Here is a 57,536-nt window from a genome sequence, read left to right as displayed (position 1 = left end):
AACCGTCGTTGTTTCCGCGTTTGCTTCGATTGTTACACTTCTTGTTTCCGTATTTCCGGCCGTTGCTCAAGTTGAGCCTCGTGCTCCGTGGTGTGGTAGCCATGTCAACTTGACATCGTCATCAATTACATACGGGTCGTATGTGAACACAGGACATTGTCGCATTACGGGTCACCTGAAGCATTGAACCCTTTCCATTCTTCATGCGACCCGACGTCAGCATCGGCGGCGACGTCGAGCGTCGCGACATTGCCAATTTGGGTCTGCGTCCCTTTCTTCTCGTGGAGGACGTGTTAGCATCGAGTATGCACCCTCTGCGGGAAGAAAATTCGTTACTGCTGACCAACTCGACGGCTCGGGATTTTCGTGTCGTGTTGAATCCATGGGTGTCGGATATCGTGTTACCGTGGCGTGACACGATGCTTGTTTCGCAACTTGCGTTTGCAACTGAACCTTTCGAGTTCGATTTCACGGAAGATGTCGTATTCATGTTCTTCGGGAGTTCTGCAGATCTGAAAATTCGGCACCAAGAGCGCAGTTGGAGCTTCGTACAGGATGAATCAACAGGATGGCGTGGGCCGACTCCGATTGAGCACACTCCGTTAACACTGTCACTCGGTCAGACTCGATGCTTCTTTCGGGTTCCAGGTAAAGCTGAATCCGGAAAGGAAATTATAGTCTTTGACCAGCTGGGCAGCTGGGATGTTCGTCACAGGTGCCCAAATCCTTTACTGGACGAGATCGAGGCAGTGGTCGACCCTGGATACTCGCCGGTGCTGAGGATCAATGACGCCAGCATCGAGGTTTTCCCGCAAGCGGCAGGGGCTGAGGAATCGATGTCATAGCAAGGCGACTAATAGCAGCGTGACCCCTGGGGGTCGCATGGCGAGGTATAAGATCGCGGCGAAAAGACTGACATCTGGCCGTGCGTTGGTCGCACGCCACCTCAGCGGGCGACCTTGCGGGGGAAGATCACGGCGGCCAGCCACACGGCCACGGCGATGAACCCGCCGCACCACAGGAGGCCGATCCACCACGTGTCGCCCGGGCTTGCGCCGTCGAGCAGAGCACGGGAGGCGTCGATGATCGGCGTCATCGGCTGATGGCCCGCGAAGCCCTGCAACCACCCGGGCATCGTCTCCACCGGTGCGAAACCCGACGAGACGTACGGCAGGAACAGCAGTACGAAGCCGTAGCCACTGGCGGCCTCCGCCGACCCCGCGACCATGCCCAGCACGGCGAACACGACCGTGATCACCAGGATCCACAGCGCGATGAGCCCGACCGCACCGGCCAGTTCGACGGCACTCGCCTCGGTGCGGAATCCCAGCCCGAAGGCGATGGCCAGCACCACGCCCGTGGCCAGCAGGTTGCGCACCATCGAGGACGCGGTGTGCCCCAGCAGCACGGTCACCGCGGGGAACGGCATCGTGCGCAGCCGGTTCATGAACCCGGTCGTCATGTCGTCGGAGACGACGACGGCGGTGTACGAGGCCCCGAAGCCGGCCGCCGTGAGCGCCACGGCCGGCAGTACGTACGCCAGGTAATCGCCGCGGTCGCCGCCCTGTCCCGCGGCGATGGACTCGCCGAAGATGAACACGAATATCAGCATGAGCATCACGGGCAGCAGGATCGCCATCAACAGCGACTCGGCGTCCCGGAACGAGTGCTTCAGGCTGCGGCCGGTGAACACGCGCAGCCCGGTCAGCGCTCCGGCGCCGTTGCCGCGGGACGCGGGTGCCTCGGCCTCTTGCGGTGGTGTCGTCGTGGTCACGCCGCCACCTCGTCCCGGTCCAGCTCCGTCCGGTCAGAGGTGTCTGCCGGTTCGCCGGTGAGTTCGAGAAAGACCTCGTCGAGCGTGGGACGGCGGACGGTCACGTCGACGTCGGGACGGGCCGCCGCGACGGCGTCCAGATGACGGGCGACGTCGAGCGCCGACCCGCGCGTCGGGATCTCCTCGAGGATGTGACCGGCGTCGTCGTGGAGCTGAATGGTCGACCCGCCGATCCGGCCCTTCAACTGTGCCGCGGTGCCGTCGGCGACGATGCGGCCGTCGTGAAGCACCACGATGCGCTCGGCGAGCGCGTCCGCCTCCTCGAGATATTGCGTGGTGAGGAAGATCGACGCCCCGGACCGGGCCAGCGCCGTGATCTCGTCCCAGAGTGCCTGCCTGCTCCGGGTGTCGAGGCCGGTCGTGGGTTCGTCCAGGAAGATCAGCTGCGGGCGGCCGATCAGACCGGCGGCGATGTCCAGTTTGCGGCGCATGCCGCCGGAGTAGGTCGCGACCCGCTTGTGGGCCGCCTCGGTGAGCCCGAAGCGTTCCAGCAGCCCGTCGGCGCGCCGCTCGGCGTCGCGGCGTGAGAGTCCGAAGAGCCGCCCCATCATGAGCATGTTCTCCGTGCCGCTGAGCTTCTCGTCGACCGCGGCGTACTGCCCGGTCAGCGAGACGAGGCTCTGCAGTGCCTTCCGGTCCCGCCGCGGGTCCAGCCCGAGCACCCGCACCTCGCCCGAGTCGTACGGGACGAGGGTCGACAGGACGTTGACCAGCGTCGTCTTGCCCGAGCCGTTGGGGCCGAGCAGAGCGTGGATGCCGGGCGGCAGCGTCAGGTCCAGGTCGGTCAGCACGCGGTGCCTGCCGTAGCTCTTCGACAGTCCCGTGATGTCGAGAAGTGGCGCATCGGAGTGCGCCGGATCTGTGTACGTCATAAACCGAGTATTACATACACTGTTTATGACGTACACTCGTGCGGTGGATGGCATCGGTGATGAGACGATGTGCGGCATGGTCGAACCCACCGAGACCGGACTTCCGCGCGCCGTCACTGTCGCCTGGGGAATGCAGGAGGTGTCCCAGCGCGGGCCGAACCGCGGACTGAGTCACGAACGGATCGTGGCCGCCGCCATCGAGATCGCCGACGCCGAAGGGCTCGCCGCGGTCACCATGCAGGCGGTGGCGACGTCGCTCGGGTTCACGACGATGTCGCTCTACCGGTACGTCTCCGGCAAGGACGAACTGCTGCGCCTGATGCAGGACGCCGCAATCGCCGTGCCGGAGCAGGTGACGCTGCCCGGCGACTGGCGCGACGCACTCCGGTCGTGGGCCGGTCTCGTGCGCGCGGCCTTCCGCGGCCACCCGTGGGCGCTGGAGATTCCCCGCGGTCAGGTCTCGGTGCTGATGCCGAGCAGTGTGCGCGCGGCCGACCTGGGCCTGGCCGCACTGCGGGAGCTGCCGCTCGACGACGAGGAGAAGGTGGGCGTCATCCTGGTGGTGTCCCAGCACGTGACGTCCACTGTGGAGCTGGAACTGAACCTCGCCGACGAGGGCACTGTTGCGGTGTCGCGGGAGGGGCTGGACCTGCTCGGCGAGGTGATCACGCCGGAGCGGTTCCCGCACCTGGCGCCCGTGCTGCAGGCGGGCCACTTCCTGGACACCCGGCCCGCGGGTGACGGCGTCGAGACCGAGCACGGGCTCGACGCCGAGTACGACTACGGCCTGGACCTGATCATCGCGGGCCTCGAACAGCGGGTGCGGGACGTGTCGGCCCGCGTGGCCGACGACGACGCCTGAACCCGCACCCGCACCCGCTGCGCGGCGACGAGCGCGGGGTTGAGGTCGCCGCATCGGACGCAGCCGCCGCATCGGACGCAGCCGCCGCATCGGACGCAGCCGCCGCATCGGATGTGGCCGCCGGATCGGACGTGGCCGCTGCGTGTGGACCGGACAACCACGGGTACGGGTTACGCTCGAGGGCGCCCCGGCCGTTCCCCGACGGCCTCACCCCGACTCGAGGTTGTCCGTGGACCCCGACGACGACCGCACCACACCCGCCGGTGCGGACCACTCCGCCTCCGCACGCGCAGGCGGTCGGCGGCCGCGCTGGCTACCCGTGGCGATCGCCATGGTCGCGGCCTTGCTGATGGTCGCCGCCGTGGTGGTCGTCAGCGACCTCGCCGTGGGGGACGGGGATTCGGCGTCGGGTATCGCGCCTGCGGCCGATCCGAGCTCGCCGGATTCGGCCGCGACCGCCCTGCGCGACAGCGGTGCGAGCCTGGCCGCTGTCGACTGCGAGCCTGCCGAACTGCGCCCCGGTCCTGAGGGCGCCCGCGACTACTACCGGGATGTGCTCGACTGTCTCGACCGTGCCTGGCAGCCGGTGCTCGACCGGGTCGGTGTCGCGTTGCAGCCGGTCTCCGTTGACGTCACCGACACTCGGACGACCGAATGCGGCGAGCTGCCGCCCGCCGACCGTGCGCTGGGCCTGTACTGCGATGCCGACCACACGATCCACCTGCCGTACTCGCGGCTGGTCACCGCGGTCGGCGACGCGCACGAGCCCGCGTTCCTGGCCACGCTCGCGCACGAGTACGGCCACCACATCCAGGCACTCACCGGCGTGTTCACCGAGGTCGACAACGCGATGTCCGGCGCGGACGCCGCGGCGGAGAGCGATGTGGGCCGGCGGTTCGAGCTGCAGGCGACCTGTTTCGCCGGACTGTTCCTCGACGCGGCGCGGGACACCGACCTGGGGAATCCGAGCCGGGGACCCGAGGTGGCCGTGGAGGACTTCGCCAACTGGAGCGGCGTCGAGAGCCACGGCGGTGCCCGCCTCCAGCAGCAGTGGGCATCCACCGGATTCACCGGAGGGTCCGTGGCCGCGTGCGACACCTGGAGCGCACCCGCAGCCGAGATCGGTGGCGCGCGTGCCCGGAGCCGGGGGAGTGACGCGTCCGCGTCACCGTGAGCGCGCCTGCCGGGTGGTCAGGCCGAGCGATCTCCGGCACCGGTGGGGTCGCCGGCCTCGTCCGCGGCACCGTCATCCGCAGCACTGTCGTCCGCAGCACTGTCATCCACGGAGCCGTCGCCGCCGATGGCGGCGGGGTCGAGCACGTGAACCACGACGCACGTGATGTTGTCCGGGCCGCCGCCCTCGTTGGCGCGCTCGATGAGCGTCGCGACGGCGTCGGACGGTTCGTCGGTCGAGCCGAGGACCGCACCGATCTCCTGGAGCGAGACGACGTCGGTGAGCCCGTCGGAGCACAGCAGGTACCGGTCGGCGGGCTGGGCCTCGTGCAGCTCGAGATCGGGTTCGGCGACCTGGCCGGCGAGCAGGGCCTTGACCAGCACCGACCGGCCGGGATGGACGGCCGCGGTCTCCTCGTCGAGCTTGCCTTCGTCGACGAGCGACTGGACGAGTGTGTGGTCGCGGCTCAGCTGCGTCAGCTCGGCGCCGCGCAGTCGGTAGGCACGCGAGTCGCCGATGTGCCCGAGCGCGAACTCGCGGCCGAGCCACAACATGACGGTGAGGGTGGTGCCCATGCCCGAGAGCTCGGGGTTGGCGCCGACGCGCTCGTCGAGGACGGTCGATGCCTGGGTGAACACGGTGGCCAGTTCCTCGAGCGGAGCGAGGTCTCCGTCGCTGTCGGCGATCCGGGTGTCGAGCTCGCCGACGGCGTCGACCGCGATCGCGCTGGCGACCTCGCCCGCGGCATGTCCCCCCATGCCGTCGGCCACGGCGACCAGGTGCGTGGTCGCCGTGGCCGAGTCCTCGTTCCCGCTCCGCCGCTGGCCGACGTCGGAACCTGTTGCGCACCTCAGCTCGAGCGCCTCGTCACGTGTCATGTCTGCAGTGAACCATCACCGCCGCGCGCGTGTGACGGTGGCACGGGAAGAACAGGGCATTTCGCGCACATCCCCCTGACCTCGCCGGGTGAGTGACCGCGTTCGGCTGCCGGTCCGGTGCATACGGTGATCGACTCGGTATCGACTCGGTGGCGTGGATCGCAGCGGGCGCATCCGGGATGTCGGACGCAGGAGCGTCGGGGCGGCCCATTAGGGTGGGCACTTCACCGAGTTCGCGCCGACCGCGCACGTGCGCGGTCGAATGGGGAGGTTTCGCCGGTGTCCACGGATTCCTTCGTCCACCTGCACGTGCACACCGAGTACTCCATGCTCGATGGCGCGGCGAAGATGGCTCCGCTGTTCCAGGAGGCATCTCGTCTGGACATGCCTGCCGTGGGGATGACCGACCACGGCAACATGTACGGCGCCGACGAGTTCTACCAACAGGCACAGCAGGCGGGCATCAAGCCGATCATCGGCATCGAGGCCTACGTCGCGCCGGAGAGCCGCTTCCACAAGAAGCCTGTCTTCTGGGGCCAGAGCAACCAGCGCGGCGCCGACGAATCGGGTGAGGGCGGCGACGTCTCGGGCGGCGGTTCCTACACCCACATGACGATGCTCGCCCGGAACGCGACCGGGCTGCGGAACCTGTTCAAGCTGTCGTCGCTGGCGAGCATGCAGGGCTACTACCGCAAGCCCCGGATGGACCGCGAGCTGATCGCCGAGAACGCCGAGGGCATCATCGCCACCACCGGCTGCCCGTCCGGCGAGGTGCAGACGCGGTTGCGGCTCGGCCAGCCCGAGAAGGCGCTCCAGGCAGCGGCCGACTACCGCGACATCTTCGGCCAGGAGAACTTCTTCCTCGAGCTGATGGACCACGGCCTGGCGATCGAACGCTCGGTGCGCGAGGGCCTGCTGAAGATCGGCAAGGAACTGGGCCTGCGGCCTCTTGCCACCAACGACTCGCACTACGTCACCAAGGACCAGGCCGACGCCCATTCGGCGCTGCTGTGCGTCCAGTCCGGCAAGACGCTGTCCGACCCCAACCGGTTCCAGTTCAACGGTGACGGCTACTTCCTCAAGTCGGCCGAGGAGATGCGTGAGTACTGGGACTCCGAGGTGCCGGGTGCCGCCGACTCGACGCTGCTGATCGCCGAGTGCGTGGAGTCCTACGAGGACGTCTACGCGCACAAGGACCGGATGCCGCGGTTCCAGGTGCCGGAACGCCACGACGAGTCCAGCTGGCTGCACCACGAGGTGATGCGCGGTCTGGAGTGGCGCTTCCCCGAGGGAATCCCGGACGGCTACGTCGACCGCGCGGAGATGGAACTCGGCGTCATCGCGCAGAAGGGCTTTCCCGCCTACTTCCTCGTCGTCGCCGACCTCTGCAACTACGCGCGCAGCGTCGGCATCCGGGTCGGCCCCGGCCGTGGCAGCGCGGCGGGCGCCCTGGTCGCCTACGCACTGGGCATCACCAACCTGGATCCGCTGCCGCAGGATCTGCTGTTCGAGCGATTCCTCAACCCCGAGCGCGAGTCGATGCCCGACATCGACATCGACTTCGACGACCGCAGGCGCGGCGAGATGGTGCGCTACGCGACCGAGAAGTACGGCGCGGACAAGGTCGCCCAGGTCATCACGTTCGGCACGATCAAGACCAAGGCCGCTATCAAGGACGCCGCGCGCGTCCATTACGGACAGCCGGGGTTCTCGATCGCCGACCGGATCTCGAAGGCGCTGCCGCCGCCGGTCGCGGCCAAGGACATCCCGCTGGCCGGCATCGTCGACCCGGAGCACGAGCGCTACGACGAGGCCACCGAGGTGCGCTCGCTGATCGAGAGCGACCAGGAGGTCTCGACGATCTTCGAGACCGCCCGGGGTCTCGAAGGTCTGATCCGCAACGCGGGTGTCCATGCGTGCGCGGTCATCATGTCCAGCGAGCCGCTCATGGAAACGATCCCGCTGTGGCAGCGCGACGACGGCGCGGTCATCACGGGCTGGGACTACCCGTCCTGTGAGGCCATCGGCCTGTTGAAGATGGACTTCCTGGGGTTGCGCAACCTCACGGTCATCGGCGACGCCATCGACAACATCAAGGTCAACCGCGGCGAGGAGATCGACCTCGACCGGCTGGGCATGGACGACCCCGAGTCGTACCAGCTGCTGGGCCGCGGCGACACGCTGGGCGTGTTCCAGCTCGACGGCGGCGCCATGCGTGACCTGCTGCGCCGGATGCAGCCCACCGGCTTCGACGACATCGTCGCCGTGCTCGCGCTGTACCGGCCGGGTCCGATGGGTGTGAACGCCCACAACGACTACGCCGACCGCAAGAACGCGCGGCAGGACATCACCCCGATCCATCCCGAGCTCGAAGAGCCCCTGCAGGAGATCCTGGCCCCGACGTACGGCCTGATCGTCTATCAGGAGCAGATCATGCAGATCGCGCGGCAGGTCGCCGGTTACTCCATGGGTCGAGCGGATGTGCTGCGCCGGGCGATGGGTAAGAAGAAGAAGGAGGTCCTCGAGAAGGAGTTCGAGGGCTTCCACGCCGGCATGCAGGAGAACGGATTCTCCGATGCGGCGATCCAGGCCCTGTGGGACACGATCCTCCCGTTCGCCGGGTACGCGTTCAACAAGTCGCATGCGGCCGGGTACGGGCTCGTCTCGTACTGGACGGCCTACCTCAAGTCGAACTATCCGGCCGAGTACATGGCGGCACTGTTGACCTCGGTCGGGGACAACAAGGACAAGTCCGCGGTGTACCTGTCCGAATGCCGCAGGCTCGGCATCAACGTGCTGCCGCCGGACGTCAACGAGTCGGGGCCGCGCTTCTCGGCCGTCGGCGACGACATCCGATTCGGCATGGGCGCGGTGCGCAACGTCGGCGGCAACGTCGTCGAGTCGATCATCTCCACGCGCGAGGAGAAGGGCAAATACTCCTCGTTCACCGATTTCCTCGACAAGTCGGAACTGGTGGCGTGCAACAAGCGCGTGATCGAGTCGCTGGTCAAGGCGGGCGGATTCGACTCGCTCGGCAACACGCGGCTGTCGATGGTGCAGGTGCACGAGGACGCCGTGGAAGCGGTCGTGCCGCTCAAGCGCCAGGAGGCGATGGGACAGTTCGACCTGTTCGGTGCGGGAGCGTCGGAAGACGACGCCGACGCCGCCTCGGCGTCGCCGCTGGCGCACCTGAAATTCGACGAGGAGGAATACCCGAAGAAGCAGAAGCTCGCCTACGAGCGGGAGATGCTCGGCCTGTACGTGTCCGGTCACCCGCTGGACGGTGCCGAGCGGATTCTGCGCAAGCACGCGAAGAAGCCCATCGCCGCGATCCTCGCCGACCCGCCGAAGGAGGGCGAGATCGAGGTCTCCGGGCTGCTGACCTCGGTCGAGCGGCGAGTGAACAAGAAGGGCGAGCCGTGGGCGATCTGCGTCGTCGAGGACATGGACGCCTCGCTCGAGGTGCTGTTCTTCCCGAAGTCGTACGCGATCTTCGCGGCCGACCTGGTGGAGGACAACGCGGTCGTGGTCAAGGGCCGGGTCAACTGGCGCGAGGACAAGATGGCGGTGTTCGGCGGCGGGCTCGTGCCGCTGGACCTGTCCGACATCGCCGCGGGTGACGAGGAACCGCCGCTGACGCTCGTCGCATCGGCCGAGAAGCTGGACCAGAGTGTGGTCGTCGAGCTCAAGCAGACGCTCAAGGCGCATCCCGGGGAGACGCCGGTGCGGCTGAAGCTGGTCGGCAGGAGCGAGACGCTGTTCGCGCTGTACGACTATCCGGTGAAGGTCAGTTCGATGCTGATGGGCGAGCTCAAGGGAATCCCGGGCATCATGGCCGGCTGAGGCGCCCTCGCGGGTGCGTTTGCTGCCCCGAAGGGCACCTTCGGGGCTCCCAACGCCCCGGACGTTCCCTTGATCACGCGCGGCGCCTCCCCGGCGGGCAGGCGTGTTCGGCCTCGCTCGCCGGGAGTCCTACGGTGACCTCGTGAGTGAAACCGCCGTCTCCACCCCGGATCCGCGTCGCTGGCGGGCCCTTGCCGTCACGCTGACCGCCGGGTTCATGTCGCTGCTCGACGTCAGCATCGTCAACGTCGCGCTGCCGTCCATCCAGGATGGTCTGAACGCGAGCGTCGCCGGCACCCAGTGGGTCGTATCCGGCTACGCCCTGACGTTCGGCCTGGTGCTCGTCACGGGTGGGCGCCTGGGTGACGCTTTCGGCAGGCGGCGCATGTTCCTCGTCGCACTGTCGGCGTTCGTCGTCACCAGCGGCATCGCGGGCGCCAGCTCGAGCGAGGGCATGCTCATCGCGGCCCGCCTCGCGCAGGGCATCGCCGCGGGCATGCTCACCCCGCAGAACACGGGGTTGATCCAGGAGCTGTTCCACGGCGCGGAGCGGGGCCGGGCATTCGGCATGTTCGGCGCGACCGTCGGCCTGTCCACCGCCGTCGGACCGGTGCTGGGTGGGCTGATCATCGCGGGCTTCGGCGACGAGGGCTGGCGCTGGGTGTTCTACGTCAACCTGCCGATCGGGCTGGCGGCACTGGTGCTGGCGGCGCGGTGGGTACCGACGCGCCCGCCCGCCCGGCGCGGCGTGGTGTCGCAACTGGACCTTCCCGGCATGGTGCTGCTCGGACTGGCGGTCCTCGGGGTGCTGCTGCCACTCGTGCAGTCCGAACACGGCGGGCTGACCACGCTGTGGTGGATGTTCCCGCTGGCTGCCGGGTTCGCCTGGCTGTTCGTCGTGTGGGAACGCGCGGTGGTGCGGCGCGGCCGGATGCCGCTGTTGCACCCGCGGCTGTACACGAGCACGCCCGGCTACGCCCTCGGCGCGGCGATCGGTGCGACGTACTTCTGCGGGTTCGCCGGCATGTGGTTGGTGTTCGCGCTGTTCTTCCAGCAGGGCCTCGGTTACTCGCCGCTGGAATCGGGCCTGCTGGTGACACCGTTCGCGCTCGGCTCGGCGGTGTCCTCGGCGCTCGCCGGACGGGCGGTCGCCCGATGGGGCCGGACGGTGACGCTCGCGGGCCTCGCCCTCGTGGTGGTGGGCATCGGGTCGATCGCCGTGCTGGTGCCGCTCGTACCGGACGCCGCGGTCGGCTACGCCATGGCTCTGCCGCTGCTGCTCGGCGGAATCGGCGGCGGCATGGTGATCTCCCCGAATACGACACTGACGCTGGACCGGGTGCCGACGAGCATGGCCGGCGTGGCCGGGGCGGCGTTGCAGACCGGCCAGCGGCTGGGCGCGGCGCTCGGGGTGGCCGTGCTCGGCGCCGCGTTCCACGCCGGCGTGACCGACGGGGAGGGATACCGCACCGGTCTGGTCGCGGCGATGCTGTGCACGGTCGCGTTCACGCTCGTGGCGATGACCCTCGCGGTGCTCGACGCGCGGCGGCATCCGCGGCGCAGGCTCACCGGACAGCAGCCTCCGGCCACGCGGGAGGGGCCGCTCACGTGAGCCGGGGCAGCACCTCGGCCAGTGGCTCGCGCAACACGACGTCGGCCCGCTCGTCGTACGGCGTGGGGGAGGCGTTGCAGACGATCACCGACGCGCCGGTGCCCGCGGCGACGTCGACCAGCCCGGCCGCCGGATGCACGGTCAGTGACGTCCCGGCGGTCACCAGCACGTCGCACGAGATCGCGGCGACGCGGGCGCGGTCGAGCACGTCGGCGTCGAGCGCCTGACCGAACGAGATGGTGGCGGATTTGAGGATCCCGCCGCATGCGGTGCACGGGGGATCGTCGGCGCCTGCGCGCACGCGGTCGAGCGCCTCTGCCATGTCCCGCCGGTCGCCGCACTCGAGGCATTCGGTGTGGAACATCGTGCCGTGCAGTTCGATGACCGTCTCCGGGGCCGAGCCTGCCCGCTGGTGCAGTTCGTCGATGTTCTGCGTGATGATCGCGGTGAGTGTGCCGCCGTGCTGCAGCGCGACGAACGCGTCGTGTGCCGGGTTCGGCGTCGCCTGCCACGCCGGGTGCTCCAGCCGGGCCTGCCAGGCACGCCTACGGACGTCGGCGCTGTCGCGATAGTCCTGCAGATTCGACAGCTTCTCCGCCTCGGGATCCCGGGTCCACAGGCCGTTCGGGCCGCGGAAGTCGGGGATGCCGGAATCGGTGGAGATCCCGGCGCCGGTGAGCGCAGTGATGCGGCTCGCCCCGGTGATCAGGTCGCGAGCGCGCCGGAGGTCGGCGTCCATGCGTTCCATGATGCGCCCGCCTGCTCCCGACTCGGCTGCCGGGGCAGAGCCGCGGGGCGCGCCGACTCAGTTCGGCGAGGCCGACGGGCGATCGTCGGAATCCGGGCTCGGCGCCGATGCGCCACCGCCCGGTGCGCCGCCACCGGGTGCGCCGGCCGCGCCTGCCGTGGCGGGACCTGCTGTAGCGCCGTCCTCGACGCCGGACGTCGCCGTGATCTCCGCGGCCGCCGTCGTCCCGGGCGGTGCCGCCGCGTCGGAGTTCGCCGTTGTCGCAGGGGTCATCGCCGCCATCGACTTCTTGCGCTTGTACCGCAGCAGCGCGAACACGGCGATCGCCGCAAGGACGCCCACCACGATCATGCCGCCGGTGCTCATGGCGTCCTCGATCTGCTTGGCCGCTTCGCCCGCCGCCGCACCGAGCGCGATGTGCAGGGCCGACCAGCACGTCGCACCCGTGACCGCAGCCGGCAGGAACTTGTGGAACGGCAGCCCCGAGGTGCCGGACGCGGCGGGCGTGAGGGTACGCACGACGGGGAAGAACCGGGCGAAGAACACCGCCCACGCGCCGCGGCGCTGGAGGATGCCCGTGGCCTTGTCCCACGCGTCGACACCGTACTTCTGGATCAGCTTCGTTTGGCGCAGCTTCGGCCCGAAGCGCCTGCCGATCGTGTAGCCGATCGAGTCGCCGATGCCCGCGCAGACCGTCACGACGAGCCAGAGGATGAGGAAGCGCGGCGTCGTGGTGGCGGTGGTGGCCGCGATGAGCAGCCCGGATTCGCCCGGCGCGAGGAAGCCGAGACCGATCGTGCATTCGAGCAGCACGAGCAGGCCGGTGGCCCCCACCAGCGCCGGTTGCGGCAGGCTCTGCAGCCAGTTCAGTAAGTCGGTGACCACCGTCAACCCCTGTTCGTCATCCCCAGCAGGCGCGGCACGTGAAACATGTCGCCGCGTGTGCGGCCGACACTATCGGTCGACGCGCACACGCGGCGTCAGGGATCACCCGGATGTCGTTCTCAGGACGAGGATTGGCGTGCGAGGACGCTGCTGGCCTCCTGGGCTGCGGGTGCTTCCGCGGCCAGGTGCTGCAGGTTCTCCGGAAGTTCTTCCCCGCGGTGCGCCTTGGTCTTGGCGAAGAGCTTGCCCGCGCGGTACGACGAGCGAACGAGCGGGCCCGCCATGACCCCGGGGAACCCGATCTCCTCGGCGGCCTTGGTGTGCTCGACGAACTCCTCCGGCTTGACCCAGCGGTCGACCGGGTGGTGGCGCGGCGAGGGGCGCAGGTACTGCGTGATCGTCAGGATCTCGCAGCCGGCGTCGAACAGGTCCTGCATCGCGGGTGCGACCTCGTCCGGCGTCTCGCCCATGCCGAGGATCAGGTTCGACTTGGTGACCAGGCCCGCATTGCGGGCCTCGGTGAGGACCTTCAGCGAACGCTCGTAGCGGAAACCGGGCCGGATGCGCTTGAAGATGCGCGGCACGGTCTCGGTGTTGTGGGCCAGCACCTCGGGCTCCGAGCTGAACACCTCGGCCAGCTGATCCGGTTCCGCGTTGAAGTCCGGGATCAGTACCTCGACACCCGTGCCCGGGTTGAGCTGGTGGATCTGGCGGACCGTTTCGGCGTACAGCCACGCGCCGCCGTCCTCGAGATCGTCCCGGGCGACGCCGGTGACTGTCGAGTAGCGCAGGCCCATCGCCTGCACACTCTCGGCGACGCGGCGCGGCTCGTCGGTGTCGAGTTCGGCGGGTTTGCCGGTGTCGATCTGGCAGAAGTCGCACCGGCGCGTGCACTGGTCACCACCGATGAGGAAGGTGGCTTCGCGGTCTTCCCAGCATTCGTAGATGTTGGGACAGCCCGCCTCTTCGCACACGGTGTTCAGGCCTTCGCGGCGGACGAGGCCCTTGAGTTCGGTGAACTCGGGGCCCATCCGGGCTCGGGTCTTGATCCACGACGGCTTTCTCTCGATCGGGGTCTGGCTGTTGCGTACCTCGAGACGCAGCAGCTTCCGACCCTCCGGCAGTGCAGTCACGGCTCCCACCCTACGCGCCCGCGCGGAGCCGACAAGGTCATGCCGGGTCGGGCGTGACACCCGTCAACTCGGCCGTGAGATCCCACAATGCGGAACCGGTCGTCGGATCGGCCGCCGCGGGGAGGGGCCGGACCGTGCCGGGACGGCCGCGTAGCTGGCCGGGGCCGAGCGGACCGAGGTACTCGCCGCCGGAGACGTCGGGTGCCGTCGCGGCGTAGAGCTGCGGTGCCGCTCCCTGCTCGGTGTTCTGCGCCACGAGCAGCCCGCCGATCCGGCCGCCGACGTTCATGACCGTGCGCAGCACGACGTTGCGCTGTGCCTGCGCCATCGCCGAGGCGAGGCCGGTATCGCTGTAGCCCGGGTGTGCGGCGACGCTCACGACGTCGTCGCCCGCGGCCCGCAGCCTGCGGTCGAGTTCGAGTGCGAACACCTGGTTGGCCAGCTTGGACTGGCCGTAGCCGGCCACCGGGTTGTAGCGGCGCCGTTCGAAGTGGGGGTCGGTCGTGTCGATGCGTCCGCTGCGGGCGGCGAGACTGGAGACCGTGACGACCCGTGCGCCCGGGCGGGTGCGCAGTGCGGGCAGGAGCAGCCACGTCAGCGCGGCGTGGCCGAGATGGTTGGTCCCGAACTGGAGCTCGAACCCGTCGCGGGTCTTCTCGTGAGGCGGGGCCATGACACCTGCGTTGTTGACGAGGACGTCGAGGGAGTCCCCGGTGCGCTCGCGGACGTCGGCCGCAGCCCGTCGGACGGATGCCAGGTCGGCGAGGTCGAGTTCGACCAGCTGCGGTTCGGTCGCCGCGCCTGCGGCGACAGTGTCGAGCGCCTGTTTGCCGCGTTCGGGGGAGCGGCAGGCGAGCAGTACCGCGGCGCCCCGCGCGGCCAGCACCCGGGCCGTGTGCAGGCCGAGGCCGGAGTTCGCGCCGGTGACCAGAACCGTCCTGCCGCTCTGGTTCGGGATGTCGGATTCGGTCCAGTGGTCCATTCGCGCCATGGACGTCAACTTACCGGTGAGTAGCGACACCGTGCCAGCTGAGGTGCCGCAACCCGGCTGTCGCCGCGTCGGGCCGTAGACCTGTACAAGGCTGCGGACCTGTATCAGGCCGCGGACATGCGTAAGGCCAGGGTCCCGGTAATGCCCCGGGTAGCACCTGGCCTTGCGACTCGCCCGGCACCCGTGGTGCCGAACTCCTGGTTGCGGGTCCACAACATCCGCCGGCTCCGGTGTATCGCTCGGGTCGGTGCTCGGGTCGGTGCTCGGACTCGACCGGTGGCTCAGCCGGCCGGGGCGAGCTTGCGCAGGAGCTGGCTGACCGGATTGCGGGGCGGTGCGCCCAGCTCGGATGCGCGGGTGCGGATGAGTCCGACGAGGGTGTTGCCGATCTGCGTCACTTCGTCGGCCGGTTCGCCGGGCTCGGCGAGTCCTGCCGTGACGGCCAGCATGCGCAGCTGGGCCTCGTGGGCACGGCGCAGCGCCGAATGGTCGTCGAGGTGCGCGTCGAGCACGGCGCGCAGGGTCGCGTGGTCGGAGGACGTCTTGCGCCACGCGCGTGACACGGCCTCGACGTGGTCCGCGTCGCGGCCGCCCGGCAGGTCCGCGGAGTCCTCGGGGCCCCCGACCTCGGCGCGGAGCCTGCCACTGAGGGCCTGCTGCCAGCGGTAGTGGAGCGCGAGGAGCAGGTTCTCCTCGGTGCCGAACTCGTCGATCGCGTCCGGGATGTCGGAGAGGTGCAGCGGCGTCCCGGGATTGCGCCGGGCGCGCCGCAGGATCGTGTCGAGGATGTCGCGTCGTCTGTAGTAGTCGTTCCAGCTCATGGGATCCCCTGCTGTGTGGTTACGCGACTCGGTGGCCGGGACGTCTGATGGTCGGACATCGGGAATCGGGACACCTGGCCATACCGCGGGTCTGCGGCATACCGTGAGTACGCCACGAACATACCACCGGTATGGCGACGGCAAACCCGAGTAGAGTTGTGAGTGTGGTGACAATGCGGTCCAGACGTGACGACTACTCGGAATCGACGCGGTCTGCGCTGGTCGAGAGTGCTGTCCGGCTGTTCACGGAACGGGGGTACGCCGGCACGTCGCTCGACGAGATCGCGAAGCGGGCGCGCGTGACGAAAGGCGCGCTGTACCACCACTTCAGTGGGAAACAGGCCGTGTTCGAGGCGGCGTTCGACGAGGTCGAGGCCGACATCAAGGGGCGCTTGGAGAAGATCCTGAGCGGCTCGCAGGCGCCGTGGGAACGCGCGCTGGCCGGGCTGCGCGAGTTCATCGGCAGCTGCCTCGACCCCTCCTACCAGCGAATCGCGCTGCAGGAGGCGCCGGTCGTCATGGGCTGGGCGCGCTGGCGCGAGGCGGAGGACCGCTACAGCTTCGGGCTCATCAAGCAGGCGCTGCAGGACCTCATCGACGCAGGTGAGGTGCTGGCTGTGCCCGTCGAGGTGACGTCGCGACTGCTGTTCGGCGCGCTGTGCAGCGCGGCCACCGAGATCGCCCATTCCGCCGATCAGCGCAAGGTCGGCGAGCAGATCGAGGACGTGGTCGTGCGCCTGCTGAACCAGGTGCGCAGGCAGGCCACCGAGGCCTGACGGCGCACCTGCCGCCCCACCGGACACGCTGCGCGCGACCTCGTGCTCGCCCGTCTCCCACCACCGCCCAAAGGGACACGTTGCGCGCGACCTCGTAGTCTTTGGACCGTGGAACTCAGGATCTTCACCGAACCGCAGCAAGGCGCCGACTACGAGGACCTTCTCCGCGTCGCGAAGGCGACCGAGGACAACGGCTTCGGCGCGTTCTTCCGCTCCGACCACTACCTGAAGATGGGCGACGCGTCCGGCCTTCCGGGGCCGACGGACGCGTGGCTCACGCTCGCCGGTCTCGCCCGCGAGACGTCGACCGTCCGGCTCGGCACGCTCGTCACGGCGGCGACCTTCCGGCACCCCTCCGTGCTGGCGATCTCCGTGGCGCAGGCCGATCGCATGTCCGGCGGCCGCATCGAGTTCGGTTTCGGCTCCGGCTGGTACGCCGACGAGCACACCGCTTACGGCATCGACCTGCCCCCGACGAAGACGCTGTTCGACCGCTACACCGAGCAGCTCGCCGTCATCACCGGACTGTGGGACACGCCGGAAGGGGAGACGTTCTCGTTCTCCGGCGACCACTACACGCTCGACGGCGCGCCGGGGCTGCCGAAGCCGGCGCAGCGGCCGCACCCGCCGGTGATCCTCGGCGGCGGGGGCAAGAAGCGCACGCCCGCGCTCGCGGCCCGGTACGCCGACGAGTTCAACACCCCGTTCATGGACGCCGAGTCCGCGGCGGCGCAGTTCGAGCGTGTCGACGCGGCTGCGAAGGAAGCGGGTCGCACCACGCCGGTCCGCCGGTCCGCTGCGCTCGTCGCGGCCGTGGGACGCGGCGATGCCGAGATCGCACGGCGCGCGGAGGCCATCGGGCGTGCGGTGCCGGAGTTGAAGGAGAACGGCCTCGGCGGCACGCCCGCCGAGGTCGTCGACACGATCGGCACGTGGCGTGCGAAGACCGGTGTCTCGCGGCTGTATCTGCAGGTACTCGACCTGTCGGACCTCGACCACCTCGAGCTCATCGCCTCCGAGGTCGCCCGTCAGCTCGACTGAGCACGCCGCGAAAACGGCCGCCGCGGATCGTCTCCGTGGCGGCCGTTTTCGGGTTTCAGTTCTGCAGGGCGAACGTCACGCCGGGGGCGGACGGCTGCTGCCGGGGGAGCCAGCGATTCTCGTCCACCGGCAGGTCGCCTTCGAGCGCGGCCAGCACCGCGTCGCGCGCGTACGGCAGTGCCTCGGCGACCGGTACGTCGCGACCGAGCTCCTTCGACAGCGACGTGGTTCCGGCGTCGCTGATGCCGCACGGCACGATCCGGTCGAACGCGCTCAGGTCGGCGTTGCAGTTGAGCTCGAACCCGTGCATGGTCACGCCGCGCTGCACCCGGATGCCGATGGCGCCGATCTTGCGCTCCGGGCCGCGGTCGTCGGCGGGCAGCCACACGCCGCTGCGGCCGTCGACCCGCCCCGTGTGCACGCCGAAGGTCTCGCACACGTGGATGAGCGCCTCTTCGATCCGCCGCACGTACTGCACCACGTCGACCGGGTCGGCCAGCTGCACCAGCGGGTAGCCGACGAGCTGTCCCGGCCCGTGCCAGGTGATCCGCCCGCCGCGGTCGACGTCGATCACCGGCGTGCCGTCGGTCGGCCGGTCCTCGGGCCGGGTGCGCTTGCCCGCCGTGTACACCGACGGGTGCTCCAGCAGCAGCATCGTGTCCGGACCGGTCGAGTCGGCGCGGGCACCGGCGTACTCGCGCTGCAGTTCCCACGCATCGAGGTAGTCGATCGTGCCGAGCTCCCGCACCGACACGGGCTCGGACGTGGTGCGGCAGGAAAGGGTCTCGTTCGCAGTCACGGAGTCGACTGTACTCCCGCCGCCTGCGGTCGGCCGGGGTCGACGGTCGTCATGTGACGGCGGCCAGCGCCTGCTCGAGGCGCGGGTGGGCGAAGGTGAACCCGGTGTCCGGGAGCCGGCCGGGCACCGCGCGCGGACCGGACAACAGCATCTCGTCGGCGGCGTCACCCAGCACGGTCCGCAGCGCGAAGCCCGGCACGCGCCACGGCGCTGGACGGCGGAGCGCACTGCCCAGCGCCCGGGTGAACTCGGCGTTGGTGACCGGTTCGGGGGCGGTCAGATTCACCGGGCCGGCGACGTCGGCCTTGCGCAGCAGCAGCTCCATCGCGGCGACGTGGTCGTCGAGGCCGATCCAGGGGAAGTACTGCCTGCCGTCGCCGAGCTTGCCGCCGAGCCCGAACCGGAACAGCATCCGCAGCGGGGCCAGCAGCCCGCCGTGGGCCGACAGCACGGGGGAGGTGCGCAGGTGCACCACCCGGGCCCCCGCGCGCACCGCCGGGTCGGTGGCGGCCTCCCACGAGCGGCACAGGTCGGCGAGGAAACCGGAGCCGTGCCGGGCCGATTCGTCGACCTCACGATCACCGGTGTCGCCGTAGACGTTGATCCCGGAGGCGTTGAGCAGCACGGGAACCCCGTGGCGGGCGACCGCGTCGGCGAGCACCTCGGTGGGCTCGACGCGGCTGTCGACGAGGTGCTGCTTGCGCGCGTCGCTCCATCGGCCGGACGCCAGGGGCGCGCCGCACAGATTCACCACGGCGTCGACGCCGTCGAACGTACCCTCGTCGATCCGGCCCGCGGGCGGCTGCCAGCCCCGCTCGTCGGCGGCACGTGGGGTGCGCCGGACCAGCCGCAGGACGTCGTGTCCGGCCGTGCTCAGCCGCGCGACCAGCGCGCCCCCGAGCAGTCCGCTCGACCCCGCGACGAGAATTCGCATAACGCCCACCCTAGCGGCGATCCCGCACGCTCCGCCGCAGCCGAACGTGTGCCGGGGACGGGACGGTGTCCGAGGTGGACCGGGCCGGGTGCCGAAACGAGTCGAGGGTCCGAGCCCGGTGTGGTACCGGGTTCGGACCCTCGACTCGACTACGGGTTTGGGCTCGGAGTTCGGCGGTCACGGCTCAGGGGAGTGGCGACCGCCGAACTCCTCGTCCCCCGGCGCGCGCCGGGGGACGAGGGACTCAGAGTCCCAGCTCGTCCTCGAAGTTGCCGTCCTCGAGCCGCTGCTTGACCGTCGTCAGGAATCGGCCGGCGTCGGCGCCGTCGATCAGCCGGTGGTCGTAGGTCAACGGGAGGTACGACATCGACCGCACGGAGATCGTGTCGTTGCCGTCCTCGTCGGCCACGACGACCGGGCGCTTCACGATCGCGCCGGTGCCGAGCATGCCCGACTGCGGCTGCACGATGATCGGCGTGTCGAACAGGGCACCGTTGCTGCCGATGTTCGTGATGGTGAACGTGCCGCCGGTCAGCTCGTCGGGCGTGACCTTGTTGGTGCGCGCCCGTTCGGCCAGATCCGCGATGCGGTGCGCCAGACCGGACAGGCTCAGTTCCCCGGCGTCGTGGATGACCACCGACAGCAGGCCACGCTCGGTGTCCACGGCGATGCCGAGGTTGATCGAGCCGTGGTAGGTGATCTCCTTCGTCTCCTCGTTGTAGGAGGCGTTGACGTTCGGGTGCTGCTTGAGCGCCTCCACCGTGGCCTTGGCGAAGAACGGCAGGAACGTCAGGTTGACGCCTTCACGCTCGCGGAACGCCGACTTGGCGCGCTGGCGCAGCTTGGCGATCTTGCTGACGTCGACCTCGTGCACCTGCGTGAGCTGCGCCGAGACCTGCAGCGACTCCCTGGTCTTCTCCGCCGTGATCTGGCGGATCCGGTTGGCCTTCTGCACGGTTCCGCGCAGTGCGGCCTTCTCCGCGTCGGAGACCGGTGCCGCGGCGGCAGGCTGGGACGGAGCGGCCTGCGCAGTCGGCGTGGCTGCAGGAGTGGCCGCCGGGGCCTGCTGCTGCTTCGTGTCGACGGCGGCCAGCACGTCCTGTTTGCGGATGCGGCCGCCGACACCGGAACCGGTCAGTGTCGACAGGTCGATGTCGTGCTCGGCGGCGAGTTTGCGCACCAGCGGCGTCACGTAGGGCGTGCCACCGCCGTCGTCCTGCGCCGGGGCCTGCTGTGCCGGAGCGGCGGCAGGGGCCTGCGGTGCCGGAGTCGGCTGTGCCGGGGCCTGCGGTGCCGGCGCGGCAGGCGCGGGTGCCGCCTGCTGAGGCGCAGGGGCCGGTTCGGGAGCCGGGGCCGGGGCCGGGGCGGGTTCCGGCTCGGGAGCGGGTGCCGGTGCCGCCGGTGCCGCGTCGGCGGAGCCGATCACCGCGAGCTGTCCGCCGACCTCGACCGTCGCGTCCTCGCCCGCGGAAATCTCGAGCAGCGTGCCCGCGAGGGGCGAGGGCACCTCGGTGTCGACCTTGTCGGTGGAGATCTCGAGCAGCGGCTCGTCCACCTCGACGGTGTCGCCGATCTGCTTGAGCCACCGGGTGACCGTGCCCTCGGTGACGCTCTCGCCGAGCTCGGGCAGCGTGACCGGCGAACCCGAAGCGGCACCGCCGGACGGTGCCGGAGCCGGCGGTGCCGGAGCCGCCGCGGGCTCGGCGGCGGGAGCGGGCGCCGCGGGGGCCGGAGCCGCTGCGGGCTCGGCGGCAGGAGCGGGCTCGGCGGCAGGAGCGGACTCGGCCGCCGAGCCGCCGCCCGATCCGTCGTCGACCAGCGCCAGCTCACCGCCGACCTCGACGGTGTCGTCCTCCTTGGCGATGAGTTTCTGGACCGTGCCCGCGACGGGGGAAGGGACCTCGGTGTCGACCTTGTCGGTGCTGATCTCCAGCAACGGCTCGTCGACCGCGACCGATTCACCCTCCTGCTTCAGCCACCGGGTGACGGTGCCCTCCGTGACGCTTTCCCCGAGCTCCGGCAATGTGACGGAGTACGCCATCGTTTGCTGACTCCCTTGGTTCGTAGTCGATGTGGGTCGTGAGTGCGAGCCGGGGCGTCAGCCGTGGACGTGCAACGGCTTGCCCGCGAGTGCGAGATGCGCCTCGCCGAGCGCCTCGGACTGGGTCGGGTGGGCGTGGATCAGCGGCGCGACGTCTTCCGGGAAGGCCTCCCAGCTGTAGATCAGCTGTGCTTCCCCGATGAGCTCGCCGACGCGGTCGCCCACGAGGTGCAGGCCCACGACCGGCCCGTCCGGCGCCTTGACCAGCTTCACCGCGCCGGAGGTCTTGAGGATCTGGCTCTTGCCGTTGCCGCCGAGGTCGTAGGTGAACACCTCGACGTCGGAGCCGTACTTCTCCTTGGCGTCGGCCTCGGTCAGGCCGACGGAGGCGACCTCGGGGTGCGAGTAGGTCACGCGCGGGATGCCGGCCTCGTCGATCGGCGACGGGTTCAGCCCCGCGATCTCCTCGGCGACGAACACGCCCTGCTGGAAGCCGCGGTGGGCCAGCTGCAGGCCGGGGACGATGTCACCGACGGCGTAGACGTGCGGGTTGCTCGTGCGCAGCCGTTCGTCGGTGACGACGAAGCCGCGGTCCAGCTGGATGCCCGCCTCCTCGTAGCCGTGGCCCGCGGTGTTGGGGCCACGCCCGACGGCGACCAGCAGCACGTCGGCCTCGAGCGTTTCACCGGACTCGAGGGTCACCGTGACGCCGTCGTCGTCCTGCTTGGCCTCGGTGAACTTCACGCCCGTCTTGTAGCCGATCTTGCGGCGGCGCAACGCGCGCTCGAGCTGCTTGGACGCGAACTCGTCCTCGTTCGGCACGAGTCGCGGCAGCGCCTCGACGATCGTCACGTCGGTGCCGAAGGACGCCCACACGCTGGCGAACTCGACGCCGATGACCCCGCCGCCCAGCACGACCGCCTTCTTCGGCACGTGGTCGAGCTGGAGTGCTTCCTCGCTGGCGATGACCCGGCCGCCGAGCTCGAGGCCCGGCAGCGTCTTCGAATACGAACCGGTGGCCAGGATGATGTCCTTGCCGGTGTACCGGGTGCCGTCGACTTCGACCGTGGTGCCGCCGACGTAGGTCCCCTCGCCTTCGACGAAGGTCACCTGATGGTGCTTCGCGAGCCCCTGGAGACCCTTGTGCAGCCGGGTGACGATGCCGTCCTTGTACTTGTGGACCCCGGCCATGTCGACGCCCTCGAGCGTGGTCTTCACGCCGAACTGCTCGCCTTCGCGGGCCGAATCGGCGACCTCGGCGGCGTGCAGCAGCGCCTTGGTCGGGATGCACCCCCGGTGCAAGCAGGTGCCGCCCAGCTTGTCCTTCTCGATCAGCGTGACGGACATGCCCAGTTCGGCGGCCCGGAAGGCCGCGGCGTAGCCGCCCGATCCGCCACCCAGGATCACCAGGTCGGCTTCAGCGTCGCTCACTTGTCCAACTCCCTCGCGCAGGTTTCCTCCGGCACCCGGCAGGCCCTGTGAACACTACGCGGCGCTGTGGCGCGTCTGGTGTCCACGCGGCCTCCCAGCGGGTGTCTGTGGTGAACGCACGCGCGCACGCGCGCGCTTGTCATGCCACATCCTGTCACTTCGTGTCCGGGAGGTGCGAAGTGTGGTCGGCGAGGTTGTTTCACGACTTCGGAAATAAGGGACAATGATCGTCGGAGGCGAACGTGGAGAGGTGATCGACGTGGGGCTGTTCGACCGGCTGCGGAGCAAGCGCGGTGGGAAACAGCGGCTCGGGACGGGAAAGAAGCAGCGGCCCGGGACGTTGCGTGGGGCGAGCGACGCCGACACGGCCCATCTGGATGCGTGGGCGTCCGAGCGGCGCGGGGTCGAAGCGTATGTGGAGCCCAGGACGAACGTCACCGAGACGACGGTCGTGCTGGTCGCGCACGACGGCGAGTGGACCCGCAGGCGCATCGGCAGTCTGGGCAAGGCGCAGGATTTCGGCGGCAAGCGCTCGATCCCGGTGTACGAGGTCGCGCGCATCGGATATCCGCAGCGTATGCGTGACTACACGAAGCGGCAGAAGATCCTGGAGAAGCGCAAACGGGAGGCCGAACGCGACGCGTGAGGCCGGGGCGTGGTGTCAGGGCGGAGTGTCGGGGTGGAGTGCCGGGGTGGAGTGCTGGTCCGCCGGGAGGCCGTCGAGGGCGAGCGCTTCGCCGGACGGGCCGCCCGAGATGTGTCCAATATCATATCCGGCTCGGCCTTCTCCTCGTCGGAGAACTGCAGGGCCGGAGAACTGCAGGGCAGGAGACCTGCAGGTTCCCCGCGGGCGCGGGGTGAACGGTACTGAAATCGATACCGGATCGTCATGTGCGCCTGGTGCGGGGCCGGAGGTGTGCCGTCGTCGCCGTCAGGTGCTCGCCTCGAGCAGCCGCAGGTGCTCCTCGAGTACCGAGCGGATGCCGGGATGGACGCTGCGGCCGAACAGCGCGTCGTCCTCGGTGACCTCGTTCGAGGGCCACAGCGTCAGCACGGGTGGATCGCTGAGGACGATGCCGGGGCCGGACACGCCGGTCTCGGCGCTCGGCCGCAGTTCGGCCACGCCGAGCAGCCGTGGGAACACGACGTCGGCCCGCAGGCCGTCGCAGACGCCCAGGAACGCGCGGAAGTCCTCCGGCAGCGTCCTGCCGAGCCGGTTCTCGGCGTGGTCGACGGCAGCCACGGAGGCGGGCGGCGGCACGGCGTCCGGTTCGCCGCGCAGGCGCATGATCTCGTCGATCAGCTCCCGCCAGTCGGCGTCATGTCCCTCGGTGCGATAGCGCCGGTCGAGCGCGGCGACGAGGGCTGCCGTGTAGTTCCACGCCCACTCGGCATCGACGGCGAGTTCGCCGCCGACCAGCAGCGGGGCGACGTGCCGGCACGCCGCGAGCGTGGCGGCGTCGGGCTGCGGGATCTCCCGCGCCACGTCCGCCCAGCGGTGCAGCGCCTCGCGGGCCGCGGCGGTGTCGCCGTCGGCCGCGGCCCGGGAGGCCGCCGCTGCGGCCGCCCGCTGGCGCTGTCCCCGCGGCGGCAGGGTCTCCCGTTCGCCGAGGATCTTCTCGTGCTCGCGCTCCTCGGCGTCCAGGTCGAGCGGCACGAGGCCGTCCGCCCATTCGGGGCGCCGGTGCTCGGGGCCGGGCAGGTCCTCCCGGGCGGCCAGCAGCATCGCCCATGCCCGCGCGGTGACGGCGGTGGTGGCGAGCCGGTCGACGCTCCGCCCGGTCGCGGTCGCCCAGTGCCGGACCAGCCGGTCCGAGTCGCCGAGCGCGCCGGCACACGCGAGCAGCAGCGCCTCGCGCGTGACGGTGGCGTCGACGGCGTCGTCGGTCCCCGTGAGCACCGTGCGGACGGAACCCTCGGGATGATCACCGCTGTAGGCCGTCATCCGGACGCCTCCCGACACCCGACGTCTCTCGTCCTGCAGCCTGCTGCGGGTTCAGCCGTTGTCGGCGATGTCCGTGAGCAGGGCGGCAATGGTCCGGACCGGTACGCCCGTGCCGCCCTTGCCGGTGTAGCCCCAGGGCGAACCGGTGTTGTACGACGGGCCCGCGATGTCGATGTGCGCCCACGGCAGGTCGTCGCCGACGAACTCGCGCAGGAAGATGCCCGCGGCGAGCATGCCGCCCCAGCGCGCGCCGGTGACGTTGGCGAGGTCGGCCAGCTTCGAGTCCAGTTCGGCCCGCAGTTCCTCGGGCAGCGGCATCGGCCAGGCGTTCTCACCCGTGACCCGGCCCAGCTCGGCGACGCGGTCGCGGAACTCGTCCGAGCCCATCACCCCCGCCGTCCGGTTGCCCAGAGCGACGACCTGCGCGCCGGTGAGCGTCGAGGTCTCGACGAGGTAGTCCGGGTCGTCCTCGGCCGCGCGCACGATCGCGTCGGCGAGTACCAGCCGGCCCTCGGCGTCGGTGTTGAGTACCTCGACGGTCTTGCCGCCGTACATCGTGAGGACGTCGCCAGGGCGGTACGCGGTCGCCGAGGGCATGTTCTCCGCGAGCGGGATGTAGGCGGTGACCTCGAGCGGGAGCTTCAGCTTCGCGGCCAGCAGTACCGACGACAGCACGGCGGCGGCACCGGACATGTCCGACGTCATGGCGTCCATGTTCGCGGCGGGTTTGATCGAGATACCGCCGGTGTCGAAGGTGATGCCCTTGCCGACGAGCGCGATCTTCTTGCGCGCCTTGGCACCCCGGTACGTCATCTTCACCAGGCGCGGCGGGCGCGACGAGCCGGTGCCGACACCGAGGATGCCGCCGAAGCCCTTGCGCTTGAGCTGCTTCTCGTCCAGTACCTCGACCGCGACGCCGGTCTCCTCGGCCAGCGTGCGGGCGCGGTCGGCGAAGGAGTCGGGGAACAGGTCGTTCGGCGGCGTGTTGATGAAGTCGCGCGTGGTGCAGACCGCCTCGGCGGTGGCCGTCGCCGCCTTCAGCGTGGCGCGGTGCTGCTTGGTGGAGCCTTCGGCGGGCGCCGCGACGTCCACGGCCGGCACCGGCTTGTCGCCCTTGTCCGACTTGTACTCGGTGAACGTGTAGGCCCCGAGCGCGATGCCCTCCGTCGCGGCCTGCAGGTCGACGGCCGACAGCGTGGTCAGCGCACGCTTCGTGCCGGCCAGGGCGCGGCCGGCGGCGCCCGACGCGCGGCGCACCTGTTCGGCCGTCACCTCCGGCTGGCCGAGTCCGACCGCCAGCACCACGTCGGCTGCCAGCCTGCCGAGCGAGGGCACCTTCACGACCTCTTCGGCCGCACCGGTCGCACCGAGCGTCGTGAGCACCTCGGCGAGCGTGCCGCCGTACGCCGCATCCACCGCCTCGGAACCGGCCGCCAGTTCGAGGCCGCCCGCGGTCTGCACGGTGCCGACCACGACGGTCTGCGCGCGGGTCTTGGCCAGCGACGCCTCGGTCAGCTCGGTCAGGGCAAGCTTCGGAACGGCCACGTCGGACTCCTCATCTCGGGTGTTCACTCGTCGGCCATGCTATTGACGCGTCCGGTGGCAGCCGGAAGTAGGTGTGCGGTGAAGGCAGGTGGGCAGCGTTGTGGATCGCGCTGGGTGTACTCGGCGGGCTCGCCGTCGCCGTGGCGGGTGCCGGCTGGTGGGCACCGGTGGGCATGGTGCTGGCGACGGCGTTCGTGCTCGTGGCGGACGCCGACGCGGAACGGCCCGGTGGCTCCGGTGACGGCGGATCCGATCACGGTGGGGTTCCTGTCGGCGGGATCCGGGGTGACGACAGGGTTCCCGGTCACGGCGGTCCCGGCAACCCGGGGGCAGCCGGAGCGGTCCGGCCCGGTGCCGCACGGCTGGTCGCAGGCTTCGGCCGCGCGGCACGGCTGGCTGTCGTGGTGTTCGCCGCGTCGACGTTCGCGGCCTATCTGGTGCCCGGTCACCGGCCCGCCGCTGCGGTGCTGCTCGTGGTCGGCGTCGCGGTCGCCGACCTGGCGGGGGTCCGCCTCGACGCCTACTGGCGGCGCTGGGTGGCCGGCCTGCTGCTGGCGGCCGGCGCCGCCTTCGTGGCGGTGTGTCTCGGGGTGAGCCCTGCCCCGTCACCCGTGGCGGCGCCTGCCGGCGAGGACACGCCGTGGGGCGTGCTCGGTGGGGTGCTGTCGGCCGCCGCGGTGTTCGTGCCGGTGCTGCGCAGCCGGTCACGGCGCGCCGTCGTGACGGGCGCCGTGGCAGCGTTGGCCGTGGCGGGTGCCGCGCTGTATCAGCTCGGCCCGCTGCGGCTCGGGTTGTCGTCGACGTCGCTGCGCGACGTGTTCGCCGCGGCCGATGCCCGGGCACTCGTGCCGGCACTGGGTGCGGTCGTCGCGCTGGCGTGCGTGCCTGCGGGGCTCACCGCCTTCGCCGCGGCCCGGGCGGAGGCGCATCCCTCCCGGGTGGTGAGCACGGTCGTGCCCGCCGCAGTGGCGGCGATCCCCGCGGCCCTGCTGGCGCCTGCCGCGGCGGTGACGGTCGCGGCGATGCTGGCGCTGGCGGAGCTCGTCGCCCGCGCGGCCGCGGGGCCGCGCGGCGTCCGGCGGGTCGTGGTCGTGGCAGCGGGAATCGTGTTGTTCGGTGGCCTGCTCACCCGGTTGTGACCGGTCAGCTCATGAGAGCCGCGAGTCCGAGCAGGACGACCGAGGCCGCGGCGAGCCCTCCGAGCGACTTCGTCGGGAACCCCTCGCGGGGGAACACCTTGCCGCCGTGGACGCCTGCCAGCCACACGAAGCCGAAGATCGCACCGAAGATCCCGATGAAGGCGCCGAAACCGCCGATCATCAGGTAGCCGATCAGGACCGCCATGCCGCCTGCGAACGTCAGCAGCGCGGCGCCCGCGAGGGTCGCGAGGCCGCCGGTGGTCGACAACGGCTGCGCGTCCTCGCCCGTGGGCTGGGACGTCGGCGGGTAGGACCTGCTGGCCGGTGCCGCGTACGGGGTGCCCGGGTGTTGGGGGTTCATGTTCACACCGCGATGGTAACGACCGGGTATGGCCCTGTGGGGTCATCGGGGAGATATGCTCCGCGTATGACGACGACATCGCTGTTCACCCGTATTCCCAGTGCGCACGCAGCCTCCGCGGAGCGGGTAGCGGAAGTACTGGAGAATCCGGGGTTCGGTGTCCACTTCACCGACCACATGGTCACGGTGAAATGGAGCGCCGAGCAGGGGTGGCACGACGCCGAGGTGCGCGAGTACGCGCCGCTGACGTTCGACCCGGCGACGCAGGTGCTGCACTACGGGCAGGCGATCTTCGAGGGCCTCAAGGCGTACCGCCAGCCGGACGGCACGATCGGCGCGTTCCGGCCCGAGGCGAACGCGCAGCGGTTCCGTGACTCCGCGCGCAGGCTCGCGATGCCGGAGCTGCCCGACGAATTGTTCCTCGGTTCGATCGCCGAGCTCGTCGACGTCGACAAGCGCTGGGTGCCCACGCGGCAGGGCGAAGCCCTGTACCTGCGGCCGTTCCTGATCGCCACGGGCGAGGGACTGGGTGTCAACAGCCCCTCGGCGGAGTATCTGTACCTGCTCATCGCCTCGCCTGCCGGGTCGTACTTCTCGGGCGGCGTCAAGCCGGTGACGGTGTGGCTGTCGACCGAGTACGTGCGTGCCGCGCCGGGCGGCACCGGTGAGGCCAAGTGCTCGGGCAACTATGCGGCGTCGTTCGTCGCGCAGGCGCAGGCCAATGAACAGGGCTGCGACCAGGTGGTGTGGCTCGACGCCGCCGAGCGCCGCTGGGTCGAGGAGATGGGCGGGATGAACCTGTTCTTCGTCTTCGGCTCGGGTGCCGACGCGACCGTGGTGACCCCCGAGTTGAGCGGGTCGCTGCTGCCGGGCGTGACCCGCCGGTCGCTGCTGCAGTTGGCGGCCGACCGCGGATACACGGTCCGCGAACGGCAGGTCTCGACCGAGGAATGGGAGCGGGCGGCGACGTCGGGTGAACTGACCGAGGTGTTCGCCTGCGGTACGGCTGCGGTGATCACGCCGGTGGGGCACGTCAAGCACAACGACGGTGAGTTCACGATCGGCAGTGGCGATCCGGGCGAGCTGACGCTGGCGCTGCGCGAGCAGCTCACCGGAATCCAGGAAGGCACCCGCTCCGACGAGCACGGCTGGGTGCACAAGTTCGACTGACCGGTCCGCGCCCGGCTCCGATTCGCGCCCCGGCTCCGGTCCGCGGGAGATCCCGTGGTGACCGGATGCCGGGGCGCGGTCACGACCGGGCGGCCGCGCCCCGGAGCCGGTGTTTCCGACGGCCCGTGTGTCCGGCGGGGCCGGTATCGGATGGGGCCGGTATCAGGTGACGCCGTTGTCAGCTGGGGCCGTTGTCAGCTGGGGCCGTTGTCAGGTGACGTCCGCGTCGGTGGGCAGCGCCGGCCGCTCGGCGACGTCGGTGAGCAGCCGCGCCGCGGAGGTGAGCATCGGCAGCACGGTCGCGGCGCCGGTACCTGCGCCGAGGCGGATCCCCAGCTCGAGCACCGGTTCCAGGTCCAGGTGCTCCAGCGCCACCACCTGGGCGGGCTCGGCCGCGCGGTGTGCCGCCAGCCACCACGACCGTGCGCCCGGTGCGAGCTCCTCGGCCAGCAGCGCCGCCGCCGTCGACGGCAGACCGTCCAGCACCACGGGAGTCCGCCGGACCGCGGCCTGCGCCAGGAACCCCGTCATCGCGGCGAGGTCCGCACCACCCGCCGTGCGCAGCAGCGCGAGCGGTTCCCCCGTGACCGGCCGGCACCGTCGCAGCGCATCCCGCACGGCGGCGGCCTTGTGCATCCACATCGTGTCGTCGATGCCCGACCCGCGCCCGACGACGGCCACCGGCTCGGTGTCGGTCAGCGCCGCGACCAGTGCCGAGGCGGGTGTCGTGACGCCCGCGCCGAGTTCGGCTGCCACGAGTACGTCGGCGCCCTCGTCGACCTCGGCGTCGGCCGCCCGCATGCCGGCGCGTACGGCGGCTTCGGTCTCCTCCGCGGTGAGCGCGTCCTGCTCGTCGATCGAACCGGACCCGCTGCGGACGTGATCCGGGCCGGCACCGCCTGCCGTACCCACGTCGAGCACCCGGACCCCGGCGCCCGCCACATCGGCGAGGACGTTCAGCGGTGCGGCTCCGGTCTCGAGCGCGCCGAGCAGGTCCCTGGTCGTGCCGGAGCCGCCGAGGGACACGCCTGCGGCGGTGATGCCGTGGTCGGCGGCGAACACCACGATGCGCAGGTGCCGCAGCGGCCGGGGCGGCGTGCGCCCCTGGCACGCCGCGAGCCACGCGCCGAGCCGTTCGAGCCTGCCCAGCGAACGTGGGGGTGACAGCAACGTCGCGTGCCGCCGCAGTGCACCGGCGCGCGCGTTCTCGTCGGGAAGGGTGACGGGGCCGAACTCGATGTTCACGCGCTCAAGCTACCGCGCTCCGTGGGAGAGCAGTGCCCTGGCCAGTGAGCTGTCGCAGACCAGTACGTCGAGCACTGTGGTGTGCCGTGCGCCGAGCACGGCCGCCGATGCGAAGGGTCTGCTGCTCAGCGCGATCGACGATCCGAATCCGGTGCTCGTGCTCGAACACGAACTGCTCCGCAAGCAGGGCGGCCCGGTGCCGCGGAGGGGCCCGTGCGGGTGCCGCAGCTCGAGCAGGCGGCCGCGCCGCATGTCGACGACATCGTGGCGAAGGCGGGGGGAGTTGGTGTGGCAATGGAGTTGGTGCGGCAATGGTGAACCAGCAGGTCCCCATGGTCATGCCGAAGATGACCATGACCGAGGGCGTGCTCGCCGCCGCGCGGGTGCTGGCCACGATCGACGAGCTGCTCGGCGGCGAACCCGGATGCATCCGGTCTCGTATGATCCCTGCTGTGGCGGAACGGAGAACCCGGCGTGGCTCGGCGGGCCGGAGCCGCCGGGTTCCGCCCGCAGCCGGGGTCGTGCTGGCCAGCGGGGCCGGAACGCGGGTCGGCGCGGAGATGAACAAGGTGTACCTGCCGCTGGCGGGGCGCAGGCTGGTGTCGTGGTCGCTCGACGCGTTCGCGCGGGTCCCGGAGATCGGCGCCCTCCTGCTCGTCACGCGCCCGCAGGACAGGGACCTGGTCGACTGGGTGCTGGACCGCGAGGTCGGCTCCCGGGTGGAGGTCGTCTACGGCGGCGAGACGCGGCAGGAGTCGGAACTGCGGGCGCTGCGGTGGCTGTCGAGCCGCATCGACGAGGGCTCGGTGGACAGCGTCCTGATCCACGACGCAGCGCGGCCGTTGGTGAGTCCCGCGTTGATCGCGGGCGTGCTGCACGAGGCCCGCGAGCACGGGGGAGCGATTCCCGCGCTGCCCGCCGACGATCTGGTGGCCGTGGACGAGGCGGGCGCGCTCACCGGGCAGGGGCCGACGTCGATCGTGCGCGCCCAGACGCCGCAGGGTTTCCGTGCCGGGCCGCTGCTCGAGGTCTACGAGCGTGCCGCGCGCGATGACTTCGTGGGCACCGACACGGCCTCGGTGATGGAACGGTTCTCCGAGCTTCCGGTGCGGTGGGTGCGCGGGGAGCAGCAGAACTTCAAGATCACGTATCCGCACGATCTCGTGGTCGCCGAGCAGATACTGGCCGCGGCGGACTACCGGACGTGACCTCGATGAGGACGGAAGCGATGGGTGCGAAGGGAACGATCGAACACGCCACGCTCGCCTGTCACCGGTGCGGTCGTGAGACGCGGCACGAACTGGCCTACGCCGGGCGGCTGCTGGTGGTCACCACCTGCCTGACCTGCGGCACCGCCATCGAGCGCGACGTCCGGCGGCGTTATCTGCAGGATCTGCGGCACCGGATGCTCAGCAAGCCCGGCCGCATGGCCCGGAGGCTGTGCAGGCACCCGGTGGGTTTCGCCGGGTCGCTGCCGCGCACGGCCGTGCGCAAACCGTGGATGCTGGTGGACGAGGTGCGTCTCGTGTGGTCGGCCGCGGCCGACGCCCGCCGCCGGCATTCCGACGACGGCGGGCGCGGCCGCTGAGGCAATCCGCGATCTCAGAACGCTCGGGGATTTACAGCGCTCCGGGATTTACAGCGCTCCGGGATTCAGAGCGATTCGGGGCTCTTCGTCTCGCGCGGGTCGGTGATCACGACGTCGCCGAGTGCGTCGTCGATGGCCGTCATCAGGTCGTCGTCCAGCTTCACACCGACGGCCTTGATGTTCTCGTGCACCTGTTCCGGGCGGGAGGCGCCGATGATCGCCGAGGCCACGTTGCGGTTCTGCAGTACCCACGCCACGGCCAGCTGCGCCAGTGACAGGCCGGCCTGCTGCGCGAGCGGGGTGAGCTTCTCCACCCGCTCGCGCACCTCGTCGCGCAGGAACTTCTGGACGGTGGTCGCCCCGCCCTTCTCGTCGGTCGCGCGCGAGCCGGCGGGGACGGGCTGACCCGGCTTGTACTTGCCGGTGAGCACGCCCTGCGCGATCGGCGACCACACGATCTGGCTCATGCCTTCACGTTCGGACGCGGGCACGACCTGATCCTCGATGACGCGCCACAGCATGTTGTACTGCGGCTGGTTCGACACGAACGGGATCTTCAGTTCACGGGCCAGTTCGGCGCCGCGCGTGATCTGCTCGCCGGTCCATTCCGAGACGCCGACGTAGAGCACCTTGCCCTGCCGCACCAGGTCGGCGAAGGCCTGCATCGTCTCTTCGAGCGGCGTCGTGTGGTCGAACCGGTGCGCCTGGTACAGGTCCACGTAGTCGGTGCCGAGGCGCTGCAGCGACGCGTTCGCCGACTCCATGACGTGTTTGCGGCCCAGGCCCTTGTCGTTCGGGCCCTTCGGACCGGTCGGCCAGAAGACCTTGGTGAAGATCTCCAGGCTCTCGCGGCGCTGCCCCTGCAGGCCGCGGCCGAGTACCGACTCGGCGGCCGTATTCGCGTAGACGTCGGCGGTGTCGAAGGTCGTGATCCCGGCGTCCAGGGCCGCCTTGATGCAGGCGTGCGCCTGGTCCTCCTCCACCTGGGAACCGTGGGTGAGCCAGTTGCCGTACGAGATCTCGCTGACATTGAGGCCGCTGCGGCCGAGACGTCGAAATTCCATGGTTTGAGCGTAGCCCTGTAGTTCGCGTGACTAACGACCCGTGGGTGTGACGTTCGGGACCGGGGCGCGGGAACCGGCGATCCGGGATCGCGGTACGGCTTCTGCCGGTGCCATGCCTGTCCTAGGCAGCAGCGCGGAGCGTGTCCGGTTGGGTGGTGGGCAGACGGTGGAGAGGTTGGAAGAACTCCGTCACTAACCTTCACTCCAGGTGAGTGGACGGCGTTCCTGAAGGGCGTCCGGAACAACGAGTTCGACTGAGTCGCCAAGAACCCCCGGTCCAAGTGAACTGCTCCCCGGGAGTTGGACTGAAAATTCAGTTCCAGCTGCCGGGGAGCAGTCGTAGGGATGCACGTCATTCGTTGTCGGAAGCTCGGTGCGAGGCGGCTGTGGTGTTGTTCGCGCGTGGTTGGGCAGACGATGCGGTAGCGAGGTCGGCGCGGGGGATCTCGCGTGTCTGTGCTGAGGGAGGCCGTGCTGAGGGAGGCCGGCAGTGTCGCCGCCGGCTCGTGCCGTTACGGGATCGGGTCGCCGGCCTTGAGCCGCGGCTTGGGCACCCGCAGTCGCCGCAGCTGGCTCGCCCGCACGAACGCGTACCAGCCGAGCGAGGCACCGCGGACCTCCTCGTTCGGGAACCGCTCCCGCGCGGCCTTCGCCACCCGCCTGCCGTTGAGGAAGCCCTCGACGAGCATGCCCAGCAGGAAGATCGTCGTGACCAGCGTGGCGTACTGCTGGATCGCCACCACCGGCACCAGCAGCGACAGGAACACCACCACGGCCAGCGGCATGAACAGACCCAGGATGTTGCGCCGCGAGTCGATCACGTCGCGCACGTACTGCTTGACCGGGCCGCGGTCACGGGGGAGCAGGTAGCGCTGGTCGCCCGCCATCATCTTTTCCCGGCGTTCGCGGGCGGCGGCGCGGCGCGCTTCCTTGTCCTCCTTGGTCACCGGGTTCTGCTTCTTCTGCTTCCGGTTGCGGCGGATGGCCTCGCGCGTGGTGGTCGGCGGCGGTGCGACCGGGCCACGGCGTTTGCCTTCGGCCTCGACGCGCCTCGGCGTCGGCCTGCCCTTCGCCGGGGTGTGGCCCCTGGGCGCGTGAGATTCGCCGGACCCGTCGACGTCGGCCGTGGCGTCGACGTTCTCGGCAGAACCCGATTCGGACTTCTGGGTGTTGTTGCGGCGCAGGAACCTCACGCTGCCAGGGTATTGCAGTGCTCACTACCGATGTTCAGGCGGTCGGTGGGTGTGCCACCATGACGTCCGGGGAACAAGAGGGCCGTCCTCCTTGTTGCCTCCGGTGGAATACTGGAGTGAGCAAGGGGAAGGTCCGCTCTGCGGGTGACTGCCGCGCAGAGATCGTGCCCCTGGACAGCGACTTGAGGGAGTGCCATGACGACCGCTGAGCAGACCGGCAACACCGCCGCCGAGGAAGCCACCCACGGCGTCGCCCTGACCGAGGCCGCCGCCGGCAAGGCCAAGGGGCTGCTCGACCAGGAGGGCCGCGACGACATGCACCTGCGCATCGCGGTGCAGCCGGGCGGCTGTGCGGGCCTGCGCTACCAGCTCTTCTTCGACGAGCGTGAGCTCGACGGCGACCTGTACCGCGACTTCAACGGACTGCGCGTCGCAGTGGACCGGATGAGCGCTCCGTACGTCGAAGGTGCCCAGATCGACTTCGTCGACACGATCGAGAAGCAGGGCTTCACCATCGACAACCCGAACGCGGGCGGTTCCTGCGCCTGCGGCGACTCGTTCCACTGAGTCTCCGCGTTCCACTGAGTCCCCGCGTTCCACGGAGTCTTCGCCGCGTGCGGCGGCGAGACACGAACGGCGAAAACGGGCGCCGGTCCTCGTGACCGGCGCCCGTTTTGCTGTCGTCACCCTGCTTGGTTGCCGTCTCGCCCGTTTCGGTCGACAGTCCGCGGCCGAGGGAGAGACGGCCGCAGGAGAGACGACTGGGGGAGAGACGAGGAGTGGGGCCGCGATCGCCGTTGACCGCGGCTCCGGTGAGCGTGCCTGGTGTCAGACGTACGCGTCCAGTCCTGCAACCTGAGCGTGACATGCGTCGTCGACGTTCCACGACCGAGCCGACGAGTGCGGTCGCTGACCGGGCACGTGCGGGCGGGGAATGTCGCGGCAGTCGGAGATGAGCTCGTCGAGGGAATCGGGCTCGGGCGTGCCGGGCTCGGAGGTGCGAGGGCCGGAGGTGCGGTCAGCGCTGTTCATCGCGACCGAACGTAGGCAGCGCAGGCGGGCTGCGACAGGCTTACCGGCCGGTAGTGGGGCTGTACCGCCCGGTAGTCGCTCGGCAGGGTTAACGGCGCCAGGAGCCCTGCGCTGCGGGGCACCACCACGCCTCGGCGCAACCGGTCCACGGCGCAACTGCCCCACGGTGCAGCCGGTCCCACGGGCACCACGGCGCAGCGGCGTCTTCCGGAACAGCGGCGTCTTCCAGAACAGTGGCGCTTCCAGAACCGCGGCGTCTTTCCGAACAGTGGCGCTTCCAGAACCGCGGCGGGTCGGAACCGTGGCGCCGGGTCAGAACAGCGACGCTTGCGACTTTGCGAAGAAGGCGTTGTCCACGGCGATGATGCCGGCCAGGACCATCGTGCCGAGCGGTTCGGGCGTCGGGTACGGCCGCGTCAGGTTGTAGGCGTCCTCACGGCTGAACATGGGCGGCTTGCGCTCGCACTCGACGATCTGCTGCCCGCCCGCATCCGTCAGGTTGAGGACGGTGTTGCGCATGCCGCCCATCTTCAGCTGACCGGCGCGCACACCGCCCACGTACAGGCCCAGCGTGATCCGGCCGACGAGCTTCTCGGATTCGACGTGCCCCAATGGCGTTCCGTCGGGCAGCGTGACGTCGAAGCGCGGCTTGGCCGCGGACTGGGCACGCAGCGCCCGTGCGACGTGGAAGTACGGCGCGCCGGACAGGTCGACCAGTTCGAAGTGCTGGGAGAGGCCGGCCCCGCCACCGTCGTCGCTGTAGGTGCGGACGTGTTTCGACTCGTCCGGGTTCACCTGGACGACGGCGCCGACCGGAGTTCCCGTGTGATCGGTCACCGCATAGCTCGCCTTGGCGAGCATGCCGACGAACAAGCGCTTGTCCTGCACGATGTGCAGGGCCTGAGCGGTGTACACGGGACCGGCGCCGAGCTGGGCCGCCGCGCCGGCCTGCGCCGCTCCACCCGGTGCTGCTCCACCCTGCGCTGCTCCGGCGTGGGCTGCCGGGCCGGACTGCGGCGCCACCTGGTGTTGCGGGCCGCCCTGGTACGGCAGCCCCGGCTGCTGTCGCGCCGGCTGCTGTGGCGCCGACTGCTGTGGCGCCGGCTGCTGTGGGGCAGGTTGTGAGGCCTGCTGGGCCGGTTGCTGTGGGTAGTGCGGATGCTGCTGTGAGTGCTGCGGTTGCCCGCCCTGCGGCTGCTGCGCCGCCGGATGCCGGGGCTCGTACTGGAAGGCCTGTGGATACTGCGGCTGCGGATACTGCTGCGGTGGGTACTGCTGCTGCGGCGACTGCGGCTGCGGGACCGGTTGGGTGTAGGGCGTCCACCGGTACCCGTCCCACCAGCGCAGGTACCGAGGGTCGGCCTGATCCGGGTACCACCCGGGCGGCGGCTGTGTCATGACCCGCAGCGTAACCGGATGTCCGTGCCGTGACGCGCCGTCACGCCCGTGCGCGGACACGGACGTGACGGCGCGACCGCGGTCACACCATCGGAATCACACAGCGCCGGAATCACACGGCGCCGGCGGCGTACCGGTGCCGGGCGGGGCCGCCACCGGACCGGCGGCCGTTAGACGTGAATCGGGTACTGGGGCTCCGGGACGTCGACCGTGATGCGGTTCTCGATGAAGATGCCGTGCCAGATCATGAACACGAGCAGCGCCCAGAGGCGGCGGCTGTGGTCGAGGGTGCCGGCGCGGTGCTCGTCGAGCAGGGCGCGGACGGCGGCCTTGTCGAGCAGGTGGCCGGTCCGGGAGTCGGCGATGATGCCGCGGGCCCAGTCGTACATGTCGTCGCGCAGCCAGTCGCGGATCGGTACGGGGAACCCGAGCTTGCGGCGGTTCAGCACGTGTGAGGGGACGATGCCGTCGAGCGCCCTGCGGAGCGCGAACTTGGTCGTCTCCTTGGTGATCTTCTGGTCGAGTGGGATGGCGGACGAGACGCGGAACACCTCGGAGTCGAGGAACGGCACACGCAGTTCGAGCGAATTGGCCATCGTCACCTTGTCGGCCTTGACGAGGATGTCGCCGCGCAGCCAGGTGAACAGGTCGATGTGCTGCATCCGCGACACCGGGTCCCAGCCGCGGGACAGGTCGTACCAGGGTGCGGTGACGTCCTGGTGGCCGACGCCTTCGGTGAAGTGCGGAAGGACCTCACGGAGCTGATCGTCCCGGAAGAGGCGGGCGTTGCCGTAGTAGCGCTCCTCCAGTGGCAGCGAGCCACGGCGGAGCAGGTCCTTGCCCCGCGTGCCCTCCGGAATGGCCTTCGAGACCTTCCCGGCGAGCCGGCGCACCGCACCGGGCATCTTCTCGAACGGTGCGAGCGAGAGCGGCTCGCGGTAGATCGTGTAGCCGCCGAACAGCTCGTCGGAGCCCTCACCGGACAGGACGACCTTCACGTGCTTGCGTGCCTCGCGTGCGATGAACCACAGCGGCACGAGCGCCGGATCGGCGACCGGGTCGTCGAGGTACCAGACGATCAGCGGCAGGGTCTCCATCATCTCCTGGGCGGAGACGGTGCGGACGACGTGCTTGACGCCGATAGCGGCGGCCGACTCGGCCGCGACGTCGACCTCCGAGTAGCCCTCGCGCTCGAATCCGGTGGTGAACGTGACCAGATTCGGGTTGTGCTCCTTGGCCAGCGCGGCGATCGCGGTGGAGTCGATGCCGCCGGACAGGAACGAGCCGACCGTCACGTCGGCACGCATGTGCTTGGCCACCGAGTCGTGCATCACCTCGGCGATCTCCTCGTGCAGCGCCGCCGTCTGGGCGGGACCGGAGACCGGTTTGGTGCGGAACTCGGGGGAGAAGTACCGGTCGGTGCGCAGCTCACCGCCGGGCGAGACGGTGAACGATGTGCCCGACTCGATACGCCGGACGTTGCGGTGCAGCGACTCGGGCTCGGGCACGTACTGGAGGACGAGGTAGTGCTGCAGCGCCACCGGGTCGAGTTCGTCGGCCAGGCCGAGCGTGCCGGTCAGCGCGAGCAGGCTCTTCTTCTCGCTGGCGAACGCCACCCCGTTCGGGCCGGACGAGACGAACAGCGGTTTGATGCCGAACGGATCGCGCGCACCGAAGACCACCCTCGCCTCGGAGTCCCAGATCAGGAACGCGAACATGCCGCGCAACCTGCCCACCGCGGCCGGGCCGAGGTGGTGGTACGCGGCGACGATCGCCTCGGTGTCGCCCGCTGTGTGGAACGTCGCACCGTGCTGGCCGGCGAGCTCGTCCCGCAGCTCGAGATAGTTGTAGATCTCACCGTTGAAGTTGATGGTGTAGCGCGTCGGGTTGTCCGGCGGACCCCAGGTCAACGGCTGGTGCGAGTGATCGACGTCGATGATCGCGAGGCGGTTGAAGCCGAACACGATCGCGTCGTCGGCCCAGGTGTCGGTCTCGTCGGGGCCGCGATGCCGTTGGCAGCGCAGCGCCTCGCCCACGGCGGGCCGTGCCGTCGCTGCGTCGTTCTCACTGGGACACACCAGTCCAAGCAGGCCGCACACGCCTCTTCACACACCTTCTTGCTCGTCGCGGGCTCACCGAATCGGCTCGTCACGCGGCCCGCGGGCGGTGTGCGCCGGGGCCGATCGCGCACCGGCCGTGACCCGGCCGTGAACCGATGCAGCGCTGGAATCGCCAGTATGCCCGCAGTGTGTCCCCGGTTACGGTGGCGGGGGCACGGATACCCCTTGGGCGCCGATCCGGTTCACCTCGGCTAAAGTCCCCCTACGTCACGTAGTGATCGGGCGAGGAGGCATCGCGCAGTGGGCGTTCCAGAACGCACCCGGAACACACGCCGGGGCAAGGTCGCCAAGGTGACCGTGCTCGCCGGGCTTGTCGCCGTCCTGGCGACGGGATGTTCCGGCGAGGAGGTCCTGCGGTTCGGGTGGCCGGACGGGGTCACCCCTGAGGCCGACAGTATGCGGACCTTCTGGACCTGGTCCGTCGTCGCCGCGCTCGTCGTCGGCGTCATCGTCTGGGGCTTGATGTTCTGGTCGATGATCTTCCACCGGAAGAAGCCGTCCTCGGCAGACGTCCGAACCTCCGGCGAGGAAGCACTCCCGCGGCAGTTCCAGTACAACGTGCCGCTCGAGCTGTTCTGCGTCGTCGTGCCGGTGATCATGGTGTGCGTGCTGTTCTTCTTCACCGCCACCACCGAGAGCCAGGTGCTGGCCGAGGAGGACGAGGCCGATGTGACGGTGGACGTCACGGCGTTCCAGTGGAACTGGGAGTTCGGCTATCCCGACGAGCAGCAGACCGAGGACGGCCGGACGATCTCCACGGTCGGCAGTTCCTCGGAGATCCCGCTGCTGGTGCTGCCGACGGACCGGACGATCCAGTACAACCTGCGGGCGACCGACGTCATCCACTCGTTCTGGGTTCCGGAGTTCAACTTCAAGCGGGACGTCATGCCGTTCCCGAAGAAGAACAACCAGGACAACACGTTCCAGAACACGATCGACCGCGAAGGCGCGTTCGTGGGCCGCTGCGCCGAGCTGTGCGGCACGTACCACGCGATGATGAACTTCGAGGTGCGGGCGCTGTCGCCGGAGCTCTACGACCGGTACATCGAGTTGCGGGCCCAGACGAACGCGCAGACCGGCAAGCCCAACACGGCCGCCGATGCGCTGCGGGCGCTGCAGGACGAGGGCTGCGACGAGGAGCTGTGCAGCCCGACCGCGACCACGACGACGCCGTTCGCCACGGACCGCACACTGCGGACGGCCTCGGGCTGATCATCTCGCCGCCGGCGGTCGGAACGCGTGCGCAGGCCCGCGTCACCGGTCGCCGGCCGGTGTGCACCGGAAGTATCGGATCCACTCAGTACGCTGATCACGAACGCTGAGCTACCAGTAAGGACACAGGGCACATGAAGAACGAAGCCAGGCTGTTCGACATCGTCATGGTCTTCGCGTTCTTCGTGGCGGTCGTCTACGGGGTGATGACGGGCGTCATGACCGAGGACGGGGTCGAGCCGATCGGCACCGTCGCGCTGATTCTGACCGGAGGCCTCACGCTGCTGGTCGGCAGCTACATCCGGTTCGTCGGCCGCCGTATCCCGGAGCGCCCGGAGGACAACGACGAGGCCGAGGTCAGCGACGGTGCGGGCGAGCTGGGCTTCTTCAGCGCCGGCAGCTACTGGCCGTTCGGCCTCGCCGCGTTCGCGGCCCTGGCCGGTCTCGCGCTCGCGTTCATGCAGATCTGGCTGCTGATCTTCGCGATCATCGGTCTGCTGATCACCATCGGCGGTCTGGTGTTCGAGTACCACTCGGGCCCGAGCCACCACTGAGGCACCGGCCCGCGAGTCGTACAGCTGAAGGCCCTGCCACCCCGGCGAACCCGGGGTGGCAGGGCCTTCACGTGTGTGCGGTCCCGCGTGCTCGGCGGGGCCGGCGGCCGGTGGCCCCGCCCCGGGCCGGCCGGTGGTCCCCGTCGAATCAGGCGGTGGTCTCCGCCGAGAAGTCGATCCACCGTCGGAGCAGGTTCGCGGTCGCACCGGAGTCGAGGGCCTCGGCGGCGCGCTCGAGGTGGGTGCTCAGATCGGCGGTGAGGTCGCCGGTGAAGCCGTGGTATGCGGTGAGCGCGCCGGCCGCGTTCAGCAGCACGGCGTCGCGCACCGGCCCCGTTTTGCCGCTGACGAGCTCGTGGACGACCCTGGCGTTGATCTCCGGGGTTCCACCCTTGAGCTCGGCCTCGGTGGTGAGAGCGAGTCCCAGGGCCTGCGGGTCGATCGTCTCCTCACGGATCGTGCCGCCGGTGATCACCCAGGCCGTCGTCGTGGTCGTGGTGGTGATCTCGTCGAGACCGTCGTCACCGCGCACCAGCAGCACATCCTGCCCGCGGTCGGCGTACACCTCGGCGAGCACCCGCGTCTTGTCCCGGTAGGCGCAGCCGATGAGGCTCGCCGACGGCTGTGCCGGGTTGCTCAGCGGACCGAGCATGTTGAACGTGGTGGGCACGCCCAGTTCGCGCCGGGTCGCACCGGCGTACTTGAGCGCCGGATGGAATGCGGGCGCGAAGCAGAACCCGATGCCGACCTCGGCGACGCACCGCAGCACGTCCTCCGGCGACATGGTGATCGCCACACCCATGGTCTCCAGCACATCCGCCGCGCCCGCTTTCGACGATGCGGCCCGGCTGCCGTGCTTGACGACCGGAGCGCCCGCCGCCGCCACGACCAGCGACGACATCGTCGAGATGTTCACCGACCCCGCCCGGTCGCCGCCGGTGCCGACGATGTCGACGGCCGTGTAATCGATGTCGAGCGTGCGCGCGTGCGCGAGCATGGTCGAGGCCATCCCGGAGATCTCCGCGGGCGTCTCGCCCTTGGCCCGGAGTCCGATGGCGAACCCGCCGATCTGGGACGGGGTCGCGGCGTCGGACATGATCTGGTCCATCGCCCACGCCGTCTCCTCCTGGGAGAGGTCGGTGCGGTCGATGAGCCTGCTCAGAATCGCGGGCCAGGTGTGTGCGTCAGGCATGTGTGAGATCAACCCTGTATGGCGAGGTCCTGCCTGCGCAGCACCTCGGCGATCGTTTCGGCGGAGGCGAGGGGGTCCAGCGGGTGCACCAGCACGGCGTCGGCCTGCGACCAGGTCGCGAGCCATCGGTCGTCGGCACGCCGTACGGCCACGGCGATCGGCGGGCAGGCGGTGATCTCGTGCTTGAGCTGCCTGCACAGTCCGATACCGCCCGTGGGCTGGGCCTCGCCGTCGAGAATAGCGAGATCGATCGTGCCGGAGTCCATCTCGGCCAGCACGTCGCCGACCCCGGACGCCTCGACGTAGGTCACCTTGGGTACGTCGGTCGCGGGCCTGCGCCCCACGGCGCCCATGATCGTGTCACGGACCTCCGGGCGGTGGCTGAACACGAGGATCCGCTGGGGGTGGTCGGTCATCTGCCGTCCTCCATGTCGGGAGTTCGGGCGGCCTCGTTGCCGCCGCGCGTCGATGTTAACCGCCCCGACCTCGATCGACCCAGGCGATCACCAGGTGATCCCGAGGTTTCCACGACTCTCCGTAGGACCCGGGCTGCACGGCCGGGAAGCGAACAGACATAATGCGACTCGTGACAACGGCAGCTCCCAACATCAGCCAGCGAGTGCACTCGCTGAACCGGCCGAACATGGTCAGCGTCGGCACCATTGTTTGGCTGTCCAGCGAGCTCATGTTCTTCGCTGGGCTGTTCGCGATGTTCTTCACGGTCAAGGCGCAGAACGACACGGGGCATTGGCCTCCGGTGAACGAGGCGACCGGCGAGCTGATCCACTTGGACATCGCCTACGCGCTGCCGTTCACCGCCATCCTGGTGGCGTCTTCGTTCACGTGTCAGTTCGGCGTGTTCGCCGCCGAACGCGGTGACGTGTTCGGCCTGCGCCGCTGGTACCTGATCACACTGCTCATGGGCACGGTCTTCGTGCTCGGCCAGGCCGGCGAGTACATGACGCTGATCAGCGAGGGTGTGACGATCCCCTCCGGCGCCTACGGCACCGTCTTCTACCTGACGACGGGCTTCCACGGCCTGCACGTCATCGGCGGTCTGATCGCGTTCGTCTACCTGCTCATCCGGACGAAGTTGAGCAAGTTCACACCGGCACAGGCCACCTCGGCCATCGTCGTGTCGTACTACTGGCACTTCGTCGACATCGTGTGGATCGGCCTGTTCGCGGTGATCTACATCGTCCCCTGACGCATTGACCACTGTGATCCGTTCTCCCCGGTACGGCCGAACTGACAGCAAGGGTTGCCGCAGAAGATGACCTCCACGAAGAAGCCCGCAGCGACGGGCGACCGGCGAGCGGGCCGCCGCTCGAAGTTCCGCAGGCGGGTCGCCGGATTCGCCGCGCTCGCGATGGCGCTGATCGGTGCGGGCGGCATGTACGCCGTGTTCGCGCCGGAGCCGCAGACCGCCGAGGCGCAGACCGATTCGGCCCAGCTGCGCAAGGGCGAGCAGATCTACAACAACAGCTGCATCTCGTGCCACGGGTCGAACCTCCAGGGTGTCGACGACAAAGGCCCGAGCCTGATCGGTGTCGGCGATGCGTCGGTGTACTTCCAGGTCTCGAGCGGCCGCATGCCGCTGGTTCGCCAGGAGGCGCAGGCCGCGCGGAAGCCGGCCAAGTACACGCCCTCGGAGATCGAGGCGCTCGGTGCCTACATCCAGTCGCACGGCGGCGGCCCGCAGAGCCCCGACGGCACAGGCGAGCAGCTCCAGGGCGGGAACCCGGCGCGCGGTGGCGAGCTGTTCCGCCTCAACTGCGCGTCCTGTCACAACTTCACCGGCCAGGGCGGCGCGCTCTCGTCCGGTAAGTACGCGCCCGAGCTCGCGCCTGCGAGCGAAAAAGAGATTTACACCGCGATGCAGGCCGGCCCGGAGAACATGCCGAAGTTCTCGGACCGGCAGCTGTCCCCTGAGGAGAAGCGGGACATCGTGTCATACGTGAAGTCGGTCAGCGACGGCAACAACCAGCCGGGTGGTAATCCGCTGGGTGGCCTCGGACCGGCTTCCGAAGGTGTCATCGCATGGGTCGTGGGGATCGGCGCGCTGATCGGCGCCACCCTGTGGATTGGATCGAGGGCATAGGCATGAGTGGCAACGAGCCAGGATCCCGTCCTTCGGACGAGGAACTCGCGGCGATGAGCCGGGACGACCTCGTCGAGCTGGGTGGCCAGCTGGACGGTGTCGAGATCGTCGATTACCCGGACCCGTGGCCGGTCAAGGGCACCAAGGCCGAGAAGCGGGCCGAGCGCGCCGTGGCGCTGTGGTTCCTGGTCGCCGCGCTCGCCGGTCTGGCGTTCGTCGTGGCGCTCATCTGGTGGCCGTGGCAGTACGAGCCGCACGGCAACGAATCCGGGCACTTCTGGTACAGCCTGTACACGCCGATGCTGGGCATCACGATGGGCATCTCGGTGCTGGCCCTGGCCTTCGGCGCGCTGTTGTACGCGAAGAAGTTCGTCCCGAACGAGACGTCGATCCAGCAGCGCAGCGACAACATGGGCGAGGGGTCGGCCGAGGTCGACCGGAAGACCGTCGTCGCGCACCTGGCAGACGCCGGTGACCGCACGGGCATCGGCCGCCGGTCGCTGATCAAGCGCACGGCCGGGCTCGGTGCCGGTGCGCTCGGCCTCGGTGTGGTTGCGCTGCCCGTGGCGTCGTTCATCAAGGACCCGCACGCGAACGCGGACAACAAGGACGGCCTGGTCCACACGGGCTGGCAGCAGCAGCATCCGGGCGAGGTCGTCTACCTGCGCCGCCACACCGGTGACGCGGGCGAGGTTTCGCTCGTCCGCCCCGAGGAGATCGATGCGGGCGGCATGGAGACGGTCTTTCCGTTCCGCGAGTCCGAGCGCGGAGACCACGAGGCGCTGCTGCACGCCGTTCGCCGGGCGGACAATCCGGTCATGCTGATCCGCCTGCGCCCCGGCGACGCCGCCAACGTGGTCAAGCGCAAGGGCCAGGAGGACTTCAACTACGGCGATTTCTACGCCTTCACGAAGATCTGCAGTCACGTCGGCTGCCCGACGTCGCTGTACGAGCAGCAGACCAACCGCATCCTGTGTCCGTGCCACCAGTCGCAGTTCGATGCGCTGCAGTACGCCAAGCCGGTGTTCGGCCCGGCGACGCGTGCGCTGGCTCAGCTGCCCATCACGGTGCACACCGACGGTTACCTGATCGCCCGGCACGACTTCATCGAGCCGATCGGACCCGGTTTCTGGGAGCGCAAGTCATGAGCTCACTGACGACACCGACCAAGGGCTCCAGCGCTCTCGAACAGCACGCCTCCGAGGCGGCGAACAACGCCGACCAGCGGTACGTGCTGTCCAAGGGCCTGCGGCACCAGATGAACAAGGTCTTCCCGACGCACTGGTCGTTCCTGCTCGGGGAGATCGCGCTCTACAGCTTCATCATCGTCATCCTCTCGGGCGTCTACCTGACGCTGTTCTTCGATCCGTCGATGGCCGAAGTGGTCTACGACGGGCCGTACGAGAACATGCAGGGCATCGAGATGTCCCGCGCGATGGCGAGCACGCTCGAGATCTCCTTCGAGGTCCGGGGCGGACTGTTCGTGCGGCAGGTGCACCACTGGGCAGCGTTGATCTTCGTCGCGGCGATGGTCGTGCACATGCTCCGCGTGTTCTTCACCGGCGCGTTCCGCCGTCCGCGCGAGGCCAACTGGATCATCGGGGCGCTGCTGCTGATCCTGGGTGCGTTCGAAGGCTTCTTCGGCTACTCGCTGCCGGACGACCTGCTGTCCGGTACGGGGATCCGCGCGACGCTGTCGGGTATCACCCTGTCGGTGCCGGTGGTGGGCACGTGGTTGCACTGGGCGCTGTTCGGTGGCGAGTTCCCCGGCACGGTGATCGTGCCGCGCATGTACACGCTGCACATCCTGCTCATCCCGGGCATCATGCTCGCGCTGGTCGCCGTGCACCTGGCGCTCGTGTGGTACCAGAAGCACACCCAGTTCCCGGGCAAGAAGCGCAAGGAGAACAACGTCGTCGGCGTTCGGATCATGCCGATGTTCGCCGTCAAGGCGGGTGCGTTCTTCGCGGTCGTCACCGGTCTGATCGCGCTGATGTCGGGGCTGTTCCAGATCAACGCGGTCTGGCACATCGGGCCGTACAACCCGTCACAGGTGTCGGCGGGGTCCCAGCCCGACTGGTACATGGCCTGGGCCGACGGCATTCTCCGGATCTGGCCCGCGTGGGAGCTGTACCTCGGCAACTACACGGTCCCGCCGGTGTTCTTCGCCGGTGCGATCGGCATGGGCATATTGTTCACGGTGTTCGTCGCGTATCCGTTCATCGAACGAAGACTGTCGAAGGACACCGCGCACCACAACCTGCTGCAACGACCGCGGGACGCACCGGTACGGACGAGCCTCGGTGTGATGGCACTGACGTTCTTCATGGTGCTCGAGGTGTCCGGCTTCAACGACATCTTCGCGTTCGCGTTCGACATCTCGCTCAACGCGACGACGTGGATGGGCCGCATCGGCATCCTGTTGCTGCCCCCGTTGGCGTACTGGATCACCTACCGGGTCTGCGTCGGCTTGCAGCGATCCGACAGGGAAGTCCTGGAACACGGTCTCGAGACGGGCGTCATCAAGCGGTTGCCGCACGGTGAGTTCATCGAGCTGCACCAGCCGCTCGGACCGGTCGACGACCACGGCCACGCGGTGCCGCTCGAGTACCAGGGCGCTCCGGTACCGAAGAAGATGAACAAGCTGGGCTCGGCGGGCTCGCCGGTGGCCGGTGGCTGGTGGTCGCCGGACCCGGCGGACGAGACGGCCGCGCTCGAGCAGGCTCACGCCGAGCACGAACGGGAACTGCGCGCCCGCGAGCTGGAGCAGGGCGACTCGGATTCGGACGAGCCCGATACACCCGCCGGCTCGACGTCGCGCGAGTAGTCACGAGAGCACGAGGGAGCCCCCGGTCATCGATCGAATCGACGACCGGGGGCTCCCTCGTGTGTGTCCGGCCGCGGCGGATCAGGCGGATTCGATGCCCAGTTCGAACGCCGTGCCCGTGTCGGCACTGGAGTACGACCGGAAGGCGATGTGGGTGTCGGTGTTCACGACGCCGTCGACCTTGCTGATCTTGGCGGGGATGAGCGCGGCCAGGTCTTCGTGGGACGCCACGCGCACGATGGCGATCAGGTCGACGTCGCCCGCGCACGAGTAGACCTGGGACACGCCGTCGATGTCCGCGATCTCCTGTGCCGTTTCGGGAATCCGGTCGGCTGCTGCGCTGATGAGGACGATCGCGGTGATCACACTGGCCTCCTGGGGGAACGTACTGTCATGTGCGTGATCGTAGTCGCGGGTCAGCCGACATTCTCGAGTGTCGCCGCGGTGGCGACCTTGTCGAGCCACGGTGCCCAGCTGCCGGCACCGTGAGCGGGTTCCGACCACGGCCGGGAGGTACGCACCAGACGCACGCCGGGCTCGGTGAGCCAGCGCAGTAGCAGCCGGGTCTCCTCGGCGGGAGCGCCGCGCAGCGGTCCCGCCGACGGCAGCACGGTCTCGGCCGAGGCGACGAGCGCGTCGACGACGGGCAGGGGAGCGGTGCCGCGGCGGGCCACGCCGGCGGAGGCGAGCCTGCCGTGACGCACGATCGCGAACTCCCAGCCGCCGGCACCGTCGGGCGCCGCCGCGACGAGTTCGTCGACCGCGGCCAGCGCCGTGAGCCGGTGTGCGGTGCCGACACCGCGCAGCAGCGTGACGAGCTCGTCCCGGCGGCGTGCGGCTTGTTCGAAGTGGCCGCCTGCGGCGAGCGTGTCGATGTGGGCGCGTGCCGCGTGCAGGGGAGCGTCGCCGGTGCCGGCGACGAGTTCGGCGATCTGCCGCGGCGCCGGGGCGTACTCGTCGACGGTCTGCCCACCCGCGCAGGGCGCGCCGCACCGGCCGAGCTCGGCCAGTACACACGGTGTCCCCCGGGGCGCGCGTGCGGGGATGCGCTGGGTGCAGGTGCGCAACCCGGTGGCACCTGCCAGGGCGTCGGCGGCGGTCTTCGCCCGGGACTGCGAGCCGAACGGGCCGAGCGCTCCGTCGCGTTCCGAGCGCACGACCGACAGCCGCGGGAACGCCTCGTCGGTGAGCACGATCCACCACTGCGTGTGCGGATTCTTCGAACGCCGGTTGTAGGAGGGCCGGTGCGCGGCCAGCAGCCGCAGTTCCCGCACCTGCGCCTCGAGGCCATGGGCGCATTCGATGCCGTCCACCCGCTCGGCGAGGGCCACCATCTCGCGCATGCGCCCGCGTGATTCCGAGCCGGTGAAGTACTGCCGGACGCGCCGTCGCAGGTTGCGGGCGGTGCCGACGTAGAGCACCTCGTCGTTCGGCCCGCGGAACAGGTAGACGCCGGGCGTTTCCGGCAGGTGCGTCGCGAGGGAGCGTTTGCGCCGTTGGGCGGGCGTGACGTCGGGCAGGAAGTCGAGCAGTTCCTCCAGGGACTGCACGCCGACCGGGCCGACGCGCTCCAGCAGGCCGTGCAGCACGTCGACGGTGGCGCGGGCGTCGTCGAGCGCGCGGTGCGTCGGCGTGGTGCGGGCGCCGAAGAGCCGGGCGAGGGCCGAGAGCCGGTGCGAGCGCGTGTCGGCCTGCGACAGCACCCGGCGCGACAGCGTGAGGGTGCACACGACGGCGGGCTTCGGCCACGTGTAGCCGTGGCCTTCGCAGGCGGCGCGCAGGAACCGCAGGTCGAACGCGGCGTTGTGGGCCACGACCACGGCCCCGGCTGCGAACTCGAGGAAGGCGGGCAGCACCCGATCGATCGGCGGTGCGGCCTGGACCATCGCCGTGGTGATGCCGGTGAGCTCGACGATCTGCGGCGGGATCGGGGTGCGCGGGTCCACGAGTGTGCCGAACTCACCGAGCACCTCGCCGCCGCGGACCTTCACCGCGCCGATCTCGGTGATCCCGTCCGGACCGGGAGCGCCGCCCGCGGTCTCCAGATCGACGATCACGAACGTGACGTCGCGCAGCGGGGTGCCCAGTTCGTCGAAAGCCAGCTGCATGGCCGCGCACTGTAGGGGCGGCCACCGACAATCCCCGACAATCCCCGGCACCGCTCGGCACCGCTCGAAACCGGTGGCCTCCGGGCAGCTGCGAGACGCCCGTATCGGTGCGGGTGACTGCACCGATACGGGACGGTGCCGGATGGGGTCTCCGCGCGTGTTCCCCTCCGGGTGAGGAGCCGGGGATGCGGGGCGGCGGTTCCGGGGCACCTAAGCTGGACGAATGCAGCCGTCGTCGCACCGCTCCGACCCGTCAGGGGATCGGTCCGGCCCGGGCTACGGCCCGGGGTCCGGGACCGATTCCGGGGGCGAGGCCGCTCCCGCTGCGACGCCGGACGAGACGGTATCCGAGACGGCGGCGGACCTCGACGCCACCGGTCCGGCCGGTGCGGCGGCCCGGCACGAGGCCGTCGACTGGCGGTCGTTGCCGGATCCGGTGCGGGAACGCCTCGCCGCGCTCGCGGCAGGAGCGCTGAGCGCGCTCCCGGCGGCGGACGTGCCGCGGCACGTGCGGCCCGTTGCCCGGTTCGCACCGGCGAAACGGGCCAAGTCGGGAGCCTCGGCGCTGCTGACCGGGATGCGGGATTCGCCGCGGTTCCGCACGGCGGTCTGCGAATGGACGCGGACGCACCGTCCCGACGCGCTCGAGCCCGCCGCCGACACCGATGCCGGGGCCGATACCGATGCCGGGGCCGATACCGGGGCGGATGCCGATCTCGCGAGCGCCGCCGATCCGGTGGGCGCCGCCGTGGCGGCGGTGCTGCTCGGGGAACCGGACGCTGCGGCACGCATCCGCGCCGTGGCACAGCACACGGAGGACGCGTCGCTGCGTGCCGAACGCGACGCCGCCCTCGCCCGCGTCCGCAAGCTCGAAGCGGAACTGGCCGAGACCCGCGGGGAACTGGCCACGGCGCGCGCCGACGTCGAGCGGGCACGACAGGAACGTGCCGACCAGCTCGACAAACTCCGCGGGCGGCTGCGCAACCGGGGGCAGGAACTGCGGGAGGCGCGCGACGCGGCCGAACGGGCGCGCCAGGATGCCGAACAGGCCACCGGCGCCCGCGGCGGCGAAGCACAGCGGTTGGCCGACGAACTGGCGCGGGAACGCGAACGGGCGGACGCCGAGCGCACCCGGGCCGAACGGGCCGTCGCCGACGCCGAGACCGCCCGCCGGTCGGCGCAGGAGGCGCGGGCCGCCGACGAAGTGCGACTGCGGCTGTTGCTGGACACACTCGGCGGTGCCGCCGACGGCCTCCGCAAGGAGCTCGCACTCGGGGAGGCGGGAACGGGTGCGGCCCCCGCCGACACCGTCGCCGGCGCCGCGGAGCCCGCGGCGGCGGCCGAGCGGGTCGCGGACGCCGAGACCCTCGGCCGGCTGCTCCGGCTGCCCTCGGTGCACCTCGTGGTGGACGGCTACAACGTCACCAAGACCGGCTATCCCGAGCTGCCGCTGGCCGAGCAACGATCCCGGCTGATCGGCCAGCTCGGAGCGCTGCGCGCCAGGGTGGGCGCCGAGGTGACGGTCGTGTTCGACGGTGCGGGCGTCACCTCCGTCCCCGCCGCCAATCCGCGTGGTGTGCGGGTGCTGTTCTCCGAGCCCGGTGTGCTCGCCGATGACGTGATCCGTGACCTCGTGGCCGCCGAACCGCACGGCCGGCCGGTGATCGTGGCGACCTCCGATCGGGAAGTCGTCACCGCCGTGCGGCGCAGTGGTGCGCACGCGGTGGCCTCGGACATGCTGCTCACCCGGCTCGGCCGCACCTGAGCCCGGCCCTGAATCCGGAACTGAATCCGGAACTGCGATGCGGCCCGCCGCCCGTGCGGGAGACGTCCGTCGCGGCGCACCGCCATCGATCGTCGGGCTGCCGGACTGCGGGAATGCCGGTGGATCGCCGGGTTGCCGGGGCGCTGTCCGGGGCACTGTCGAGCGGCGCCCTTCGTCGTGCGGTGAACGGTCTTACCAATCAGGTGAACGGTTTCTACCACTTCGGATGCACTGTGTAAGGCTGGTCACAGGAACCGCTGAACCGCTGGTCCGAACGTGTTGCAGTGTGCGGTGAACGATTTGGCGGCCAAGGCAGCTGGACGTGGCCGATGGTGTTTCGTAACCTGGCCGAGATTTCGCGTCAGGCAGCCGTTCCCCACGTTCGGCGACGCGCGATCGCCGCCGAGAGCAGCTTTTGTCGGGGAGCTGCGCCGGACGTCACGCACAGTAGCGTGACGGAGCCGATCGCGGAGGCACTCGGTCTCGGATATCGCATCCGGATGCCGTGCGCCCTCGTGGTCCGGGCCGTGGTGAGGGCCCCCGACCTCACCCGGACCGATCGACCGGTAGGCGGCCGGACCGTAGAGGAGACATGAGCGACGTGCAGTCGCAACCCGTGAAGCGCGTAATTTCCGGCGCGCTGGCGGCGTCCGCCGTCATCGCGGTTGTCACCTTCCAGTCACCGGCGACCGCTTCCCCCAACCCCGCCCTCCAAACGCCCCCGGTCTCGCAACAGCAGACGCAGTCCGAGGCGCTCGACAAGTACTACGAGCTCTCGGAAAAGGCGGAGAAGCTGAACGAGCAGCATCTGCAGGCGCAGACGGACCTCGAGGAGAAACAGGATGAACTGCGCGGTGCGAAGAAACGCCTGAACAACGCCAAGCAGGCCAAGCAGCGCGCGTCCGCCAACGAGGAGCGTTACCGCAAGGACGTCGACCGGTTCGCCGGTGCGTCGTTCGCCAGCGGTTCGCAGATGAACAAGATGTCGGCGCTGCTGACCGGCGACTCCGCACAGGACTTCCTCGAGCGCTCGTCGGCGCTGGACGTGCTGGCCACGGACCGCAACAAGGCGCTGAGCAAGCTGCGCGGCGCGGTGAACAGCGCCGCGACGGCCGAGCAGAAGGCGCAGCAGGCGCGCAACCGTGCGGAGAAGGCCAAGAACGCCGCGGCCGAGCTCGAGGGTGACATCGCCTCGCGCAAGGAGGCGCTCGACGAGAAGATCGCCGAGGTCGAGGAGGCCGCCGGGCTGCTGAACGAGGCCGAGCAGGAGACCTTGCAGGACACCGGCCCGGACGTCGGTCCCGTCACGGCTCCCGGCCCGGCCGCCCAGACCGCAGTGGACACGGCGATGGCGCAGATCGGCAAACCGTACAGCTGGGGTGCCACCGGCCCGGACTCGTTCGACTGCTCCGGCCTGACGTCGTACGCCTACGACGCGGCCGGCATCTCGATCCCGCGGACGGCGTCCGACCAGCAGGCGGGTGCGGGCACCCCGGTGTCCCGTGACCAGCTGGCGCCCGGAGACCTCGTGTTCTCCGGTTCGCCCGCCCACCACGTGGGCATATACATCGGCGACGGCCAGATGGTCCACGCGCCGACGCAGGGTGAGCCGGTCAAGGTCGGCCCGTTGCAGGACGGATACAGCGGGGCCGTCCGGGTCGCCTGACCCGCACACCCGCAGACCGCCCTGGCCGGGGCGGGATAGCGTGGTCACCATGCGCCGCACGCTCCTGGTGACCAACGACTTCCCGCCCCGGCCCGGTGGTATCCAGTCCTATCTGCAGGCCTTCACTTCACGTCTGCCGTCCGACGATCTCGTCGTGTATGCGCCTGCGTGGGAGCGTGCGTCCGGTTCGTCGAGCGCGTTCGATGCGCGGCAGCCGTACGAGGTCGTGCGCCATCCCACGGCGCTGATGCTGCCCACGCCGGATGTGCTGCGCCGCGCGAAGGAGATCGTGGCCTCCCGCGACTGTGACACCGTGTGGTTCGGCGCCGCCGCCCCGCTCGCGCTGCTCGGCGCCCCGTTGCGGGACGCGGGCGCGCGCCGCATCGTGGCCTCGACCCACGGTCACGAGGTCGGCTGGTCGATGCTGCCCGCCGCGCGGCAGGCGTTGCGCCGGATCGGTGACACCACCGACGTCATCACCTACGTCAGTGATTACACGCGCCGGCGGTTCGCCTCCGCGTTCGGCCGCTTCGCCGGCCTGGAGCACGTGCCGTCGGGCGTCGACCCCGAGACCTTCCGTCCCGATTCCGCGGCCCGCGACGAACTGCGCACGCGCTACGGACTGGGTGACCGCCCGACCGTGGTCTGCGTGTCCCGGCTCGTCCCGCGTAAGGGGCAGGACATGCTCATTCGTGCGCTGCCTGCGATCCGCGAGCGGGTGCCCGGCGCCGCGCTGCTCGTCGTCGGTGGCGGGCCGTATCGCGCACAGTTGGCGTCTCTCGCCGAGCAGGAGGGCGTGGCCGACGACGTCGTGCTCACCGGGTCGGTGCCTGCCGACGAACTGCCGGCGCACTACGCGGCGGGCGACGTGTTCGCCATGCCCGCGCGGACCCGTGGCAAGGGACTCGACGTCGAAGGGCTGGGCATCGTGTACCTCGAGGCGTCGGCGGCGGGGCTGCCCGTCGTCGCCGGAAGCTCGGGCGGTGCCCCGGAGACGGTGCTGGACGAGGTGACCGGGCACGTGGTCGACGGCAGGCGGCTGGAACAGCTCGTCGACACGGTGTCGGCACTGCTGGCCGACCCGGTGCGGGCACGCGCGATGGGGGAGGCGGGCCGCCGGTGGGTGAGTGAGCACTGGCGCTGGGATGTGCTCGCCCGGCGGTTGGCGACACTGCTCGACGGCCGCCTCGCCGGTCCGGCCGCGACTCTCATGCACTGAGATCGGCGCGGAAATCCGGGTGAACAGCCGGTTTCTTGCCCGGTCGGGCACAGAAATTCACCCGGATCGGTTGTGTTCGTTGTGGTCCCGGGTATTCGACTGCAATCGGTAATCGCACCCTCTCGAACGTCCGCTGTTCGGGTGAGTTCCGAGCAGTCCGAGTCGGTCGATCCGCCCGTGCTGCTGTCCTCTGTGGAGTGACGCGCACGTGAGTATCCGGTGAGGACTCCTTTCCGGCACCGACATCGGCGCATTCCTCTGGTACCTGGTGTTGGTACTCGCAACGCGTGCGGACGCCGCGGCGACGGGCGGGCGCAGACCCGGCCCTCCCGCAACGACGCGTCCGCGGTCGCCGTCGACCGAGCGCCATGACCCCGCGGACAGACGTGCGGGGGAATTCACCGACCTCGAGGAGGCCGTTTCCGGATGACGCTGAATACCGGTCAGAAGAGCGACCAGCAGGGCGGCGATGCCGTGCCGTGGTGGCGCACCGTACTGCGCTACGACGTGCCGGCCTCGCTCGTGGTGTTCCTCGTCGCTGTGCCGTTGTCACTGGGTATCGCGCTCGCCTCCGGCGCGCCGGTCGTGGCCGGGCTGATCGCCGCCGTCGTGGGCGGCATCGTGGCCGGCGCCGCAGGCGGATCGCCGTTGCAGGTCAGCGGCCCGGCCGCGGGGCTGACCGTGATCATGGCCGAGACGATCACCCAGTTCGGCTGGGCGGTCACGTGCGCCATCACCGTGGCGGCAGGCCTGCTCCAGGTCCTGTTCGGACTGAGCAGGGTCGCCAGGGCCGCGCTCGCCATCTCGCCCGCGATCGTGCACGGGATGCTGGCTGGCATCGGGATCACGATCGTGCTGGGGCAGCTCCACATCGTGCTGGGCGGAGATTCGAACAGCTCGGCGGTGGACAACATCGTGCAGCTTCCCGGTCAGCTGGTCGACCTGCACGGGCCCGCGACGTTCCTCGGCCTGCTGACCCTCGGCATCCTGCTGGCCTGGAGCAAGCTCCCCGCGGCGGTGCGCAAGGTACCCGCACCACTGGCCGCGATCGTGCTCGTGACCGTGCTGGCCGCCCTGACGGGTGCGCCTGCCGAACGCGTGGAGTTGCCCAGCAGCGTGCTCGACATCCGGTTCGCCCCGGAGTTGCCCAGCGGTGGCTGGGCCGACGTCGCCGTCGCCGTGCTGACGATCGCGCTGATCGCCAGCATCGAATCGCTGCTGTCGGCCGTCGCCGTCGACAAGATGCACACCGGCAGGCGCGGCAACTTCGACCGTGAGCTCATCGGCCAGGGGCTCGGCAACGTGACCTCCGGCGTGCTCGGCGGCCTGCCGATCACCGGGGTGATCGTCCGCAGCTCCACCAATGTCGCCGCGGGCGCGCGCACGCGGGCCTCGGCGATCCTGCACGGCGCGTGGGTGCTGCTGTTCACCGCGCTGCTCGCGACGCTGATCGAGAGCATTCCGCTGGCCGCGCTCGCGGGGCTGCTGGTGCACGTCGGTGCCAAGCTCGTCAACACCGCCCACATCCGCGAGGTGCTGCGCCACGGCGACCTGTCGTTGTACGTGGTGACCGTGGCGGGTGTGGTGCTGATCGACCTGCTGTCGGGCGTGCTCATCGGCGTCGGCCTGTCGGTGCTGCTCATGCTCCACCGCACGATGTGGTCGGGGGTGCACTCCGAGGGCGAGGGGGACACGCGGCGGATCGTCATCGAGGGCGCGCTGACGTTCCTGTCCGTGCCGCGGCTGTCGGCCGTCCTCAACGGACTCCCGGAACGCGCCACGGTGACGTTGGAACTCGTCGTGGACTACCTCGACCATGCCGCGTTCGACTGTCTCCACAGCTGGCAGGAGGCCCACGAGCGGGCCGGTGGCCGGGTGATCGTCGACGAGATCGGCAATCCGTGGTTCGGGCGCGGCAAGGACGGCAGCCCGATCGTGCGCAAGGACCGTGCGGGCGCCGCCGTGCCGCGCTGGCTCGCGCCGTGGTCGGAGTGGATGGCCCGGGACGGGGCGGCCGAGGAGGCGTCCCCGGAGGTGGCGATCCCGGACCAGCGCCACACCCCCTCGCGGCCGACCCCGCTGCGCCGCGGGACCTCCGAGTTCCAGACCCGCACGGCGCCGCTGGTGCGCGGGACGATGAGCAGGCTGGCAGCCGGACAGCATCCGCACACCCTGTTCATCACGTGCGCCGATGCGCGCATCGTGCCGAACGTCATCACCACGAGCGGGCCCGGCGACATGTTCACCGTCCGCAACGTCGGCAACCTCGTCCCACCGCACGAGACACATGCCGGAGACGGCGCCGCCGTGTGGTCGTCGGTCGAGTTCGCCGTCGGCGTGCTCGGTGTCAGCGAGATCGTCGTGTGCGGGCACTCCTCGTGCGGGGCGATGCGGGCGCTGCTCGACGGGGCGCCGGAGGGACTGCCGGGGCTGGCCCGCTGGCTCGAGCAGGGCGCCGCGGGGCCGGCGCGCAGGCGCGAGGCGGGCCCGGTGCGGCTCGACGGTGCCGAACCCGCGCACAGCGGTGACGCACTGGCCCTGCACAACGTGTTCGCGCAGCTCGACCATCTGCGCGAGTCGCCGCTGGTTCGGGCGGCAGTGGAACGCGGTGAGCTGACGCTGACGGGTATGTATCTGGACCTGGGCAGTGCGCAGGTCTACCTGCTGGACCCGGCGTCCGGCGACTTCGAGCCCGCAGACGTGCGCGGCGCGGCGCAGGCCCGGTGACGGCCGCCGGCGCGGGCGGGCTAATGTCGACCGGTGGAGTCGGCCGCGGCGGTCTGGCCCGCCCGCGCCGACAGGCGGCGCACGGTCGGACGACACGGACAGTCGGACGGCATGGCGCAGTCGGACGGCACGGCGCAGTCGGACACTACAGAGCAGTCGGGCACAGAGCAGCCGGACGGCACAGAGCAGCCGAGGAGGACGCCCGTTGTCGGAGCAGCGGACCGAGCAGCCCGCGTGGTCGGCGCTGGCGCTGACGGGCGTCGACGTGGAGCGGCCGAAGGTCGTCGTGAAGGCGGACCTGCTGCCCGCGATCAGTGTCGTGTCCTTCGTGGCACTGCTGGGCATTCCCGTCGGCTGGCTGTGGTCGTTGCTGGCACCGCCGCAGCGGATGCGCGTGATGGGCGGCGAGACGGGCGAACTGCCGTTGCAGTTGGAGAGCTGGCACCGGTTCGACGCGCTCGCCGTGTTCCTGCTCCTCGGCCTGGCCGCGGGAATCGCGGTCGGGGTCGTGGTGTGGCTCCTGCGGGAACGGCGCGGTCCGGTGATCCTCGTGGCTGCGGTGCTCGGGTCGCTGGTGTCTGCGTGGCTGGCCACGCAGATGGGCCTGTCGTTCGCGGGCAGCCGGTACGCCATCACCGACCCGCCCGAGGTGGGAACGGTGGTCGAGGCCGCGCCGGTGCTCGAGACCGGGTGGGCCGTGCTCGCCCAGCCGCTGACGACCGCGCTCGTCTACGGCATGTTGGCGATCTGGAACAGCCGCGACGATCTCGGCCGCAGGCTCGGCTGAGGCAGGCCGGTGCCGGCGCCGCGGGTCAGTTCGGACTCGCCATCGTCCCCGTGCCGGTACCGTCGTTCATGTCGGGCAGCGAGGCCGGAATTGCGCGCAGCAGCGAGCGGAACCCGGCCTCCCGGTTGAGCAGCCGGCACACCTCCCGCAACCGGCGCAGCGGAGCTCGCTGTTCGAGCAGTGCCTGCCGGTCGGACAGCGGGAGCCGGCAGTCCGCGGCGAGCCGGTACGACAGCGCGGCCGGGTCGGTATCGGGCGACGCGGTATCGGGCGACTCGGTATCGGGTGACGCTGCGCGCCTGCCCTCGTCGGGCCACACCACGTCGCAGTAGCGCCGGTGCGCGGCCCGCGCCAGATCGCCCAGCCGGGACGCCGCCTCCAGCGCTCCGTCGACGTCGTCGGATTCACCCGCCAACGGCAGATCGTCCAGGTGGCTCACGGTGCCGACGAGATACGGTGCCGCGCGGGTGTCGATCTCGTGCAGCACGAACCGCCGGACACCCGTCGTGGTGAGGTCGTAGCGGCCGTCGGGCAGGGGTGTCGCCTCGTCCAGCCGCGCCGTGCAACCGATGGTGTGGACATGGTCGAGCTCGTCGACCTCCCGCAGGAGCGGGGAGCGCAGCGCCACGACACCGAACAGGCGGTCCGGGACGGTGCCGGTGAGCAGATCCGCGGTCAGCTGGCGGTAGCGCGGCTCGAAGATGTGCAACGGCAGTGGTGTGCCCGGCAGGAGCACGGTCTGCAGCGGAAACAACGGCAGCGTCGCTCGCGGAGCATCCGGTCTCGTGTCGGCCACGGCGTTCACGGTACGACGTCGCGCCGGGTGCCGCCTGTTCACGAAGTGCGGCTCCGGCCGGCCGTGGGCGGTTTGAACGCGGCGAACGGGTCGGTGACCTGCAGGTC

General features: G+C 70.1%; 50 protein-coding genes and 1 pseudogene (1 of these 51 only partly in view). 24 read left to right on the top strand and 27 right to left on the bottom strand.

The window, feature by feature from the left end:
- The first annotated feature begins 203 nt into the window (after positions 1-203).
- Positions 204-845 carry a hypothetical protein gene (locus LY41_RS03440; RefSeq protein ID WP_253862337.1) on the top strand — a complete coding sequence of 214 codons (642 nt, stop codon included), beginning with the start codon at positions 204-206 and terminating at the stop codon, positions 843-845.
- A 101-nt stretch (positions 846-946) separates the two neighbouring features.
- On the opposite strand, the gene LY41_RS03435 is transcribed toward LY41_RS03440, so the two are convergent.
- A complete protein-coding gene (locus LY41_RS03435; protein ID WP_253862336.1) occupies positions 947-1,774 on the bottom strand; it encodes an ABC transporter permease in 828 nt (275 codons plus the stop codon).
- Complete coding sequence (locus tag LY41_RS03430; protein WP_253862335.1) at positions 1,771-2,706, bottom strand: ABC transporter ATP-binding protein; 936 nt, start codon at positions 2,704-2,706, stop codon at positions 1,771-1,773. The genes LY41_RS03435 and LY41_RS03430 overlap by 4 nt, the downstream gene beginning before the upstream one ends.
- Before the next feature lie 43 nt (positions 2,707-2,749).
- On the opposite strand from LY41_RS03430, the gene LY41_RS03425 reads away from it, so the two are divergent.
- Both LY41_RS03425 and LY41_RS03420 read left to right on the top strand, forming a co-directional pair.
- Positions 2,750-3,568 (top strand): TetR/AcrR family transcriptional regulator, encoded by an 819-nt coding sequence (locus LY41_RS03425; RefSeq protein ID WP_253862334.1) that lies wholly within the window; start codon positions 2,750-2,752, stop codon positions 3,566-3,568.
- A 229-nt stretch (positions 3,569-3,797) separates the two neighbouring features.
- Positions 3,798-4,742: a neutral zinc metallopeptidase gene (locus LY41_RS03420; RefSeq protein ID WP_253862333.1), complete on the top strand. Its 945-nt coding sequence runs from the start codon at positions 3,798-3,800 to the stop codon at positions 4,740-4,742.
- A gap of 17 nt (positions 4,743-4,759) precedes the next feature.
- Here LY41_RS03420 and LY41_RS03415 read toward each other — a convergent pair whose 3' ends face one another.
- A complete protein-coding gene (locus LY41_RS03415) occupies positions 4,760-5,620 on the bottom strand; it encodes a PP2C family protein-serine/threonine phosphatase (protein ID WP_253862332.1) in 861 nt (286 codons plus the stop codon).
- 279 nt (positions 5,621-5,899) lie between these two features.
- Here LY41_RS03415 and dnaE point away from each other — a divergent pair, with 279 nt between their 5' ends.
- Both dnaE and LY41_RS03405 read left to right on the top strand, forming a co-directional pair.
- Positions 5,900-9,463 carry a DNA polymerase III subunit alpha gene (gene dnaE / locus LY41_RS03410; protein WP_253862331.1) on the top strand — a complete coding sequence of 1,188 codons (3,564 nt, stop codon included), beginning with the start codon at positions 5,900-5,902 and terminating at the stop codon, positions 9,461-9,463.
- A gap of 142 nt (positions 9,464-9,605) precedes the next feature.
- Complete coding sequence (locus LY41_RS03405) at positions 9,606-11,075, top strand: MFS transporter (RefSeq protein ID WP_308292194.1); 1,470 nt, start codon at positions 9,606-9,608, stop codon at positions 11,073-11,075.
- Here LY41_RS03405 and LY41_RS03400 read toward each other — a convergent pair.
- The 5 genes and pseudogenes from LY41_RS03400 to LY41_RS03380 all read right to left on the bottom strand — a co-directional run bounded on the left by LY41_RS03400 (position 11,068) and on the right by LY41_RS03380 (position 15,653).
- Positions 11,068-11,814, bottom strand: a complete 747-nt coding sequence (locus LY41_RS03400) for an SIR2 family NAD-dependent protein deacylase (protein ID WP_253862330.1) — start codon at positions 11,812-11,814, stop codon at positions 11,068-11,070. The genes LY41_RS03405 and LY41_RS03400 overlap by 8 nt on opposite strands.
- A 273-nt stretch (positions 11,815-12,087) precedes the next feature.
- Positions 12,088-12,714, bottom strand: a pseudogene (locus tag LY41_RS03395) (DedA family protein); the annotation flags it as partial.
- Positions 12,715-12,827: 113 nt separating this feature from the next.
- A complete protein-coding gene (gene lipA / locus LY41_RS03390; RefSeq protein ID WP_253862329.1) occupies positions 12,828-13,841 on the bottom strand; it encodes a lipoyl synthase in 1,014 nt (337 codons plus the stop codon).
- A gap of 37 nt (positions 13,842-13,878) precedes the next feature.
- Positions 13,879-14,823: an oxidoreductase gene (locus LY41_RS03385; RefSeq protein ID WP_253862875.1), complete on the bottom strand. Its 945-nt coding sequence runs from the start codon at positions 14,821-14,823 to the stop codon at positions 13,879-13,881.
- 290 nt (positions 14,824-15,113) lie between these two features.
- Positions 15,114-15,653 carry a hypothetical protein gene (locus LY41_RS03380; protein ID WP_253862328.1) on the bottom strand — a complete coding sequence of 180 codons (540 nt, stop codon included), beginning with the start codon at positions 15,651-15,653 and terminating at the stop codon, positions 15,114-15,116.
- 173 nt (positions 15,654-15,826) lie between these two features.
- Between LY41_RS03380 and LY41_RS03375 the strand changes: the two genes are divergently transcribed.
- Positions 15,827-16,429, top strand: coding sequence for a TetR/AcrR family transcriptional regulator (locus LY41_RS03375; RefSeq protein WP_253862327.1), 603 nt, complete (start codon positions 15,827-15,829; stop codon positions 16,427-16,429).
- A 108-nt stretch (positions 16,430-16,537) separates the two neighbouring features.
- The gene (locus LY41_RS03370; RefSeq protein WP_253862326.1) at positions 16,538-17,470 is read left to right on the top strand and encodes an LLM class F420-dependent oxidoreductase; all 933 of its coding nucleotides are present in this window, start codon (positions 16,538-16,540) and stop codon (positions 17,468-17,470) included.
- A gap of 55 nt (positions 17,471-17,525) precedes the next feature.
- On the opposite strand, the gene lipB is transcribed toward LY41_RS03370, so the two are convergent.
- The 4 genes from lipB to lpdA form a co-directional block, all read right to left on the bottom strand.
- Positions 17,526-18,269 carry a lipoyl(octanoyl) transferase LipB gene (lipB, locus tag LY41_RS03365; protein ID WP_253862325.1) on the bottom strand — a complete coding sequence of 248 codons (744 nt, stop codon included), beginning with the start codon at positions 18,267-18,269 and terminating at the stop codon, positions 17,526-17,528.
- A 49-nt stretch (positions 18,270-18,318) separates the two neighbouring features.
- Positions 18,319-19,203: a TIGR01777 family oxidoreductase gene (locus LY41_RS03360; RefSeq protein ID WP_253862324.1), complete on the bottom strand. Its 885-nt coding sequence runs from the start codon at positions 19,201-19,203 to the stop codon at positions 18,319-18,321.
- Positions 19,204-19,447: 244 nt separating this feature from the next.
- Positions 19,448-21,244 carry a 2-oxoglutarate dehydrogenase, E2 component, dihydrolipoamide succinyltransferase gene (gene sucB, locus LY41_RS03355; RefSeq protein ID WP_253862323.1) on the bottom strand — a complete coding sequence of 599 codons (1,797 nt, stop codon included), beginning with the start codon at positions 21,242-21,244 and terminating at the stop codon, positions 19,448-19,450.
- A gap of 57 nt (positions 21,245-21,301) precedes the next feature.
- Positions 21,302-22,675 carry a dihydrolipoyl dehydrogenase gene (gene lpdA / locus LY41_RS03350; protein WP_253862322.1) on the bottom strand — a complete coding sequence of 458 codons (1,374 nt, stop codon included), beginning with the start codon at positions 22,673-22,675 and terminating at the stop codon, positions 21,302-21,304.
- 223 nt (positions 22,676-22,898) lie between these two features.
- On the opposite strand from lpdA, the gene LY41_RS03345 reads away from it, so the two are divergent.
- Positions 22,899-23,321 (top strand): oxidoreductase, encoded by a 423-nt coding sequence (locus tag LY41_RS03345; RefSeq protein ID WP_253862321.1) that lies wholly within the window; start codon positions 22,899-22,901, stop codon positions 23,319-23,321.
- A 285-nt stretch (positions 23,322-23,606) separates the two neighbouring features.
- On the opposite strand, the gene LY41_RS03340 is transcribed toward LY41_RS03345, so the two are convergent.
- Positions 23,607-24,620 (bottom strand): SMI1/KNR4 family protein, encoded by a 1,014-nt coding sequence (locus tag LY41_RS03340; RefSeq protein WP_253862320.1) that lies wholly within the window; start codon positions 24,618-24,620, stop codon positions 23,607-23,609.
- Positions 24,621-24,671: 51 nt separating this feature from the next.
- Complete coding sequence (locus LY41_RS03335; RefSeq protein WP_253862319.1) at positions 24,672-26,165, bottom strand: leucyl aminopeptidase; 1,494 nt, start codon at positions 26,163-26,165, stop codon at positions 24,672-24,674.
- Between the two features lie 98 nt (positions 26,166-26,263).
- Between LY41_RS03335 and LY41_RS03330 the strand changes: the two genes are divergently transcribed.
- Complete coding sequence (locus tag LY41_RS03330; protein ID WP_253862318.1) at positions 26,264-27,304, top strand: hypothetical protein; 1,041 nt, start codon at positions 26,264-26,266, stop codon at positions 27,302-27,304.
- A 4-nt stretch (positions 27,305-27,308) separates the two neighbouring features.
- Here the strand turns inward: LY41_RS03330 and LY41_RS03325 are convergent, their stop codons facing one another.
- Positions 27,309-27,665: a hypothetical protein gene (locus LY41_RS03325; RefSeq protein WP_253862874.1), complete on the bottom strand. Its 357-nt coding sequence runs from the start codon at positions 27,663-27,665 to the stop codon at positions 27,309-27,311.
- Between the two features lie 66 nt (positions 27,666-27,731).
- Here LY41_RS03325 and LY41_RS03320 point away from each other — a divergent pair, with 66 nt between their 5' ends.
- Entirely contained in the window at positions 27,732-28,835 is a 1,104-nt protein-coding gene (locus LY41_RS03320; RefSeq protein ID WP_253862317.1) for a branched-chain amino acid aminotransferase, read from the top strand.
- A 210-nt stretch (positions 28,836-29,045) separates the two neighbouring features.
- Here the strand turns inward: LY41_RS03320 and LY41_RS03315 are convergent, their stop codons facing one another.
- Complete coding sequence (locus tag LY41_RS03315) at positions 29,046-30,080, bottom strand: nicotinate-nucleotide--dimethylbenzimidazole phosphoribosyltransferase (protein ID WP_253862316.1); 1,035 nt, start codon at positions 30,078-30,080, stop codon at positions 29,046-29,048.
- 440 nt (positions 30,081-30,520) lie between these two features.
- Here LY41_RS03315 and LY41_RS03310 point away from each other — a divergent pair, with 440 nt between their 5' ends.
- Both LY41_RS03310 and LY41_RS03305 read left to right on the top strand, forming a co-directional pair.
- Positions 30,521-31,288 carry an IspD/TarI family cytidylyltransferase gene (locus LY41_RS03310; RefSeq protein ID WP_253862873.1) on the top strand — a complete coding sequence of 256 codons (768 nt, stop codon included), beginning with the start codon at positions 30,521-30,523 and terminating at the stop codon, positions 31,286-31,288.
- Positions 31,289-31,308: 20 nt separating this feature from the next.
- The gene (locus LY41_RS03305) at positions 31,309-31,668 is read left to right on the top strand and encodes a hypothetical protein (protein ID WP_253862315.1); all 360 of its coding nucleotides are present in this window, start codon (positions 31,309-31,311) and stop codon (positions 31,666-31,668) included.
- Between the two features lie 65 nt (positions 31,669-31,733).
- On the opposite strand, the gene LY41_RS03300 is transcribed toward LY41_RS03305, so the two are convergent.
- Both LY41_RS03300 and LY41_RS03295 read right to left on the bottom strand, forming a co-directional pair.
- Entirely contained in the window at positions 31,734-32,732 is a 999-nt protein-coding gene (locus LY41_RS03300) for an aldo/keto reductase family protein (protein ID WP_253862314.1), read from the bottom strand.
- A gap of 512 nt (positions 32,733-33,244) precedes the next feature.
- A complete protein-coding gene (locus LY41_RS03295; protein WP_253862313.1) occupies positions 33,245-33,925 on the bottom strand; it encodes a DUF3043 domain-containing protein in 681 nt (226 codons plus the stop codon).
- A gap of 195 nt (positions 33,926-34,120) precedes the next feature.
- Here LY41_RS03295 and LY41_RS03290 point away from each other — a divergent pair, with 195 nt between their 5' ends.
- On the top strand, positions 34,121-34,492 hold the full coding sequence (locus LY41_RS03290; RefSeq protein ID WP_253862312.1) for a HesB/IscA family protein: 372 nt from the start codon (positions 34,121-34,123) through the stop codon (positions 34,490-34,492).
- Positions 34,493-34,753: 261 nt separating this feature from the next.
- Here the strand turns inward: LY41_RS03290 and LY41_RS03285 are convergent, their stop codons facing one another.
- The 3 genes from LY41_RS03285 to asnB form a co-directional block, all read right to left on the bottom strand.
- Positions 34,754-34,957 (bottom strand): hypothetical protein, encoded by a 204-nt coding sequence (locus LY41_RS03285; protein WP_253862311.1) that lies wholly within the window; start codon positions 34,955-34,957, stop codon positions 34,754-34,756.
- 312 nt (positions 34,958-35,269) lie between these two features.
- Positions 35,270-36,355: a DUF2510 domain-containing protein gene (locus LY41_RS03280; protein WP_253862310.1), complete on the bottom strand. Its 1,086-nt coding sequence runs from the start codon at positions 36,353-36,355 to the stop codon at positions 35,270-35,272.
- A 170-nt stretch (positions 36,356-36,525) separates the two neighbouring features.
- On the bottom strand, positions 36,526-38,454 hold the full coding sequence (gene asnB / locus LY41_RS03275) for an asparagine synthase (glutamine-hydrolyzing) (RefSeq protein WP_253862309.1): 1,929 nt from the start codon (positions 38,452-38,454) through the stop codon (positions 36,526-36,528).
- Between the two features lie 261 nt (positions 38,455-38,715).
- Between asnB and ctaC the strand changes: the two genes are divergently transcribed.
- Both ctaC and LY41_RS03265 read left to right on the top strand, forming a co-directional pair.
- Entirely contained in the window at positions 38,716-39,687 is a 972-nt protein-coding gene (ctaC, locus tag LY41_RS03270) for an aa3-type cytochrome oxidase subunit II (RefSeq protein ID WP_253862308.1), read from the top strand.
- Between the two features lie 134 nt (positions 39,688-39,821).
- A complete protein-coding gene (locus LY41_RS03265) occupies positions 39,822-40,241 on the top strand; it encodes a cytochrome c oxidase subunit 4 (RefSeq protein WP_253862307.1) in 420 nt (139 codons plus the stop codon).
- Between the two features lie 148 nt (positions 40,242-40,389).
- Here LY41_RS03265 and trpD read toward each other — a convergent pair whose 3' ends face one another.
- Entirely contained in the window at positions 40,390-41,433 is a 1,044-nt protein-coding gene (gene trpD / locus LY41_RS03260) for an anthranilate phosphoribosyltransferase (RefSeq protein ID WP_253862306.1), read from the bottom strand.
- A gap of 8 nt (positions 41,434-41,441) precedes the next feature.
- Entirely contained in the window at positions 41,442-41,849 is a 408-nt protein-coding gene (locus tag LY41_RS03255) for a hypothetical protein (RefSeq protein WP_253862305.1), read from the bottom strand.
- Positions 41,850-42,010: 161 nt separating this feature from the next.
- On the opposite strand from LY41_RS03255, the gene ctaE reads away from it, so the two are divergent.
- The 4 genes from ctaE to qcrB all read left to right on the top strand — a co-directional run bounded on the left by ctaE (position 42,011) and on the right by qcrB (position 46,361).
- Positions 42,011-42,640, top strand: coding sequence for an aa3-type cytochrome oxidase subunit III (gene ctaE / locus LY41_RS03250; protein WP_253862304.1), 630 nt, complete (start codon positions 42,011-42,013; stop codon positions 42,638-42,640).
- Positions 42,641-42,706: 66 nt separating this feature from the next.
- On the top strand, positions 42,707-43,534 hold the full coding sequence (gene qcrC, locus LY41_RS03245; RefSeq protein ID WP_253862303.1) for a cytochrome bc1 complex diheme cytochrome c subunit: 828 nt from the start codon (positions 42,707-42,709) through the stop codon (positions 43,532-43,534).
- 2 nt (positions 43,535-43,536) lie between these two features.
- Positions 43,537-44,682 (top strand): cytochrome bc1 complex Rieske iron-sulfur subunit, encoded by a 1,146-nt coding sequence (qcrA, locus tag LY41_RS03240; RefSeq protein WP_253862302.1) that lies wholly within the window; start codon positions 43,537-43,539, stop codon positions 44,680-44,682.
- A complete protein-coding gene (gene qcrB / locus LY41_RS03235; protein ID WP_253862301.1) occupies positions 44,679-46,361 on the top strand; it encodes a cytochrome bc1 complex cytochrome b subunit in 1,683 nt (560 codons plus the stop codon). The genes qcrA and qcrB overlap by 4 nt, the downstream gene beginning before the upstream one ends.
- A gap of 81 nt (positions 46,362-46,442) precedes the next feature.
- Here qcrB and LY41_RS03230 read toward each other — a convergent pair whose 3' ends face one another.
- Both LY41_RS03230 and LY41_RS03225 read right to left on the bottom strand, forming a co-directional pair.
- Positions 46,443-46,727: an Lrp/AsnC family transcriptional regulator gene (locus LY41_RS03230; RefSeq protein WP_183778109.1), complete on the bottom strand. Its 285-nt coding sequence runs from the start codon at positions 46,725-46,727 to the stop codon at positions 46,443-46,445.
- 50 nt (positions 46,728-46,777) lie between these two features.
- On the bottom strand, positions 46,778-48,469 hold the full coding sequence (locus tag LY41_RS03225) for a DEDD exonuclease domain-containing protein (RefSeq protein ID WP_253862300.1): 1,692 nt from the start codon (positions 48,467-48,469) through the stop codon (positions 46,778-46,780).
- A 223-nt stretch (positions 48,470-48,692) separates the two neighbouring features.
- Here LY41_RS03225 and LY41_RS03220 point away from each other — a divergent pair, with 223 nt between their 5' ends.
- The 5 genes from LY41_RS03220 to LY41_RS03200 all read left to right on the top strand — a co-directional run bounded on the left by LY41_RS03220 (position 48,693) and on the right by LY41_RS03200 (position 56,633).
- Positions 48,693-50,234, top strand: a complete 1,542-nt coding sequence (locus LY41_RS03220) for an NYN domain-containing protein (protein ID WP_253862299.1) — start codon at positions 48,693-48,695, stop codon at positions 50,232-50,234.
- Between the two features lie 601 nt (positions 50,235-50,835).
- Entirely contained in the window at positions 50,836-51,900 is a 1,065-nt protein-coding gene (locus tag LY41_RS03215; protein ID WP_253862872.1) for an NlpC/P60 family protein, read from the top strand.
- A gap of 49 nt (positions 51,901-51,949) precedes the next feature.
- Positions 51,950-53,119, top strand: coding sequence for a glycosyltransferase family 4 protein (locus tag LY41_RS03210; RefSeq protein ID WP_253862298.1), 1,170 nt, complete (start codon positions 51,950-51,952; stop codon positions 53,117-53,119).
- Positions 53,120-53,545: 426 nt separating this feature from the next.
- Positions 53,546-55,846, top strand: coding sequence for a SulP family inorganic anion transporter (locus tag LY41_RS03205; protein ID WP_253862297.1), 2,301 nt, complete (start codon positions 53,546-53,548; stop codon positions 55,844-55,846).
- A 205-nt stretch (positions 55,847-56,051) separates the two neighbouring features.
- A complete protein-coding gene (locus LY41_RS03200; protein WP_372493065.1) occupies positions 56,052-56,633 on the top strand; it encodes a DUF2567 domain-containing protein in 582 nt (193 codons plus the stop codon).
- A 25-nt stretch (positions 56,634-56,658) separates the two neighbouring features.
- Here LY41_RS03200 and LY41_RS03195 read toward each other — a convergent pair whose 3' ends face one another.
- Both LY41_RS03195 and LY41_RS03190 read right to left on the bottom strand, forming a co-directional pair.
- Complete coding sequence (locus tag LY41_RS03195) at positions 56,659-57,429, bottom strand: LON peptidase substrate-binding domain-containing protein (protein WP_253862296.1); 771 nt, start codon at positions 57,427-57,429, stop codon at positions 56,659-56,661.
- A 38-nt stretch (positions 57,430-57,467) separates the two neighbouring features.
- Positions 57,468-57,536, bottom strand: the final stretch of a protein-coding gene (locus LY41_RS03190) for an NUDIX hydrolase (RefSeq protein ID WP_308292193.1). Its footprint extends 666 nt past the window's final position; 69 of the gene's 735 nt are visible here — the last part of the coding sequence; the start codon falls outside the window, past its right edge; it ends in the stop codon at positions 57,468-57,470.

Source organism: Prauserella halophila (assembly GCF_024171895.1).
GTDB lineage: Bacteria > Actinomycetota > Actinomycetes > Mycobacteriales > Pseudonocardiaceae > Prauserella > Prauserella halophila.
The sequence above is the reverse complement of the archived record's forward strand: the minus strand, read 5'-3'. Positions and strand labels throughout refer to the sequence as shown.

Excerpts from the sequence above, each read along its gene's own strand:
- LY41_RS03440 (WP_253862337.1), top strand. The coding sequence starts at position 204 with ATGCGACCCGACGTCAGCATCGGCGGCGACGTCGAGCGTCGCGACATT.
- LY41_RS03430 (WP_253862335.1), bottom strand. The coding sequence starts at position 2,706 with ATGACGTACACAGATCCGGCGCACTCCGATGCGCCACTTCTCGACATC.
- LY41_RS03415 (WP_253862332.1), bottom strand. The coding sequence starts at position 5,620 with ATGACACGTGACGAGGCGCTCGAGCTGAGGTGCGCAACAGGTTCCGAC.
- LY41_RS03400 (WP_253862330.1), bottom strand. The coding sequence starts at position 11,814 with ATGGACGCCGACCTCCGGCGCGCTCGCGACCTGATCACCGGGGCGAGC.
- LY41_RS03385 (WP_253862875.1), bottom strand. The coding sequence starts at position 14,823 with ATGGACCACTGGACCGAATCCGACATCCCGAACCAGAGCGGCAGGACG.
- LY41_RS03380 (WP_253862328.1), bottom strand. The coding sequence starts at position 15,653 with ATGAGCTGGAACGACTACTACAGACGACGCGACATCCTCGACACGATC.
- LY41_RS03375 (WP_253862327.1), top strand. The coding sequence starts at position 15,827 with ATGCGGTCCAGACGTGACGACTACTCGGAATCGACGCGGTCTGCGCTG.
- LY41_RS03360 (WP_253862324.1), bottom strand. The coding sequence starts at position 19,203 with ATGCGAATTCTCGTCGCGGGGTCGAGCGGACTGCTCGGGGGCGCGCTG.
- sucB (WP_253862323.1), bottom strand. The coding sequence starts at position 21,244 with ATGGCGTACTCCGTCACATTGCCGGAGCTCGGGGAAAGCGTCACGGAG.
- LY41_RS03345 (WP_253862321.1), top strand. The coding sequence starts at position 22,899 with ATGATCGTCGGAGGCGAACGTGGAGAGGTGATCGACGTGGGGCTGTTC.
- LY41_RS03340 (WP_253862320.1), bottom strand. The coding sequence starts at position 24,620 with ATGACGGCCTACAGCGGTGATCATCCCGAGGGTTCCGTCCGCACGGTG.
- LY41_RS03325 (WP_253862874.1), bottom strand. The coding sequence starts at position 27,665 with ATGAACCCCCAACACCCGGGCACCCCGTACGCGGCACCGGCCAGCAGG.
- LY41_RS03320 (WP_253862317.1), top strand. The coding sequence starts at position 27,732 with ATGACGACGACATCGCTGTTCACCCGTATTCCCAGTGCGCACGCAGCC.
- LY41_RS03310 (WP_253862873.1), top strand. The coding sequence starts at position 30,521 with ATGATCCCTGCTGTGGCGGAACGGAGAACCCGGCGTGGCTCGGCGGGC.
- LY41_RS03305 (WP_253862315.1), top strand. The coding sequence starts at position 31,309 with ATGGGTGCGAAGGGAACGATCGAACACGCCACGCTCGCCTGTCACCGG.
- LY41_RS03300 (WP_253862314.1), bottom strand. The coding sequence starts at position 32,732 with ATGGAATTTCGACGTCTCGGCCGCAGCGGCCTCAATGTCAGCGAGATC.
- LY41_RS03290 (WP_253862312.1), top strand. The coding sequence starts at position 34,121 with ATGACGACCGCTGAGCAGACCGGCAACACCGCCGCCGAGGAAGCCACC.
- LY41_RS03285 (WP_253862311.1), bottom strand. The coding sequence starts at position 34,957 with ATGAACAGCGCTGACCGCACCTCCGGCCCTCGCACCTCCGAGCCCGGC.
- LY41_RS03280 (WP_253862310.1), bottom strand. The coding sequence starts at position 36,355 with ATGACACAGCCGCCGCCCGGGTGGTACCCGGATCAGGCCGACCCTCGG.
- LY41_RS03265 (WP_253862307.1), top strand. The coding sequence starts at position 39,822 with ATGAAGAACGAAGCCAGGCTGTTCGACATCGTCATGGTCTTCGCGTTC.
- trpD (WP_253862306.1), bottom strand. The coding sequence starts at position 41,433 with ATGCCTGACGCACACACCTGGCCCGCGATTCTGAGCAGGCTCATCGAC.
- LY41_RS03255 (WP_253862305.1), bottom strand. The coding sequence starts at position 41,849 with ATGACCGACCACCCCCAGCGGATCCTCGTGTTCAGCCACCGCCCGGAG.
- ctaE (WP_253862304.1), top strand. The coding sequence starts at position 42,011 with ATGCGACTCGTGACAACGGCAGCTCCCAACATCAGCCAGCGAGTGCAC.
- qcrC (WP_253862303.1), top strand. The coding sequence starts at position 42,707 with ATGACCTCCACGAAGAAGCCCGCAGCGACGGGCGACCGGCGAGCGGGC.
- qcrA (WP_253862302.1), top strand. The coding sequence starts at position 43,537 with ATGAGTGGCAACGAGCCAGGATCCCGTCCTTCGGACGAGGAACTCGCG.
- qcrB (WP_253862301.1), top strand. The coding sequence starts at position 44,679 with ATGAGCTCACTGACGACACCGACCAAGGGCTCCAGCGCTCTCGAACAG.
- LY41_RS03225 (WP_253862300.1), bottom strand. The coding sequence starts at position 48,469 with ATGCAGCTGGCTTTCGACGAACTGGGCACCCCGCTGCGCGACGTCACG.
- LY41_RS03220 (WP_253862299.1), top strand. The coding sequence starts at position 48,693 with ATGCAGCCGTCGTCGCACCGCTCCGACCCGTCAGGGGATCGGTCCGGC.
- LY41_RS03210 (WP_253862298.1), top strand. The coding sequence starts at position 51,950 with ATGCGCCGCACGCTCCTGGTGACCAACGACTTCCCGCCCCGGCCCGGT.
- LY41_RS03205 (WP_253862297.1), top strand. The coding sequence starts at position 53,546 with ATGACGCTGAATACCGGTCAGAAGAGCGACCAGCAGGGCGGCGATGCC.